Annotated in this window: 12 protein-coding genes (2 of these 12 only partly in view); 6 read left to right on the top strand and 6 right to left on the bottom strand. The window is 64.2% G+C overall.

The genetic code is table 11. From position 1 onward, the window contains the following. The 5 genes from O4220_RS22360 to O4220_RS22380 all read left to right on the top strand — a co-directional run. Nucleotides 1-407 carry the end of an AurF N-oxygenase family protein gene (locus O4220_RS22360; RefSeq protein WP_269607727.1) on the top strand. Its footprint begins 547 nt before the window's first position, so only the last 407 of its 954 coding nucleotides appear in the window; the start codon falls outside the window, past its left edge; the stop codon is at nt 405-407. Between the two features lie 119 nt (nt 408-526). Further along, the gene (locus O4220_RS22365) at nt 527-1,495 is read left to right on the top strand and encodes a daunorubicin/doxorubicin resistance ABC transporter ATP-binding protein DrrA (protein ID WP_057475681.1); all 969 of its coding nucleotides are present in this window, start codon (nt 527-529) and stop codon (nt 1,493-1,495) included. After that, nucleotides 1,495-2,352, top strand: coding sequence for an ABC transporter permease (locus O4220_RS22370; RefSeq protein ID WP_269607683.1), 858 nt, complete (start codon nt 1,495-1,497; stop codon nt 2,350-2,352). Before O4220_RS22365 ends, O4220_RS22370 begins: the two co-directional genes overlap by 1 nt. Before the next feature lie 10 nt (nt 2,353-2,362). Continuing rightward, entirely contained in the window at nt 2,363-3,217 is an 855-nt protein-coding gene (locus O4220_RS22375) for an ABC transporter permease (RefSeq protein WP_269607684.1), read from the top strand. 182 nt (nt 3,218-3,399) lie between these two features. After that, nucleotides 3,400-4,311 carry an esterase/lipase family protein gene (locus tag O4220_RS22380; RefSeq protein WP_269607686.1) on the top strand — a complete coding sequence of 304 codons (912 nt, stop codon included), beginning with the start codon at nt 3,400-3,402 and terminating at the stop codon, nt 4,309-4,311. A gap of 100 nt (nt 4,312-4,411) precedes the next feature. Here O4220_RS22380 and O4220_RS22385 read toward each other — a convergent pair whose 3' ends face one another. From O4220_RS22385 to O4220_RS22405, 5 genes are all read right to left on the bottom strand, one after another. Continuing rightward, entirely contained in the window at nt 4,412-10,849 is a 6,438-nt protein-coding gene (locus tag O4220_RS22385) for a non-ribosomal peptide synthetase (RefSeq protein WP_269607687.1), read from the bottom strand. A gap of 119 nt (nt 10,850-10,968) precedes the next feature. Beyond that, nucleotides 10,969-32,763, bottom strand: a complete 21,795-nt coding sequence (locus O4220_RS22390; RefSeq protein ID WP_269607688.1) for a non-ribosomal peptide synthase/polyketide synthase — start codon at nt 32,761-32,763, stop codon at nt 10,969-10,971. Between the two features lie 53 nt (nt 32,764-32,816). After that, entirely contained in the window at nt 32,817-53,684 is a 20,868-nt protein-coding gene (locus O4220_RS22395) for a non-ribosomal peptide synthase/polyketide synthase (protein WP_269607689.1), read from the bottom strand. Between the two features lie 283 nt (nt 53,685-53,967). Next, nucleotides 53,968-54,393: a PPOX class F420-dependent oxidoreductase gene (locus O4220_RS22400; RefSeq protein WP_269607690.1), complete on the bottom strand. Its 426-nt coding sequence runs from the start codon at nt 54,391-54,393 to the stop codon at nt 53,968-53,970. Between the two features lie 86 nt (nt 54,394-54,479). Continuing rightward, on the bottom strand, nt 54,480-55,937 hold the full coding sequence (locus O4220_RS22405) for an amidohydrolase (protein WP_269607691.1): 1,458 nt from the start codon (nt 55,935-55,937) through the stop codon (nt 54,480-54,482). 73 nt (nt 55,938-56,010) lie between these two features. Between O4220_RS22405 and O4220_RS22410 the strand changes: the two genes are divergently transcribed. Next, entirely contained in the window at nt 56,011-56,445 is a 435-nt protein-coding gene (locus O4220_RS22410; RefSeq protein ID WP_269607692.1) for an acyl-CoA thioesterase, read from the top strand. Here O4220_RS22410 and O4220_RS22415 read toward each other — a convergent pair. Next, nucleotides 56,421-57,671 carry the 3' portion of an acetoacetate--CoA ligase gene (locus tag O4220_RS22415; RefSeq protein ID WP_269607693.1) on the bottom strand. 696 nt of this gene lie beyond the right edge of the window, so only the last 1,251 of its 1,947 coding nucleotides appear in the window; its start codon lies off the right edge, out of view — the gene reads right to left on this strand; its stop codon occupies nt 56,421-56,423. The two genes, O4220_RS22410 and O4220_RS22415, sit on opposite strands and share 25 nt — an antisense overlap.

Genomic DNA, 57,671 nt, shown 5'->3' on the forward strand with positions numbered 1-57,671 from the left:
TCATGACGGTCGCGGAGATCTCCATCACGTCCTACCTCGACCTGATCGAGGACGACGACGTCATCCAGCCCATCAATCGGGCGACTGTCAAGCTGCACAACAGAGACGAGTACTGCCACGCGTCGATCGCCGACGACATGGCTGCGATCGTCTTCGACCGGCTCGGGCCCAACGACCGACAGAAGTTCCTCGACGGTCTCGTCGACGGCATGGACGCGTTCTCGAGCAGCGATTTCTCCACCTGGAGACGCATCCTCGAACTCGAGGGCGTGCGCGGTGCCGAACAGATGCTCGCCGACGTCGAGCTGGACAAGAGTCGCCGTGCACTGGTCCAGGACTACAGCGGACTGCGATCCCTGTGCCGGAAACTCGACGTCGAGGACAGTGTCGATATCGACTGGGGGTGACTGCCGAGCTCACCCGGCCTTGACCCGCAGGTAACATTTCCGGGGAATTCCGGTATCAATCAGTGGCCCTCGACCTTTGGGTCCGGTCCCACCATCCACCCCGACAGCTCGGAGATTCGATGTCGTCAGCTCAACACGCAGCCGTACACGTGGAGGACGTACACAAGTCCTTCGGCGATGTGCATGCGCTGCGCGGCATCAGCTTCTCCGCAGAGCGCGGAACCGTCCTGGGCATTCTCGGCCCCAACGGTGCCGGCAAGACCACAACGGTGAAAGTTCTCTCCACGCTGATCGCACCCGATACCGGCCGAGCCTTCGTCGCCGGCCACGACGTAGTGGCCGACGCCCCTGCGGTACGACGCTCGATCATGATGACCGGTCAGTATGCGGCACTCGACGACACCCTGTCGGGCCGCGAGAACATCGAGCTGTTCGGCCGTCTGATGGGTCTGGACAAGAAGGCCGCCAAGGCGCGCGCCAAGGCTCTGCTCGACGAGTTCGACCTCTCGGATACCGGCAAGCGGCCCGTCCGTGGGTATTCCGGCGGCATGCGTCGCCGGATCGACATCGCGTGCGGATTGGTCGTACGGCCGGAGGTCGTGTTCCTGGACGAACCGACGACCGGACTCGACCCGCGCAGCCGGCAGGGCGTGTGGTCTCTGGTCGAGGCGCTCAAGGCACAGGGCATCACCGTGCTGTTGACAACGCAGTATCTCGAAGAAGCGGACGTCCTCAGCGACAACATCATCGTCATCGACAGGGGCACCGTCATCGCAGAGGGCACATCCGATCAACTCAAGGCCATGACCGGTGGCAGCTACTGTGAAGTGGTCCCGCTCGATCCCGGTCAGCTCCGAGCCGCCGCGCGCGCACTGGGCGACATGGTCCCTGCGGCCGTACACGCCGAGATCACCGCTACATCCGACCGCATCTCGGTGCCGGCACCCGACGGCGCAGCCACGCTGTCGGAGATCCTCCGCCGAGTCGACGCCGAGGGAATCGTATTGGCCGACATCGCCCTGCGGCGGCCTTCTCTGGACGACGTGTTCCTCACCCTCACCGGGCACTCGCAAGCGAGCTCGAGCTGATGACGGCCACGACGCGGGGCGTAGCCAAGACACACGCAAGGTTTGTCGAGCGGACCGGTGCCGGCTCCACCACGCAGCAACCGAAGCGGAGATCCCGGACGCGACCGTCCGGCTTCGTCCAGTGGCAGGCGCTGACCGGCCGCGCTCTGTGGACGATGCTCACCAAGGGTGAATTACTGGTCGCCGTCATCGCGCCACTGATCTTCACTGTCGGCTTCTACCTACCGCTCAAGTTCGTGATGGGCCTCCAAGGCATCGATTATGCCCAGTTCTTGATGCCGATCATTGTCCTGCAGGCAATGGCGTTCACCGCCATTTCCGCCGCTCAAAGGGCCTCGACGGAGGCAATGAGTGGACTCAATTCTCGCCTGAAAACGATGCCGGTCGTACGCGGTGTCCCACTGGTGGCACGAATTTCCAGTGGTGTGGTCCGGTCACTGGTGTCGTTGGTATCGGCCCTCGGATTCGGTTACGTCATCGGCTTTCGCTTCACTGCAGGATTCGCTCAGGCCCTGTTGTTCTGTGCGTTCGCAATGCTGGTCAGCACTTCGTTGTCCATCGGCGCCGATGCGATCGGAACGCTGTCGAAGAGCCCCGAAGCGACCAGCCAGGTGCTGACCCTTCCCCAGCTCATTCTCGGTATGGCCTCGTGCGGGTTCGTCCCGGAAAGCGGTTTTCCGGAACTCATCCGCCCCTTTGTTCGCAATCAACCGATTTCTCAGTTCTCCTTTGCAATGCGGGATATGGCCGAGGGTGGCGTCAGCTTTCAGGTGTTGTGGCCGTCACTCGCGTGGGTCGCCGGCCTGATCCTGTTCTTCGTCCCGCTCGCCATCTGGGCGAGCTCGAGACCAGAATGACGAGTCCGAGATGACGATGGCAGAAGCGTCCGTGAACACCGTGCGCGTATCCACCCTGACCTTTCCCGAACCCAACATGGCCCTGCGAGAAGGCTCGCTCCGTGCACTGGGGACCCACAGTCTGATCCAAGCCAAGCGACTTCTGATGCGATGGATGCGCGATCCATCGACGATGATTCAGGCACTGCTGTACCCCGCGTTGATGCTGGTCATGTTCCGTGTCGTGTTGGGGAACTCGATTTCGGCGGCCACCGGTTCGCCGGCGATCTACGGCCAGGTGCCGATGATCGCTCTCGTCGGGGCCATGTTCGGGTCCATCGTGAGCGCTGTCGGCCTCAAGGCCGAGCGGAAGTCGGGGCTGCTGTCGCGGTTCTGGACAACGCCCACTCACCGGGCGGCCGGCCTGCTGGGCAGAATGATCGCCGAAGCAGTTCGGGTGCTCGTGACCACCATTGTCATCATCCTTGCCGGTGTGGCCATGGGGTTCAGATTCACGCAGGGACTGCAGGTCGGCATCTTGTTGCTTCTGATTCCGGTCGTTTTCGGTATCGGGTTCGCTGTGATGGTGACGTTCCTCGCGACCGTCGCCGGTGATGCACCCCTGGTCGAACTCGTGTCCATATTCTGCACGTTGTTGATGTTCTTCAACGCCGGGTTCGTCCCGGTGCTCGCGTATCCGCCGTGGCTCCAACCCGTCGTCGCTGCGCAACCTATGTCGGTCGCGGTCGGTGCAATGCGGAACCTGGCTATGGGCGGACCGGTCATGACGCCCGTCCTTCAGACCCTCGCCTGGTCGCTCGGGATGGTGGTCGTATTTCTTGTTCCGGCGATCCGCGGTTTCCGGCGAGCGTCGAGCCACGGCTGAGTCAGGTAACAGCGAGATGACATAGTCGTGGTGATTTCCACCACAGCAATGCGTCATCGTTTGTGTTTTGCCTGCACACTCGACCGAGTCGGGACAGGTGTTCACCTGCCGGTGTTACCGTTCGGTGACACGGCAACCGACCGCAGATATCTCATACCGCAAGACGACCGAAAAACGAGGCCATGGCAAAACTTCCCCGTACATCGCGAATAATCTTCGCCTTGTCCTCGGCAGCAGCTCTGTGTTTCGCCGGTACTGCGACCGCGTCCGCAGCACCGATCGTCGGGCCGACGCTCGAGGGTGCCAACGATTTCGGGTGTGTTCCGAGCCCCGAACATCCCCGCCCGGTGGTTCTGCTGCACGGCACCAAGATGGACTCCACGGCGTGGCAGGTTCTGGCACCTCAGTTGGTGGACGAGGGCTACTGCGTCTTCGCACCCAATTACGGCGCAGTTCCGTTGCTGTTGGAACCGGGCAATGTCATCTGGGGATCAGGCGACATTGCGACATCCTCACGGGAAGTGGCAGCCTTCGTCGATCGTGTACTCGCAGAGACAGGTTCGACCCAGGTCGACATGGTCGGCCACTCTCAGGGCGGGCTCGTTGCGCGGCAGTACATGAAGTTCGATGGCGGAACGGATCCGGCCGATCCCGCACTGAACAAAGTCCACTCCCTCGTGACGCTCGGCGCAACCAACCATGGAACGACGTTCGGCGGTCTGCAGCAACTCAGCGAGCTGCTGACCTCACTCGGGTTGCCCGGTGACGCGATCACACCTCTCACCTGGAACATGGCCGGTGCTCAGCAGCTGGTGGGGTCCTCCACCCTCGCCAAGCTGAATGCCGATGGTGACGTGCAGCCGGGCGTCGACTACACGGTGATCGCTACCCGTGACGACACGATTTCGACTCCGCCGGATGGGACCTTCCTCAAGTCCGGAGACGGAACGAACGTTCACAACGTGTGGGTACAGGACGTGTGCCCGAGTGCGACCACGACCCACATCGGGTTGATTGCCGATCCCGCACCGCTGTACATAGTCAAATCTGCGCTCGATCCGGCCTACGCGGCCGGCAACACCCCGCCCTGCTGAGGCCCCGCGACGTCGTAGACGCCCATCGGCTGTCCACGACGCAGGACGAGTGCATCGGAGAAGAACCGGGAGACTCGACACCGTCGAGCCTCCCGGTCTCTCATCCCAGTCTCGCAAGCTCCTCCCGAGCCCAGGTCTTCGCAACCGCAACGAACCCGTCGACCAACGCAGCAGCACTGGCTGCGTCGAAATAGTCGACGGCATAGATCACTCCCCCGGAGATACCCTTCGGCACACCGTTCTCGTCGTACGAATCCCGAATCGAAAATTCCAACTCGTGCCGGGCATACTCGTTGCCGACCGGTATCTGGACGATTGTCGGGATCGATTCGTCCACGTCACGTTGTTCGGTCGCGGTGACCTCGAGCGCACGTTGCAGAATCAGAATCACCTGATACAGGGGTCGGAAATCGTCCCCGACCAAACCGAGTGCGCGTTCGATCTCCGCAACACCGATCGACGAATGATCGAACGCGGACAGCAGTTCCTCGCGTACCCGCGCAATCAATGCGTCCGGTTCCTCGTCCGAATGCACATCGACGCGGATCGCTATGTCATCGGCGAAGTTCCCGACTATCGGCTCCAGATCCGGCGTGGAACGGTTCGCCACCGCCGTGGCAATGACCACATCATCCTGGCCGGACACGCGACCGATGAACAACGAGAGCGCCGCGTGCAACACCATGTACAGGCTGGCACCCGTCCGCTCGGACAGCGCTACCAATCCTGCATGGGACTCTGCATCGATCACCACCGGAGACATCGACCCGCGGGTGGACGGCACGGCGGGTGGCGTCACCGACGACGGCAGCTCGTATCGGTCGGGAATTCCATCCAGCTTGTCCAGCCAATACGAGATCTGGCGGTGCATCTCGCTGCTGGAATCGTCCGCGTCGCCCATGAGTTTCCGGTCCCACAGCACATAATCGGCGTACTGAATCACCTCCGGCTCCCACTCCGGTGCGGTGCCGGTCGAGCGCGCGACATACGCCTCCACCAGATGTCTGGACATGATTCCCAGACTGTAACCGTCGGCCGACATGTGCTGAACGACGATTGCGATCACGACGTCCGACGGTGTGGTCTGGAAGACCCTTACTCGCAGCGGAACTTCGTGCCGGATGTCGAACGATCCCCACATGAACTCGTCGAGAGCCGAATCGAGCCGCTCGGTCGAGACCTGAACGACCTCGATCGGCTCCAGCCCGCTGTCGATCGACAGGATCCGCTGATGAGGGCCTCGGTCGGAGTCCGGGTACACGGTCCGCAACGACTCATGTCGCGATACGAGGTCTCGGACAGCGGCACGAAGCGCGGCCACGTCGAACGGACCATGTACCGACAGCGCAAAGGGCATGTTCCACAACGCATCCTGCGAAAGCTGGTTCGCCTCCCAGATCCGTTCTTGCGAACGGGCGAGCGGCAGGTGCTCCGGCCGGGGGGTTGCAACGGGCCCGACCGGGCGTTCATTGCGGTCGAGGCGTCGAACCGCCCCGGCCAGCGATTCCACGGTCGATGTCTCGAAGACCGTCCGCACGGACACCCGGAGGCCCAGTTCGGCCCCGAGCCGAGACACCAATTGCGTTGCGATCAAAGAGTTTCCGCCCAGACCGAAGAAGTCGTCGTCCAGACCGACCCGGTCGACGCCCAAAACCTGACCGAACACCGCGGCAATCGTCACCTCCAAGTCGTCGGTCGGTGCTCGATACTCGGTGGTCTCGAACACCGGCGCAGGCAGCATTCGCCTGTCGAGTTTTCCGGCCGGGTTGAGAGGCAGGCTGTCGAGCACCACGAGGGCCGTAGGGACCATGTAGCCGGGCAGTGCGCCGGACAGTGTTCGAGTCACCTCACCGACATCGACGGTCGCTCCGACGCTCGGCACGAGGTAACCGACGAGTATGTCGCCCGCCGGACCGTGGGCCACCACTACGACTGCACTCGATACGCCGGGGTGAGTCGACATCGCAGATTCGATGTCACCCAGTTCGATTCGTTGACCACGGAACTTCACCTGAAAGTCGGTACGACCGATGTACTCGAGTGTGCCCGCGCCTTTCACCCCGTCGGCCACGCTCCATCGAACGAGGTCACCCGTCCGGTACATACGCTCACCGTTCGACGCGAACGCGTGTGCCACGAAACGTTCCGACGTCAGATCGGCCCGGGAAACATATCCGCGGGCGAGTTGCGTTCCAGCCAAATACAATTCGCCTGCCACACCCGCCGGAACCGGACGCAGACGTGAGTCGAGAACCAGAATCTCACTGTTGGTCTGCGGCACTCCGATGGGAACGCTCGAATCCTCCTCGGTGTCGTGCTCGGTCACGTCGGCGAAGGTGATGCTGACCGCAGCCTCCGTCGGGCCGTACAAGTTGTGGACCCGAGCCGCGGACTTGGTGCGAAACACCTCGATCGCCCGTGCCGGTAGCGCCTCGCCGATGACGAAGATCTCGCGAAGCGTGTCCAGCAGTCCGGCCGTGACCGATTCGCCGAAGACCGACAGCATCGAGGGAACGAAGTCCGTCAGAGTGGCACCCGTTTCTGCGATCAGGTTCGCCAGTTCTGCAGGCTCGCGCTGCGCACCGGGAGCGGTGAGAACCAGGGTCGCGCCCACCCGGAGTGGAAGAAAGAAGCCCCAGAGCGAGACGTCGAAGGTAGTTGCCGTCTTCTGGAGGTACACGTCTTCGGAGGCAATGGAGTACTGCTGCTGCATCCACGCCATCTCGTTGACGATGGCTCGATGACTGACGGCAACGCCCTTCGGCCGTCCGGTCGAACCGGACGTGAAGATCACGTATGCCGTGTTGTCACCGCGAACGACGCGCCGTACGCCACCGCCTCCGGTACTCGGTCCCGCAGCTGCCAACTCGTCGATCAGGAGTGCAGGCGTGCCGTCGGGGGCCGAGAAGCCGTCCGTCCGGGTCGTGAGCACGCACAGGGGCTGCGCGGTCTCCACGATGTAGCCGGTGCGCTCGGCAGGTTGCTCCGGGTCGATCGGGACGTAGGCCGCGCCGGCGCGGAGCACGGCATACATGCCGACCACCAGCTCGATCGAGCGACGCATTGCCAAGGCAACGGTGCTCTCGGGGCCTGCACCGAGAGCGACCAACCCCCGTGCCACGCTCTCCACCCGACTGTTCAGTTCGCGATACGTCAGAGTCGTGTCGCCGAGGACGAGGGCGGTTGCGTCCGGTGTCGACTCCACGTGGTTGTCGAAACCGTCGAGCAACAACTCGTCCGCCGGGCCGAGCTCCGCGGTCGGACCGCGCCAGTCTTCGAGCAACGCGGCGCGTTCGGCAGCGCTCACGATCTCGATGTCCCCCACCCGAACACCGTCGTCGGCGACGACGGCATCGACCACGGACAGGAATCGCTGCGCAAAGGACTGGACCGTCGACTCGTCGAAAAGATCTGTCGCGTAAATAATCTCGCCATGGAGGCCCGCGGATCCGCCGGTCGACGACTGCATCTCGCCCAGAGTGAACTGAAGATCGAACTTCGCCGACACCGGTGCAGAGCCGAACTCGTCCACTGTGAGGCCGGGCAGCTGCAGTGACGTCCTGGCGAAGTTCTGGAAGAACAGTGCCACCTGCACCAGCGGATGCCGGCCCTGCGACCTCGGCGGATCCAGAGCCTCGACCAAGCGCTCGAACGGCACATCGGCGTGGTCGAATGCGCTCAGATCGCTACCGACCAGCCGACCGAGTAGACCACCGAACGACTCGTTCCTGTCGATTTCGGCCCGCAGAACCACCGTGTTGACGAACATCCCGATGACGTCGTCGAGAACTTCCTCTCCGCGCCCGGCGACGGGAGCACCGATTGCAATGTCGTCCTCGGCTGTCAGTCTCGCGAGGGCGACCGACAGAGCCGCGTGGACGACCATGAAGACAGTCGCCCCGTTGGCCTGCGCCAGCCGCACGATGCCCGCGTGCTGGGTTGCATTCAGAGCGAACGAGACGAGCGCTCCCCTACTCGACCACACCGACGGTCGCGGCCGATCGGTCGGTAGCGGAATCTGGTCGGGTATCTCTGCCAATCGTTCCCGCCAGAATGCGATCTGGGCAGACTGGAGGGAACGCGGATCATCGGCACTTCCCAGCAACTCTCGTTGCCACAGCGCGTAATCGGCGTACTGGACTGCCAGTGGTGCCCACGAGGGAGCCGTTCCAGCAACCCGAGCTGCGTAGGCCGTCATGACATCTCGCGCGAGTGGCGCCATGGAAGAACCGTCCGCAGCGATATGGTGCGCAACCAGAACGAGGACATGGGTGCCGTCGTCTGTCACGGTGAAGAGTCCGACGCGGAACGGAATCTCCTGTGTCACATCGAAGCCGGCGGACAGGAAGTTCAGCACCGATCGCTCCGTCTCCGATGCGGATGCCGTCGATCGAAAGAGCGACCGATCGTGTTCCCCGACGGGCCGAATGACCTGGTGCCCCACACCATCGAGCTCGGGATAGACGGTTCGAAGAACCTCGTGTCGAGAGATCACATCGAGCACAGCTGCGCTCAGCGCAGGCTCGTCCAGTTCCCCACTGATCCGCAGTACTACGGGAACGTTGTTCGCCGCCGAGTCCGGATCGAACCGGTTGAGGAACCACATTCGCTGCTGCGCCATCGACAGGGGAATCGAATTCGGCCGTTCCCTGGGTCCGAGCGTCGGCCCGGTGAGGACTCGGCCGGCCGAATCGGCGCTCTTCGCCAGCGCAACCACAGTCGGCGACTCGAACACCATCCGGGCCGGAAGGCGTTTGCCCAGTGCAGAACCCAGTCGGGCGACGACCTGCGTCGCCACGAGCGAGTTGCCTCCATTCTCGAAGAAATTGTCGTCGAGGCCCACCCTGTCCGATCCGAGCAGTTCGGCGAAGATCTCGGCGACCAGATGTTCGGTGTCCGTGATCGGTGCACGGTACTCGACGACCTCGAACACCGGCTCCGGCAATGCATCTCGATCCAGTTTTCCGATCGGCGTCAACGGAATCGAGTCGAGTTCGGTCACCACAGCCGGAATCATGTGTGCCGGTAGCTTCACCGCCACCGCGTCGAGTACGGCACCGATATTCAGATCGGTACCGGGCGTCGCTTTGACGTACGCCGCCAGAACCATCGTGCCTGCCGCATTCGCTCGGCTCACCGTCACCGCGAAATCTATGCCGCCGACGGATTCGAGTGCAGCGTCGATCTCACCGAGTTCGACGCGGAAGCCACGGATCTGGACCTGAAAGTCGTTGCGTCCGATGTATTCCAGGGTGCGGCCGGAGGCACCTTCTCGCCAACGCACCGTGTCGCCGGTGCGGTAGAGCCTGGCATCGTTTGCTTCGCCGGCCGTAGCGTATGGATTGGCGACGAACCGCGCGGCCGTCAATCCGAACCGGCGGTGGTAGCCGCGGGCCACTCCCGGCCCGGTCAGATACAACTCACCCGCTACACCCGACGGGACCTGCCGGAGTCGATCGTCGAGTACGTAGTAGGTCATGCCCTGAGTCGACGAGCCGAGAACGACGGGCTCGCCTGCAATCAGAGGCTGGGACATGTTGCTGGCTATGGTGGTCTCGGTGGGGCCGTATACATTGTGCAACTGTCGGCTCGGTGCCCACTTCGACACCAACTCGCCGGAGACCGCTTCACCTCCGACGCCGAGTACTCGCAGGTCCGGTACGTCCTCGGGGTCGAGAGACGTCAACGCTGCCGGGGTGATGAATGCGTGCGATACGTGGCCGTCACGCACGACGTCGGCGAGGTCGGAGCCGCCGTACACTCCGGGAGCGACGATCACCATCGTCGATCCCGCGCCGACGGCCATGAGTAGCTCCAGCACCGACGCATCGAAGCTCGGTGACGCGAAATGCAAAGTCCTCGAACGACTGTCGAGTTCGTAGTACTCGACCAGCGTTGCGGTCAGTGGTGCCAGACCCGCCTGCGACACCGCGACGCCCTTCGGTACACCTGTCGATCCCGACGTGTAGATCACGTACGCGAGATTCGACGGCACGATCGCGCCTGTCCGGTCGGCTGCGACGATCGGGTCGCCGGACTCCTCCCCCAGGGCCGCGATGGTGTCGGGCGCGTCGAGCACGATCCAGCGCACCGAACCGGGGAGTCGGCTCTCGAATTCGCCGACGGTGATACCCATCTGCACACCGGAGTCCGACACCATGTGCTCGACGCGAGCTGCGGGGTAGTTCGGATCGATCGGTACGAACGCGGCCCCGGTTTTCGCCACCGCCCACACCGTCAGCAACGACTCGATCGATCGGGTCACCGCCAGGGCAACGAACTTCTCCGGTCCCACGTCACGGGCGATGAGCACGCGGGCCAGCTTCGAGGAAGCGGCGTCGAGTTGGCTGTACGTCATCGAACGATCGCGGTCGACCACCGCAATCCCCTGCGGGTTCTTCTCGACCGCCGCTGCCAGCAGATTCGGCAACATGGGAGTTCGCGTCGGACGTGTACGGGTGGGTCGAGCCCGCTTCGGCCTACCCCCCGCTCGACCGGTCGTCTCGGACGAGTTACCGGTCGATCCATCCTCGCTCATCGAAGAGAGCTCCTCCCATTGGTGATCACCACGCCCCCGTGGACAAGTCGACGTCGTACGGATTCATCGTCAGCGGAGCAGTGCGTGTTGCGTTCCGAACAGCCTATCGGTCCGCTCGGTCAGCCGATTGCAGGTAGCCGGTGTATCGGTACGCCGACGGACAGGTGGTCCGGGGCAGAGTCACCCAGCGCGACGACGACCGACTCCAGGTCCGTCAGATCATCCTGATCTCGCCCCTCCACGGCCGATATCTCCGCCCCGGTCAGGAAGGCGTGGGTGACCCATTCGGACACCACGACCTCGGCCGCGTCGGCTGCAGACGCTGCCTGATCCAGGACCAGCACAGCCCCGGCCGACGCCGCAACCACACCGGCGAGAACGGCGGTCTCCGTACCGAATACGGACGGAACACCCAGACGCGAGTCGTAACCGACGGCAAGACCGGTCACCGCGCCGTCCGCAAGCGCGGCCAGCGTGCCATGGTCCACCACCCGACCGTCGTCCGCCACGACGAGCGCAGGACTCTCGGGTGCCAGGACTGCCGTCCGGTCGCTGTAGGTCACCGGTCGTGAAGACCGAGCACCTACCGACCGAACGGTCTCCTCGAGCTGCAGTCCGACGACGGTCAGTGCCTCGGCCCACGGGGCGGCATCGACCGAATCGACGACGGCGATCGCCGCCCCGGTCCGAGCCACGGACTCGGCACTGTCCGCGAGGGTGAGGGCACCCCCGGATTTCGCCACGGCCCATCTGGCGACGATCGAGTCGACGGCATCCGACAGTGACACCGCAACCACCACTCCGGGCTCGACACCACGCGAGATCAGTTCTCGCGCAAGGCGTGAGGATCGTTCGTCGAGTTCGCGGTAGGTGGTCTCCACTCCGCCCAGCGACAACGCAGGCGCGTCCGGGTCCGTCTCGACCGACTCCGAGAACAACTGTGGCAGCGTCAGGTCCTTTCGGGCCGTCACCGGTGTCGATGCGTCAGCCGTGCGGCCTGCGAGAGCCGCCCGTTCGACCTCGTCGAGATCGTCGATGTCCCCTACGGGCACCGCAGGATCACGAGCGACGGCTGTTCCGATCCGGACGAAGCGATCGGCCAGTGACGCCACCGTCGCCTCGTCGAAGATATCGGCGGCGTAGACCCATTCGACGACCAGGTCACCGATTCCGTCCGAACCGTCACCAGGTCGGGTCTGCACGGTCACCTGCAGGTCGAACTTCGCCGTGGGCTCGAATCCCGCGACCGGTTCGACCACGAGGTTCGGTAGCTCGAACCGCGCATCACCGAGCGGTTCGACGGACAGAACCGTCTGGAACAGCGGCGTGTATCCGGCCGCTCTGTCCGGGGCTACGGCGTCGACCACTCGCTCGAACGGGACATCCGAGTTCTCGAAGGCCCGTAGATCGTTCGCGCGCAACCGTGCGACCAACTCCGAGAACGACGCCGATGGGTCGACGATCGTCCGCAGGGCCAACGTGTTGACGAACATGCCGACCAGCTCGTCGAGTTGCTCTTCACCGCGGCCTGCGATCGGTGTACCGATCGCGAAATCGCGTGCGCCCGACATTCGGGACAGCAGTACCCCGAGCACCGCATGTAGGACCATGAACAGTGTCGCGTTGCTCTCCCGCGCGAGCGCGACGAGCGCCGAGTGAGTGCTCTCGGCCAGTGTCGTCGAGACACTCCTGCCCCGCATCGTCATGGTCGGGGTCCGCATCCGGTCCCATGGCAGGTCGATAACGGGAGTGATACCGGACAGTTCGGCCTTCCAGAACGCCAACTGCGTGCTCACGATCGACGTCGGGTCGCTCTCCGAACCCAGAACCTGACGCTGCCATACCGCAAAATCGGCGTACTGCACGGACAATGGCGGCCGCTCGTCGCCGACGGACGCGTGCCGTGCCACGTACGCGGTCATGACGTCCGTCGCCAACGGCCGCATGGATGCACCGTCACCGGCGATGTGGTGCACCACGATGACGAGCACGTACCGATTCTCACCGAGCCTCAACAACGCGCCACGGACAGGCGGTGCCGTGGTGACGTCGAAACCGTCGTACACGAGTGTGCGGATGCGCGACGCCATGTCGGACTCACTCGTCACGTCGATCGGTTCGACGTTCAGTGCAGCGAAGTCCGAACCGAGGATGTCCTGGTACGGCGTTCCGTCCTCGCCCTCGGGATACCGAGTGCGAAGCGGCTCGTGACGCGCGATGGCCCGCTCGACCGCGTACTGCAGGGCCGCAATGTCGAGATCGCCGTCGAGCCGTAGCGCAAGAGGGATGTTGTACGCGCCGGACTCGGGGTCCAACCGGTTGATCACCCACATGCGTTGCTGGGCGAGCGACAACGGAAGCGGCTGGCCTCTGTCCACCGGTACGAGTGACGGACTCGAGGCCGAGTCCATCATGGATTCGATACGGGCAGAGAGGGATTCGACCGATGGTGCCTCGAACAGATCCCGAACGCCGACCCGCTTGCCCAGCGCCGAGCTGATCCTGGCGACGAGACGCGTTGCCACGAGCGAGTTTCCGCCGAGGGCGAAGAAGTCGTCGTCCAGACCGATCCGTTCGACACCGAGAACGTCCGCAAAGACATCGGACACCACTTCCTCGACCGGATTGCTCGGGGCTCGGAAGGGCCGCACCTCGATCTCGGGATCGGGAAGCGCTCTGCGGTCGAGCTTTCCGTTCGAGGTCAACGGAAGTGCCTCGAGCACCACGATCGCGTCGGGCACCATGTAACTTGTCAGGAACCGGCCGACGGACGACAGCATTTCCGCCGAATCGACGACGCGTCCCTGCTGCGGAACGACATAGGCAATCAGTCGTTCACCGAGCACGTCACTGTGGCGGACTTCGGCGACGACCTCGGCGATACCGTCGTCGCGGAACAACGCTGCTTCGACCTCTCCCAATTCGATCCTGAAGCCTCGCAGTTGTACCTGTGAGTCCTGTCGGCCCGCGTACTCGAGCGAACCTGACTCGTTCCACGCGGCGATGTCACCCGACCGGTACATACGACTACCGTCGGTGGCGTTGGGGTTCGCCACGAATCGGGTGGCGGTCAACCCCGGTCGACCGAGATACCCACGCGAGAGCTGTTCTCCCGCAACGTAGATCTCACCGGGAAGCCCCACCGGAGTGGGGCGGAGGCGCGTGTCGAGCGCAAAGACCGACAGCCCGGGCAGACCTCGACCGATGACGCTGGCGGCACCGTCGACCGCAGTCGACCGGTTCAGCAGTTGGAACGTCACATGCACTGTGGTCTCGGTGATTCCGTACATGTTGACCAGGCGGGGCGAGTCGTCGGCGTGCCGTTCGTACCAGCGCGTCAACTGCGCCGGGTTCAGCGCTTCACCGCCGAAGACCACATACCGCAGACTCGAGACGACCTGCTCGGACGCGGCGTCCGCAGAGATCAACTGGTAGAAAGCCGATGGTGTCTGACTCAGGACGGTGACACGCTCACGTTGGAGAAGTTCCACGAACGAGTCGGGACTGCGAGAGGTGAAGTAGTCGACGACGACCAACTTGCCACCACTGAGGAGCGGGCCCCACAGTTCCCACACCGAGAAGTCGAAGGCATAGGAGTGGAACATGGTCCATACATCCGTCGAATCGACGTCGAACTCGGTGGCTGCGTTCGCCATCAGCGTCGAGACATTACGATGAGTCACCGCAACGCCTTTCGGCCGCCCGGTGGATCCGGAGGTGTAGATCACGTACGCGATGTCGGCTGAGGAGAGGTGGCCCCTTCGCTCGTGATCGCGCAGCGGGGACGAGTCGTACTCCGCCGGATCGAGTCCATCGATCAGCACGACGTCGGACCGGCTCGACGCATTGTCCTCACCGGTCACGGCATCGACGTTCTCGGCATCGGAGACGATCATCGCGGGCCGGGCGTCACCCAGAATGTAGGCATTGCGTTCGGTGGGATTCGATACGTCGAGGGGCAGATACGCGGCACCCGACTTGAGGACCGCCAGGATCGCCACGACCATGTCGAGGGACCGTGGCAGCGCAACCGCCACCAGAACTTCCGGCCCGGCCCCACCTTCCAGGAGCCGCCGCGCCACCCGGTTCGCGCGCGCATCGAGCTCGGCGTAGGTGAGGGCATCCGACTCGAAGCTCACGGCAACGGCAGACGCGGTTCTACCCACCTGCGCCTCGAACGCATCGACCAGCGTGCCCTCGTCGACCCGAACACCGTCGGTGTTCCACTCCGTCAGCAGGCGTTGCTGTTCGGCCTCGTCCGTGATGGAGACATCGAGCACCGATGCGGTCGAGTCGGTCACGAACGACGCCAGAATGCGTTCCAGCCGCTCGAGTACAATGCCGATGAACGCAGGCTCGAACAGATCGCGGAAGTACTTGGCGGTCAGTGAGATTCGGTCCGTTGCCTCGACCAGAAGTGTCAGCGGGTAATGGGTGTTGTCATCCGATCGCACCCCGTCGACTCGAAGCCCGTCGATGGACTTCGCCTGTTCGGCAAGTCCGGCCTCGTCCACCGGATAGGACTCGAACACCGTCAGGGTGTCGAACAGAGTATTCAGCCCTGCTGTGCGCTGAATATCCACCAGACCGATGTGGTGGTGCTCGAGCAAGGCCGCCTGTTCACCCTGGATCCGCACGAGGAACGTCTCGACGGTGTCGGAGGGATCGATGCGTACCCGAACAGGAATGGTGTTGATGAACAGTCCGATCATGGACTCGACGCCGGCGAGCCCCGCAGGTCGACCCGACACGGTCGCACCGAACAGAACGTCGTCGCTGCCGGTCATCCGTGAAAGCAACAGACCGTAGGCCGCCTGTACGAGCGTGTTGACGGTGACACCGAGTCGACTGCCGAGCTCGACCAGTGCGGCTGTCGTCTCGACATCGAGATGCGCACGGGCCTCGGCCGAACGTGACGATATTTCCCGGCCGTGGTGCTGCGGAGCGATCAGCGTCGGCTCCTCGACCCCGTCGAGCGCGTCGGCCCAGGCCTGGTGCGAGATGGACTCGTCCTGCTGGTCCAGCCATGCGAGGAACGATCGGTACGGACGCACCCTCGGCATCGACGCGGTATCACTACGCACGGCGTAGAGGTAGAGCAACTCCTTCATCATCAGTGGCAGAGACCAGCCGTCGAGCAGCACGTGATGATTGGTCATCGCCAGCGTGTACGACGTCGGTGTGAGACGGATCAACAGGAACCGCAACAGTGGTGCGACGGCCACATCGAAGTGCCGTCGCTGATCCTCTGCGAGCGCATCGGCAACCACAGCGTCGCGTTCGGCCCCGTCGAGGTGGGTGACATCGAGTGTCGCCCAGGGCAATTCGACCTGTCGATGAACGATCTGCACCGACTCGCCGTCCGCCGTCGTCGCAAACGACGTCCGAAAATTATCATGCCGGTCCAGCAGTGCCCGCGCAGCGCTGTGCAAACGCTCACCGTCCACGTCACCGCCGAGTTCCAGCACCACCTGCATGGTGTAGACGTCGATGGACGCGTCGGCGAACAGCGCATGGAACAGCAGACCCTGCTGCAGCGGCGAGAGGGACCAGACGTCGGTCACCGTCGGGTAGCGCCGCTCGAAACCCTCGATGTCGGACTGCGTCACGGACACCAATGGAAGGTCCGACGGGGTGAGGCCACCCGCCGCCGGGGTCGCGGCATGGGCAGCGAGCGAATTCAGAGCCTGCGCCCACAGCTGCGCCAGGCGCTCGACGGTCGTACTTTCGACCGCACCGCGGGGGAAGGCGAACGATGCACTGAGTTCGGCACCGTTCTCGGTATCGAGCACGATTGCATTGATATCGATCGTCTTGTTCGCCGCCATGTCGGCATCACCGCGCGCAGAGAGTTCGCCGCTGTCTGCGGTGGGTAGCCAGCCCAGTGATTTCACGTCCTCGGAGACCTCGCCGGTGCCGACCCTACCGAGATAGTTGAAGCTGATCTGCCCGGTTCCCAACTCCGCCAGTTCGACGGCGGTGTCCGCGTTGAGGTATCGCAGCATTCCCCACCCCATACCGCGGTCCGGCACCGAGAGCATCTGCTCCTTGACGGCCTTGACCGCAGCGCCGATCGCCGGTCCGCCGGCCAGAGCGTCGGCCACATCGATTCCGGTCAGGTCGAGTCGAGTCGGGAACAGACTGGTGAACCACCCGACCGTGCGTCCGAGGTCGGCACCGGGAACCACCGCTTCCTCGCGGCCGTGCCCTTCCAACTGAACCAACGTCATCGGTGCGACAAGACCCTGCTCCGCGCGCAACGCCGACACTGCGAGCGCCAGTGCGGCAAGCAGACCGTCGGCGACGCCACCGCGATAGATCTCCGGGACCGTGGTGAGCAGCGTTCGCGTCACCTCGGCCGTGAGCCCTGCATCGACGCGTTCGATCGTGTCGACCACGTCGATCGCAGGATCGAACGGACGATCACCCAGCAGCGGATCGGGAGTCTCCGCCACCTGGCGCCAACGCGGGAGCTCGGTCAGGCGCGCCTCGGTGACCGACTCGTCCCGCAGTGCATGCGTCCAGCGCCGCATCGACGTACCCACCGCGGGCAGCACAGGGGTTGCACCGCTGGATATCTGAGCCCACGCGGAGACGAGATCGGGTACCAGAATGCGCCACGAGACCCCGTCCGCGACGAGGTGGTGCGCAACGATCGACAAAGTTCCGGGTACACCGTCCCGGCGGTCGATCCAGACGAATGCAAGCATGCGCCCGGCATCTGGATCGAGAGAATCGACCGCCGTCTCGAATGTTTGTGCTGCGGTGTCGGTTTCACCAGCGAAGATCAGTCCGTCGACCTCGACGGTTCCGGGATCGGATACGTCGAGACCCCAGCCCCGATCGTCACGGACCAGCGTGGACCGCAGGATGTCGTGGTGATCGATCACTGCGCCGAGCGTCGCATCGATGCCCGCACGATCGATCCCGACGGGCAGTTCGAGGGTCACGGCCTGATGGAAACGGGACCACCCGCCGCCCCGCTGCGTCAGTGCTTCACCGAACGGTGGCAACGGCATCCAGCCGACTCCCCCGCCGTCCAGCTCCTCGAGCACCAGTGCGTCGGCACCCTCGCCGATCGTCACCGCAACCTCGGCGAGACCGGCCACGGTCTTGCGCTCGAAGACATCGCGGGGTCCGAACAGGATCCCGCGAGCTTTCGCGCGAGAGACGAGCTGGATCGAGACGATGCTGTCGCCACCGAGCGCGAAGAAAGAATCGTCGACGCCCACGGAATCGAGGCCGAGCACGTCGGCGAACACCTCGGCGATGAGGCGTTCGGTATCGCTGCTGGCAGTGCGGAACTCAGCAGAGCTACCGAACTGTGGATCCGGTAACGCTCGACGATCGAGCTTGCCGTTCGGCCCCAGCGGTAGCCCGTCGAGCACGATGAGATCTGCCGGAACCATGTACTCGGGAACCGCCGCGGCGACGGTTGCCGTGACAGCGCTCGCGTCGATGGTCGCTCCCGTAGCGGGAACCACGTAGCCGACGAGGATCTCGCCCGCGGACGGAGTCTGCCGAACGAGAACCACCGCCTGCCCGACGGCACTGTCCGAGGTCAGGGCTGCTTCGATCTCACCGAGCTCGATCCGCAATCCGCGCAGTTTGACCTGGAAGTCGGTGCGGCCGAGGTAGTCGAGTTCGCCGTTCGCGTTCCATCGAACCAGGTCACCGGTGCGGTACATCCGAGACCCGTTGCCACCGTAAGGGTTTGCAACGAACCGGTCGGCCGAGAGGTCCGGCCGACCCAGATATCCCCTGGCCAGCTGAACACCGGCCAGGTACAGCTCTCCCGGCACCCCGACGGGCACCGGTCGTAGCCGGGCGTCCAGTACCGTCACCCGGGTGTTCCAGACCGGAGCGCCGATGGGTACCGAATTGATGTCTGCCGCGGTGACCTCGTGATACGTGACGTCGACGGCGGCCTCCGTCGGACCGTAGAGGTTGTGCAACGACACTACCGGCAGCGTGCTGCGGAGCGAGGACGCAACCGACGCGGGTAGCGCCTCACCGGAGGCGAACAGCATTCGAAGCGAGGTGCACTCCGATACCCCATCGGCACCCGCGAAAACGGCCAGTAACGACGGCACGAAGTGCGCGACCGTCACTCCTCGACGCCGGATGACGTCGACGAGGTACGAGGGATCACGATGCCCGTCCGGCTTTGCGATGGCCAGCTCGGCCCCGATCTGCAACGGCCAGAACAACTCCCAGACAGAGACGTCGAACGTCACGGGAGTCTTCTGCAGCACCACGTCGGTGTCGCCCAGCAGATACTCCGACTGCATCCACACCAGTCGGTTGACAATTGCCTCGTGACTGACCGCTACACCCTTCGGCCTGCCGGTGGAACCGGAGGTGAAGATGACGTAGGCGGTATCGGACGGACGAAGTGCTGCAGTTCGCTCATCGTCGGTGACCGGTCCCGCCCCGAAATCGGCGATGTCCACCGTGTCGATGGAGATATGCGGAACGGACGCGTCGAGGGACTCGCTTCCGGTGGTCAACACCGCGACCGGAGCCGCGATGGCGAGTATGTAGCCGATCCGATCGGCCGGCTGATCCGGATCGATCGGGACGTACGCGCCGCCCGCGGTGATCACGGCGTAGATACCGACGAGCATATCGACGGAACGTCGCATCGCGACCGCCACCACTGTCTCCGGTCCGACGCCCTCGGCGATGAGCAGACGTGCCAGCGAGTTCACGCGGCGAGAGAAGTCCCCGTAGGTCACACTCTCGTCGGCGAAGCTCAGCGCCGTGCGATCCGGTACCGACGCCGCGCGCGCCTCGAACAGGGAGACCAGCGTCGACGCCGAGTCGACCTCGTGATCGGTAGCGTTCCACTCCTCGAGCACGCGTGTTCGTTCGCCCGTGTCGAGGATGTCCACGTCGCCGACGACCCGATGTGGATCACCGGTCAACGCATCGAGCACTCGAACGAATCTGCGGGCCAGACCGGCCATCGTCGACTCGTCGAACAAGTCTGTGGCGTAGTCGAACTGGACGTCGATACCGTCGGGCTTACCGGCGTCGTCGAACTGCTCCCACAGCGTGACCTGCAGATCGAACTTCGCCGTCGTGACACCGAGTTCGATGCCTTCGACGGTCAGTCCGGGCATCGTCAACGCCTGCTGCTCGAGGTTCTGGAACGTCAGCATGACCTGGAAGATGGGATGCCGTGACTGCGAACGTTCCGGTGCGAGCACGTCCACCAGTCGCTCGAACGGCACATCGGCGTTTCCGAACGCACCGAGGTCGGCCTCTCGCACGAGCGCGAGCTGCTCGCGCAGCGTCGTCCCGGCGTTCACAGATGTCCGCAGAGCGAGCGTGTTCACGAACATGCCGATCAGGTCGTCGAGGTTCGAGTCTCCTCGGCCGGCTACCGGAGTTCCGATCGTCACGTCGTCAACGCCTGCCATCGACGACAGCAGTATCGCCAGCGCGGTGTGCGTCACCATGAACACCGTCGCGTTGTTCTCCCGCGCAACCCGGCCGACGTCCGCATGAAGCGTGCTCGACAACGAGAAGTTGTACGCCCCACCGCGGTACGACGCGACCGCCGGACGCGGCCGATCGGTGGCGAGGTCGAGATGAGCGGGCGCTCCGGCGAGCACGGACTGCCAGTACGTCACTTGCTGCGCAAGCACCGATTCCGGATCGTGCTCGGTGCCGAGAACCTCACGCTGCCACAGCGTGTAGTCGGCGTACTGCACCGGCAACGGGGACCATTGCGGACTCTCGCCTGCTGTCCGGGCGGCGTAGGCGACCATGATGTCGCGGGTCAGCGGGCCCATGGAGAACCCGTCCGCAGCGATGTGATGGGCGACGAACGCAAGGACGTGTTCCGTCGTGGACACCTCGAGTATCCGAATGCGTACCGGGACCGCCCTCGTCACGTCGAAACCTTCGGACATGATGCCGCGCAGCGTATCCGAGACCTCGGACGCATCGACCTGCACGATCTCCGCTGCGATCCCGGAATCGGCGGGGCCGAGCACGAGCTGCCGTCCGTTGCCGTCCGACTCCGGATACACGGTGCGCAGAATCTCGTGCCGCGTCACCACGTCGGTCACTGCCGTCGCCAATGCGTCGACGTCGAGGGTTCCGGTCAGACGGATGGCGGCCGGGATGTTGTTCGCTGCCGACGCCGGGTCGAATTGACTGAGGAACCACATCCGCTGCTGCGCCATCGACAGAGGCAGCGACTCGGGGCGGCTACGCGGGGTCAGCGCGCGGCGCGCACCCGTTCCGACCTTCGACTCGACAGCTCGCGCCAACCCGAAGACCGTCGAGGACTCGAATATCGCCCGGACCGGAACCTGCGTATCGAGAGCCGCTCCGATCCGAGACACGACCTGGGTTGCGATCAAGGAATTACCGCCGAGCGCGAAGAAATCGTCATCCAAGCCGACACGGTCGATACCGAGCACGTCGGCGAACACGCCGGCGACCGCCTCCTCGACACTGTTGGTCGGCGCCCGGAACTCGGTTACCTCGAACTGAACCTGTGGCAACGCTTTTCGATCGAGCTTGCCATTGGCATTGAGCGGAAGTGCATCGAGTATCACGAAGGCCGACGGCACCATGTACGACGGGAGTCGGGTCGACAGTGCGTCTCGAAGCCCGTCGGCGTCGACGACGTCCGCCCCCGACGGAACTATGTAGGCCACCAGCCGATCTCCGAGCCGATCGTCCTTCGTTGCTACCACAGCGACGTCGCGAACCTCGTCGAGAGATGCCAGTGCCGTATCGATGTCACCGAGCTCGATGCGGAAACCGCGAATCTTCACTTGGAAGTCGGTGCGTCCGACATAGTCGAGTTCACCGTTCGGTGCCCACCTCACGAGGTCGCCGGTGCGGTACATCCGACCACCGACCACCGAGTGGGGGTTCGCGACGAACCGCTCGGCGGTCAGGTCCGTTCGGCCGAAGTAGCCCTCGGCGAGCTGAACGCCCGCGAGGTAGAGCTCGCCGGCGACTCCGGGCGGCACCGGTGCCAGTCGGGCGTCGAGAACATAGACCTGGGTGTTCCACTCGGGTGACCCGATCGACACCGAACCGACACTGGTTCCGGCGACCTCGTGGGACGTGACGGATACGGCTGCCTCGGTCGGACCGTACAGATTGTCCAGCCGCGCAACAGAACTGCGTCGTGCACGTTCCGCGGTGGCCACCGGAAGAGCCTCACCGATGGCGAGGATGCGTCGCAGACTCGGCGGCAACTCGCCTGCGGACGCGACGATCAGCGAGTCGAGCATGGACGGCACCGTGTGCAACGTCGTCACAGACTCGGTGCGCATCAGATCGACGAGGTAATCGGCGTCTCGGTGCCTGTCGGCCTCCGCGATGGCAATGGATCCACCGGAGATCGGTGCCACCCAGAACTCCCACACCGACAGATCGAAGGTCGCTGCGGTCTTGAGCAGCACCACGTCTTCGGAACCGATGCCGTAATGCTCACGCTGCCAGAGCATTTGATTGACGATTGCGCCGTGAGAGACGGCAACACCCTTGGGCTCACCGGTCGATCCCGACGTGAAGATCACGTACGCCGTATTGGCTGCGCGCAGCGGTGCGATGCGCTCGGCATTCGTCACCGGTGCGGCCGACACCTCAGTCGGAAGATCGCCGTCGACCAGGATGATCGGCACGTCGCCCGACGCCTCGAACGCGTCTCGGTGTGCACTCAGAATCACTAGCGGCGCAGCGGCCTCGAGGATGTGGTGCACGCGGTCCGAGGGTCGACTCGGGTCGATCGGTACATAGACACCACCGGCCTTGCTCACCGCATACATCGCGACGAGCAGCTCGACGGAGCGGGTCAGGGCCAGGGCCACAGGAACCTGCGGACCGACGCCCGCATCGATCAGGACGCGAGCCAGTCGGTTCACCCTCCCGTCGAACTCGCTGTAGGACAACGACTCTCCGGCCCAAGTGAGCACCACGGAGTCCGGGTGAGCCGCAACCTGGGCGTCGAACAACGAGACCAACGTCTGTTCGGTGTCGACGTCATGATCGGTGGCGTTCCACGTCCGCAGAATCTTCGTCCGCTCGGATTCGTCCAGCAGGTCCAGATCGCCGACCACGACACCGGACTCGGTCGCCACCGCGTCGAGTACCGAGACGAACCGTCGGACGAACTGCTCGATCGTCGATCGGTCGAAAAGATCGGTGGCGAAGCTGAATTCCGCATCGAGCACACCGGGCGTGCCATCCGCTTCGTACTTGTCCGACACCGACAACTGCAGATCGGTCTTCGCCAACGTGGATTCGGTCTCGACGGCACTGACCGTCAGACCGGGCAACTCGAAGGTGGAGTCTGCGAGGTTCTGGAAGGACAGCCCTACCTGGAACAGCGGGTTGCGTGCCGTCGAACGAACCGGGTTGAGCACCTCGACCAACCGCTCGAACGGGATGTCCGCATGTGCGAACGCAGCGAGGTCACGTTCACGCGACTGAGTCACCATTGCGTCGAATGTCATCGCCGGGTCGACTGTCGAGCGGAACACCAACGTGTTGACGAACATGCCGATCATCGGATCGAGCGCGCTCTCTCCACGACCCGCGATCGGAGATCCGATCGCGATGTCGTCCGTTCCTGCCATCCGGGACAGGAACACCGCAAAGGCAGAATGGACGACCATGAACAGCGTCGCGTTGTGTGACCGAGCGATATCGGCGAGCGCTCGATGGACCTCGGCGGAGACGGTGAAGCGCACGGCCTCACCGCGGAAACTCTGACTTGCCGGTCGCGGTCGGTCGGTAGGAAGTACCAGCTGATCCGGTAGGTCGGCCAGCGAACGCTTCCAGAACTCCACCTGTTGCGCTGCAACAGAACTGGGGTCCGAGTCCGAGCCCAGAACGGTCCGTTGCCACAGCGAGTAATCGACGTACTGGACCGGCAACGGTGCCCAGTCCGGCATCGATCCGGCAGCTCGCGCCGAGTAGGCGGTCATCACATCGACGGCCAACGGCCCCATGGAGGCTCCGTCGGAAGACACGTGATGGACGACGAAGGCCAGCACGTGTTCGGTCTCGCGAACCTGGAACAGTCGAGCGTCGACAGGCACGTCGGCAGTGACGTCGAACCCGCGGAGGAACAGCTCACCCACGGCGTCGACGATGTCCGCTTCGTCGACGGTTCTCGGATTCAGATCGAGACCGACATCCGACGGCGTCAGTACCTGCTGGTAGGGGCCCTGCGGCGAGTTCGGATAGCGAGTACGCAACGATTCGTGGCGAGCGAGTACGTCGAACACCGCTGCCTGCAAGGCAGACACGTCGAGCGTGCCGGACAGTCGCACCGCGAACGGGATGTTGTCCACCGCAGACGAGGTGTCGAACTGGTTGAGGAACCAGTACCGCTGCTGCGCGAGCGAGAGCGGCGGACGCTCGGGGCGAGATCCCGCCACCAGCGCGGCCCGACTGCCCGACCCCGCCACCGATTCCAGATGGACTGCCAGCGCGGCCACCGTCGAGTACTCGAACAGAACACGTACGGGGACCACCGTGTCGAGTGCGACTCCGAGCCGAGATACGACCTGGGTGGCGACGAGCGAATTTCCGCCGAGTGAGAAGAAGTCGTCGTCGAGTCCGGCACGATCGATGTTCAACACGTCCGCGAACACGCCTGCCACGATCTCTTCCACCGCAGTGGTCGGGGTTCGGAACTCACGAGCCTCGAACACCGGTTCCGGGAGTGCAGCGCGGTCGAGCTTGCCGACCGGGGTCAACGGCACCGCGTCGAGAACGATGATCGATGATGGAATCATGTACGCAGGCAACGACTTACCGAGGAACGACGTCAGCTCGTCGACGTCGACGGCAGCGCCGTGCGTCGGCAACACGTACGAGACCAACGTGGTGACACCCGACGGCAGCTCGTGACCGAGGGTCACTGCGAACTCGACGCCCGGGTCCGCAGTCAGAGCCGAGTCGATCTCACCGAGTTCGATTCGGAAGCCGCGGACCTTGACCTGGAAATCGGATCGGCCGACGAACTGCAACTGCAGATCATCCGTCCATCGGACCACGTCACCGGTGCGGTACATCCGACTGCCGTCGGTGCTGTACGGATTGGCCACGAACCGCTCGGCAGTCAGCGCCGGACGACCCAGATAGCCGCGGGCGAGTGCGCCTCCGGCGAGATAGAGCTCTCCCGCGACGCCCGTCGGAACCGGGTTGAGACGACTGTCGAGGATGAGCTCCGACATACCGTGGATCGCCCGACCGATCGTGACCGGCTCACCTGGAGTGAGCTCGGCGAAGCTGGAGATGATCGTCGTCTCCGTCGGCCCGTAACCGTTGAAGTATCGACGCCCGGGTGCCCATCGCGCGAGCAGATCTGGGGTGGTGACGTCACCGCCGACGGACACCACTTTCAACGAGTCGATACTGGTGGGATCCATCGTTCCGAGTACGGCCGGGGTGATGATCGTGTGGCTGACTCGTTCGGACTTCAGCAGTTCCGACAGTTCGGTGCCGCCGAGAACGTCTGCGGGGACGATCACCAAGGTTGCACCGACCGAGAACGCGGCCATCCATTCCAGCACCGACGGGTCGAAGTTCGGCGAGCAGATGTGCAGGAATTTCGAGGTCGACGACAGGTGATACAGATCGGTCGCCGCGTCCAGCACACCGCCGAGTCCGGCGTGGGTCACCACGACGCCCTTGGGCTTGCCGGTCGATCCGGATGTGTAGATCAGGTAGGCAGGATTCTGGAACGTCGACGGCCGCAACCGATCTGCGTCTACCACCGGATTCGTCGACCGAGTGCGAACATCGGCCACCACTGCATCGTCGTCGATACTCAGCCACTCGAGTTCGTCGGCTGCACCCGACACCGCGGACAGGTGGGCTCGCACGGTCAACCCGAGCACCGCGCGTGAATCCGAGACCATGTGCCCGATGCGGTCCTGCGGGTACGTCGGATCGATCGGCATGTGCGCCGCACCCGATTTCGCGACCGCCCAGACCGCGAGCACCATCTCGTAGGAACGCTGGAAACCAAGGGCCACAACCGCTTCCGGTCCAGCACCTCGCTCGATCAATACCCGTGCAAGCTGCGAGGACGTGGCGTCGAGTTCGGCATAGGACACCGATCGACCCCGGTACCTGATAGCGATCGCCTCAGGATCGAGCGCGGCACCTGCCGCGAAGATCTCGGCCATGGTGCCGCCCGCGAGCACGTCGTCACCATGTACATGAGTCAGACGGTCGTACTCGTCGTCGTAGAGGATCGGAAGATCTCCGACGGGGGACGAAGGGGCAGCCACTACCGCAGCCAGCAACCACCCGAACCGACGCGCAAAGGTGGACACGGTCTTCTCGTCGAAAAGATCACGCGCGTAGAGGAAGCTGGCGGACAGTCCGGCACCGTCGGCCTTCTCGTGCAGGGTCAGCGACAGATCGAACTTGGCAGTATCGACGTCGAAGTCGAGCCCCGACACGGTCAAGCCCGGCAAGGTGAACTCGCTCGGTGGAAGATTCTCCAAGGCGATCGCCACCTGGAACAGCGGATGACGTGCCGTCGAACGCTCCGGATCGAGTAGATCCACCAGCCGCTCGAACGGAATGTCCGAATGCCCGAAGGCGGCGAGGTCGACATCGCGAACATGACTCAACAGCTCGTCGAACCCTTGACCCGAATCGATCGTCGTCCGCAACACGAGGGTATTGACGAACATGCCGATCACGTCGTCCAATGCGGCGTCGCCGCGGCCGGCGACCGCCGTACCGATGGCTATGTCCTCCGACGTCGACATGCGTGCGAGGAACACCGCAAGAGCAGTGTGCAGCACCATGAACAGCGTCGAGTTGCTCGCGCGCGCGAGGTCACGCAGGCCGCTGTGCACATCGGCATCGATCTCGAACGAGAATCGGCCGCCCGCGTAGGACTGAACGGCAGGGCGGGCGCGATCCATCGGCAACGACAGCTCGGCGGGAAGGTCGGCCAACGTCTCGCGCCAGTACGACGCCTGCGCCGAGATCGGACTCTCGGGGTCGTCCTCCTCGCCCAGTGCCGACCGTTGCCACAGCGCAAAATCGATGTACTGCACATCGAGCGCGGTCCACGACGGATGCTCCCCCGCAGCGCGCGCGACGTAGGCCGTCATCACATCACGCGTCAACGGGCCCATCGACCAGCCGTCCGCACTGATGTGATGGACGACGAAGACCAACACGTACTCACCGTCGGACACGTGGAACAGCCGCGCGCGCAACGGTACTGCGGCGGTCACGTCGAACCCGGCGGAGGCGAACTCCACGACATCGGCCAGCACCCGGTCCGGCGACGACACGGCAGGCTCGAGATCCGGGACCACCGATTCTGTGGGCCGAACGACCTGATGACCGATTCCGTCGCTGCTCGGGTACACGGTCCGCAACGATTCGTGGCGCTCGAGAACATCCGAGACAGCCGCAGTCAGCGCTCCGATATCGAGCGCTCCGGACAGCCTGATCGCCACCGGAATATTGTTCACTGCCGATTCCGGCTCGAATCGATTGAGGAACCACATACGTTGCTGCGCAAGCGACAACGGAACGAGCTCCGGTCGCTCCTGTGGCACCAGAGGGTGCGAGATGCCGCTGCCGACGTGGCTGTCCACCCGCGCGGCCATTGCGGCCACCGAACTCGCCTCGAACAGTGTCCGAACCGCAACGGTGGTACCGAGTTCCGAACTCAGTCTCGACACCACCTGCGTCGCAACGAGGGAGTTGCCGCCGAGGGAGAAGAAATCGTCATCGACGCCCACCCGATCGATTCCGAGTACATCGCCGAACACCCTCGCGACGATCTCCTCGACCGGAGTGGACGGTGCGCGAAATGCCCGCGTGACGAACGTCGGTTCCGGCAACGCTCGCCGGTCCAATTTTCCGTTCTGTGTCAGTGGCAATTCCGCCAAGACGACGATGACGTCGGGAACCATGTAATCGGTCAGGAATCGCCCGACGAACGAAGACAATTGCTCGGGGTCGACATCGACGCCGCTGAAGGGAACAACGTAACCGATCAGTCGATCACCGAATCGATCGTCGTTGCGTACCTGGACCACCGCGCGCGATACCGCGTCGTGTCGCTCCAGAGCGGCCTCGACTTCGCCGAGTTCGATGCGAAATCCTCGCAGCTGCACTTGACTGTCGCTACGTCCGACGTACTCGAGATTCCCAGACGCAGTGAGTCGAGCGAGATCACCCGTTCGGTATATCCGCTTGCCTGCAGCACCGTATGGGTGTGCAACGAACCGCACCGCGCTCAGATCCGGTCGTTCGAGATACCCGAGCGCCAGCTGTTCTCCGGAGACATACATTTCACCGACGACTCCCGCCGGGACCGGACGTAGTCGCGAATCCAGCACGAACACGCCCAAACCTGGAATCGCATCGCCGACCCGGCTCGCAGTCGCCTCGCGTGCCGATTCGGCGTCGAGTCGGAGGAAAGACACGTGCACCGTGGTCTCGGTGATGCCGTACATGTTCACCAGTGTCGGAGCGTCCGAATGACGTTCGTACCACCGGCCGAGCTGTGCCAGGTCGAGGGCCTCCCCTCCAAAAATTACGTACCTCAAGTACTTTTCGTGAGCCAAGCCGGCTGTGCGGCCCTCCGCATCGATCAATTGATAGAAGGCCGATGGAGTTTGGTTCAGCACCGTGACGCGCTCACGAACCAGCAGTTCGAGCATCGCTTCGGGTGAACGCGACGTGAAGTAGTCGACGACGATCACGCGGCCACCCGACAACAGCGGTGCCCATAGTTCCCACACCGAGAAATCGAATGCGAAAGAGTGGAACATCGTCCAGACATCGGAACTGTCGAAACCGAAGAGTTCCTGTGTGTTGTCGAGCAGTTGCTCGACGTTTCGATGCGACACCCGCACGCCCTTCGGCGTACCGGTCGACCCGGAAGTGTAGATGACGTAGGCCGTGTTGTCGGCGTGCAGCGTGGCCAACCGCTCGTCGTCGGTGATCGGAGACGAGTCACGCTCACTGTGTGCAGAATCGTCGATCAGTACGACAGATGGCGACGACAGGTCGAAACCATCTCGAATCTCCGAGTTCGTCAGCAATACAGCAGGTTTCGCGTCCGACATGATGAACTCGAGCCGCTCGGCCGGGTACGACGTATCTATCGGGAGGTAACCCGCACCGGAGCTCAGAACCGCCAACAACGCCACGACCAATTCGGCAGACCTCGGTAGCGCCACCGCTACGAGGGATTCCGGTCCAGCACCGGCGGCGACGAGTTCACGGGCCAATGCATTTGCGCGAGAAGAAAGCTCCAGGTACGACAACGAACTATCACCGAAGGTCACGGCTACAGCGTTCGGGGCAGACCGTACCTGAGCTTCGAAGCGCCCACCGATGCTGGACGCAGGAACCGTAGATCCGGCCGGTCGAGTGCGGTCGAGGGCCCACGACCGCTCCTGGACGCCCAGAATCTCGATATTGCCCAGTGCCGTCGATGGCGCGTGTGTGATTGCAGCGAGCACCCGCAGGAACCGCTGCCCGAACAGCGCCATCGTCGACTCGTCGAACAGGTCGGCAGCGTAGGTCAGCGCCACCGTCAATCCGGACGGCCCCTCGGTCTTCGCAGCCGAATTCCACAGCGTCACCTGAAGATCGAACTTCGCAAGGTCGGCTTCGTAGTCGAGGGCCGCAACACGCAACCCAGGAATCTCCACGGACGACTGCTCGAGGTTCTGGAACGTCAACATCACCTGGAACAGCGGATGCCGCGACTGCGATCGGGCCGGCGACAACACGTCGACCAGTCTCTCGAACGGCACGTCGGCGTGCGCGAATGCCGCGAGGTCGACCTCGCGTACCTCGCGCAGGAAATCCTCGAACGACTGCCGCGGGTCGAACGGGGTACGCAACACCAACGTGTTCACGAACATGCCGATGACGTCGTCCAGCACGGCGTCGCCGCGTCCGGCTACCGGGGTACCGATTGTGATGTCTTCTGCTGCAGACAATTTGGCCAACAGCACAGACAGCGCGGCGTGGACCACCATGAACGTCGTTGCATTGTGCGCCTGCGCCACGGCGTCGAGCGCCGCGGCGAGATCGGCATCGATCTCGAATCTGTACGTACCGCCGCGGGTACTCGACACCGCAGGCCGCGGGCGGTCGGTGGGTAGGGCGAGCTGATCGGGAGCGTCACCCAACTGTGTGCGCCAGTAACTCTCCTGCGCCGAGATCACCGAGTCCGGATCGTCCTCGCTACCGAGAACCGCGCGCTGCCAGAGAGTGAAGTCCGCGTACTGCACCTCGAGTGGAGCCCACGCCGGAGCCTCGCCCGCGGTGCGCGCGAGATAGGCCGCCACCACGTCGCGGGTCAAGGGGCCCATCGAGAACCCATCGGCGGCAATGTGGTGGACGACGAAGGCCAGCACGTGCTCGGTGGCCGAGAGCTCCAAAAGCAGTGCACGCACGGGCAGTCGCGCCGACAGCTCGAACGGCCGGAGCGCAAACTCGAGCAACGTTGCAGGCACGTCCGCAGCGGACACCGCAGCCGTCTCCAGTTCCATTGTCTCGACGCCGGATTCGAGAACCTGCTGATAGCCGACACCCTCGTGATCGGGGTATACGGTCCGCAAGGATTCGTGTCTGTCCAGAAGGTCCGACACAGCCGCACGCAGTGCCGTCGTGTCGAGCTCACCCGAGAGGGTGATGGCAACCGGGATATTGTTGACAGCCGAATCGGGCTCGAAGCGGTTGAGGAACCACATGCGCTGCTGCGCGAGGGACAACGGAATTCGCTCGGGTCGCGGCTGCGCAACCAACGGAGCGCGTACCCCGGCACCGTCGGCCGCATCCACCAGAATCGCAAGCTCCGCCACGGTAGGCGCGTCGAAGAACGAGCGCACGTCCACGGTCACACCGCGCTCGGCGTTGACGCGAGCAATGACCCGGGTCGCGTTGAGCGAATTTCCGCCGAGCGTGAAGAAGTCGTCGTCTACGCCGATCCGATCCATTCCGAGAACTGTTCCGAAGATTGCGGCAAGGGCGATCTCGGTCTCGGTTTCCGGGGCCCGGTACTCGCGTACGAGAGATGAGAAATCGGGTGCGGGCAGAGCCCGTCGATCCAACTTGCCGCTGGAGTTCAGCGGGAATTCGTCGAGGACGACGAACAGGGACGGCACCATGTAATCCGGCATCCGGCGACGCACTGCATCGGCGAGTTCGGCGTGATCGATGCCGGCGTTCGTACCGACTACGTAGCCGACGAGATGCTCACCGAGCTGTGGCTGCGCCTCGTCCGAGTGCACCACCACCGCAGCTTGAGTCACCTCCGGCTCGGCCAGCAGAGCGGATTCGATCTCGCCGAGCTCGATGCGCAGGCCGCGCAGCTTGACCTGGAAGTCGGTTCGGCCGATGTATTCGATCAGTCCATCTGCTCGCCGGCGTACCAGGTCACCCGTGCGATACATGCGATCGCCCGGTTGCCCGTACGGGTCGGCAACGAAGCGGTCCGACGTGAGATCCGTTCGACCGAGATATCCGCGGGCCAACTGAACGCCCGCCAGATACAGTTCACCCTCGATACCGCGGGGCGATCGCCGCAGCGCCTCGTCGAGCACGTACAACTCGGTGTCGTCGACGGCTGCTCCGATGGGTACGGACGTCTCCTCGACACTGCCGGTCTCGTAATAGGTGACGTCGACGGCAGCCTCGGTCGGTCCGTACAGGTTGTGCAGTGCTGCGCCCGAGATGCGGTGAAACGCATTGACTGTGCGCGCAGGCAGTGCCTCGCCGGAGGCAAACACCATCCGAAGTGAATTCTGTTGTGCGGCAGCCGGCTCGGCAACGTACACGGACAGCATGGACGGCACGAAATGCGCTACCGTCACCGCGCGCTCGGTGATGATCCGGGACAAATAGGCCGGATCCCGGTGACCTTCCGGTTCCGCGATCACCAGAGTCGCGCCGATCTGCAACGGCCAGAAGAATTCCCACACCGACACGTCGAACGTGAAGGGCGTCTTCTGCAGCACCACGTCCTCGCCGGTCATCGAATAGGCACGCTGTCGCCAGGAGATGTTGGCGACGATCGCGCGATGAGACACCGCGACGCCCTTCGGTCGACCGGTGGAGCCCGAGGTGAAGATGACGTAGGCCAGGTCGTCCTGCGCCAGAACGCCGATGCGATCGGCGTCGGTAAGTCGTCCGTCAGCCCGTGCCGACACGTCCAGATCGTCGATCAGCACCGTCGATGTTCCATCAGGCAACTCGGGACGGTCCGCGGTGGTCGTCAGCACGAGGACGGGTCGCGCGATGTCCAGAACGTAACCGAGGCGGTCCACTGGATGATCGGGGTCGAGCGGCACGTATGCGCCTCCGGCCGCAGAAATGGCGTACATGCCGAGCAGTAGCTCGAACGAACGACGCACCGACAGTCCGACACGCGCGTCCGGGCCGACGCCGTTCGCCACCAGATGGCGCGCAAGCTGACCGACCTTCGAGGCGAACTGCGCATAGGTGAGGGCGTCGTCACCGAACATCAGAGCTACGGCGTCAGGCGTGCGTTCGGCTTGATCGGCAAAAAGCGAATACAGCGTGTCCGCGTCGGGCCGAGCCACATCGGACGCCGAATCGGTCTCCCCGAGAACCGACACGGCGTCCGAGACGAGCAGCGACACAACCGCATCGAGTCCGCCGTCGCTGGATTCGATAAGGCCGGGGACGGTGTTGGACAGCACCACCGGAATCAGGGCATCGGGTCCGAGAACGCCCCCCATCGCGGCATCGAGGGTGGTGATCTCGGCGTCGAGACGTGAATACGTCAGCTCGGTCGTGAGGTGCGTCAGAGCCACCCTGTCGGGATCCACCGCAGCCACGCTCCGAACCAACCGCGGCAGGTCCTCGATCGTCAGAGACTCATCGCCGCGACGTCCTACCGACATCTATCCATTCCTCCTGATCGATCTACGTGCACAACCGGCGTGGTCGGTTCTCGTCACGATGACGCGATCACCGACTCCGCTCTCTCGATCAACGATGCCAGAGCGGCAGCAAGACCATCCGCACCGAGGGTGGGCAACACTCCGGGAACCAATCCCGACAGCGTCACCGTGACGAGCGCCTGCGGCTTCATCGCAGCACCCATCGTTGCCGCCATCTGCGTCAACTTCTCGCTCATCGCGCCGAAGCCGACCTGTGTGTCCTCGTGCTCGAACGCAACTGCATCCGGTGCTATCGCCGCGGCCTTCGCGAGCAATTCAGGAAGGTCGTCGACGGTCTTCGGCCTGGCTTTCGGCTCGAGCTCTGCCTTCTCCTCGTCGGAGAGAATGTCGATCGATCGAAGCACCACCCGCGGATCGGACGCGACGGCCTCGAGAATCTTCACGAAACGACCGGCGAACGCAGCGATGGTCGACTCGGTGAATATCGAGGTGGCATAGGTGAAGGTGGTCTCGATCTCGGTGAGAGAGCCGGAATCGTCGAACGCCTCCACCGCGGTCAGCTGAAGATCGAACTTCGCCTGGTCCTCACCTGCCGGTAGTGCTTCCACCTGCAGACCTGGTAGTTCGAAGACTCCGGTCGTGTGATTCTGGAACGTCAGCATCGCCTGGAACAGCGGCGTGTACGCACTCGATCGTGCGCGCCCGAGCGCGTCCACCAGTCGCTCGAACGGAACGTCGGCATGTGCGAACGCGGCGAGATCCTTCTCCTTCGCTTGGTCGAGCAGGTCGACGAACGTGCTGTTCGGGTCGACCCGAGTGCGCAACACCAGAGTGTTGACGAACATGCCGACCAGATCGTCCAGCTTCTCCTCACCTCGCCCAGCGCTCGGTGTACCGATACTGATGTCGGACGAATTGCTCAGCCGCGCGAGCAGAACAGCGAACGCTGTGTGTACCACCATGAAGGTCGTCGCTGCATGTTCACGGGCTATGCGTTCTATTGCCTGCGCTGTCTCGCCACCTATCGCGAACCGATACGACGCACCCTGCATCGTCGGCCGAGCCGGACGCGGCCTGTCGAGTGGGAGAGCCAGCAACTCCGGCGCGCCGGCCAGTTCGTCCGTCCAGTAGGAGAGCTGTCGAGACAGCACGCTCTGCGGGTCGTCCTCGCTTCCGAGAACCTCACGCTGCCACAGCGCGAAGTCCGCGTACTGGACCTCGAGCGGAGCCCAGGCAGGCAACTCCCCCGCAGTCCGCGCGGTGTACGCCACCATCACGTCTCGGATCAGCGGTCCCATCGAGAATCCGTCAGCCGAGATGTGGTGCGCCACCACGGCCAGAATGTGCTGACCGTCGCCGACGTCGAGCAGCGCAGCACGTACTGGTACCTGTGCCGTCACGTCGAAACCGGTCCCCAGAACCTCGGTCAACCGTGAGACGACCTTGTCCGGTGCCACCGCCTCCGGTGTCAGATCCACCGCCACGTCGGGCACTTCGCCGACCAGCTGCACGGGTCCGTCGGTACCGTCCGGGTACCGAGTCCGCAGAATCTCGTGTCGTCCCACCACATCGTCGAATGCTGCCCGTAGAGAATCGACGTCGAGTTCGCCCGTCAAACGAACTGCGACGGGAATGTTGTATGCCGACGATGCCGGATCCAGCCGGTTGATGGTCCACATACGTTCCTGCGCAACGGACAGTGGGAGTACCTCCGGCCGTTCGAGCGCAGTCAACTCACGGCGAGCGCCGCCGCCGACGAGCGGTGCGATGTGTCCGGCAAGGCCTTCGACCGTCGAAGCAGTGAACACTGCACGTACCGGAATCCGAGCATCGAGCGCCTGTCCGAGTCGCGATACCAGCTGCGTCGCGACAAGCGAATTACCGCCGAGCGCGAAGAAGTCGTCATCGAGGCCGACCCGTTCGAGACCGAGAAGAGTCTCCACCGTGCGAGCCACGATCTCTTCGACAGGAGTGACCGGAGCACGGAACTCGGCGGCCTCGAACTGCGGTTTCGGCAGTGCTCGTCGGTCGAGCTTGCCGTTGGAGTTCAGGGGCAGACTATCGAGCACGATGAACGTCGCCGGAACCATGTACGACGGAACAGACTGTGTCAGAGCCTCTTCCACAGTCCGTACGTCGACGGTGGCGTCGCCCTGTCCGACCACGTATGCAACGAGCTGGTCACCGAGGTGGGCATCGCCGTGCACGATCACCGCGGTGTCGGCGATCGCCGACTGGTTTCTCAGTGCCGATTCGATCTCACCGAGTTCGATTCGGAATCCGCGGATTTTCACCTGGAAGTCGGCACGTTCGACGTACTCGATTCGTGCTGCCCCGGTGCCGCTGTCGGCAACGCGCCATCGCACCAGGTCCCCGGTTCGGTACAACCGAGCTCCGGCTGCGCCGAACGGGTTGGCGACGAACCGTTCGGCGGTCAGATCGGCGCGACCGAAATACCCTCGGGCCAGTTGCTCGCCGGCCAGATAGAGCTCACCCGTTATCCCCGCGGGCACCGGATGGAGCCGGGAGTCCAACACGAACACCTGGGTGTTGGCCTCCGGAACACCGATCGGGACCACGACCGTATCGGCATCGGTGACAGCGTGCGCTGTCACGGACACGGCAGCTTCGGTCGGTCCGTAGAGGTTGTGCAGCTCTACGTCGCCGTTGGCGCGACGGAAATCCTGCGCTACCGCTGCGGGCAGCGCTTCGCCGATCGCCAGTACCCGACGCAGCGTCGGTGCCAACGGCCCTGCGCTGACCGTCGTCAGCATGGACAGCATCGACGGCACGAGATGCAGCGTGGTCACGGCCCTGTCGCGGACCAACGCGAGCAGGTATTCGGGATCGCGATGTCCGTCGGCCGCCGCTATCACAATGCGTCCACCGGAGGTGAGCTGCGACCAGAACTCCCAGACCGAGAGGTCGAACGACGCGGCGGTTTTGAGCAGTGACGAATCGGATTCGTTCAGCTGGTACTCGTCTCGCAGCCAGTTCAGCTGATTGACGATTGCGGCGTGCGGTACCGCGACACCCTTGGGTCGTCCGGTGGAACCAGACGTGAAGATGATGTACGCGATGTTGTCTCCGGACAACGGCGCGATGCGTTCCTCGGACTGCAACGGCTCCGCCGAATATCCCGACAGATCTACCTCGGAAATATCGAGAACAGTTACCGCAGCAGCAATCTCGTTCTCCTCGTCGCCTCGACCCGACACCAGGACACACAGAGGTGCTGCAGTGGCCAGTACGAATGCGTTTCGGTCGGCAGGCTGGTCCGGATCTATCGGCACGTATGCGCCACCGGCCATCGAGATCGCGTACATCCCGACGAGCAGGTCGACGGACCTACGTATCGCCAGTCCGACGCGTACTTCCGGGCCGACTCCCACCGATACGAGGTGGCGGGCCAGACGCGAGACCCGATCCGAGAATTCGGCATAGGTCACCGTGCCGTTGTCGTGCTCGAGCGCCACCGCGTGCGGATCGGCCGTAGCCGACTCGATGAAGAGATCTATGAGCGTCGCGTTGCCCTCGACCTCACGAGAGGTGTCGTTCCAGCCCTCGACGATGGTCGTGCGCTCGCCCTCGAGCAACAACTCGAGGTCACCGATCGGTGTGGTCGGGGATGCGATGAGTGACGCCGTCAGGTTCTGGAAGCGATCCACGATGGAGCGCGCAGTCCGATCGTCGAACAAGTCCGTGGCGTACGTCAGCATGGCACCGAAGCCGCCGCCGGCTTCGCTTTCGTCCGCTTCGCCGTCGGACACGATGAGGTGAAGATCGAACTGTGAATTCCCGGATTCGGTATCGAGTGCCGAGATCTCCAGCCCGTCGAGCTCGAACTCGCGCCGGGCGAAGTTCTGGAACGAGAATCCCACTTGGAACAGCGGATGCCGAGCCGTCGACCGGGTCGGGTTGACCACCTCGACCAGCCGCTCGAACGGGATGTCCGAGTGTGCGAATGCCTGCAGATCTGCTTCTCGAGCCGCGTCGAGAACATCCTCGAACGTCGAGTCCGCCGAGACGTCGAGCCGAAGGACGAGAGTGTTGACGAACATACCGATCACGTTCTCGATCTCGGCTTCACCCCGTCCGGCGATCGGAGTTCCGACGGTGATGTCCGAAGACCCGGAAATCCGCGCCAACAGCACGGCGAACGCCGCATGTACTGCCATGAAGACAGTGGCGTTGTGCGCACGTGCCACGGCCTGCAGTCGGTCTCGAGTCGCACTGTCGATCTCGAAATCGATTCGAGAACCACGGAACGTCTGATGCGCCGGGCGTGGTCGATCGAGCGGCAGGTCGATCTGCTCGGGCAGATCGGTCAACGCCTCGGACCAGTACTGAATCTGCTGCGCAGCAACCGATTCGGCGTCGTCCTCGGACCCGAGGATCTGGCGCTGCCACAGTGCGTAGTCGGCGTACTGCACCGGCAGTGGTGCCCACTCCGGATCGCCGCCTCTGGTACGCGCGGCATACGCGGTCATCACATCGGTCGACAGCGGCATCATCGACAGACCGTCCGCGCTGATGTGATGAACGACAATGCCGAGTACGAACTCGCGGTCGGAGACCCGGAACAGTGTGGTCTTCAACGGAATACGAGCGGTGACATCGAAAGTTGTCGCCAGCAGTTCCAGCACCCGCGCGGTCACTGACTCGGCGTCGGTGTCGACGACACCGAGCGTGGTGGATATCTCGGACATCGGAACGACGACCTGGTGCGGGCCCTCCGGCGAATCCGGATAGACGGACCGCAGCGATTCGTGGCGCTCGATGACGTCGGAGATCGCCTGCGCGAGTGCCTCCACATCCAGTTCACCGCTCATCCGCAACGCGAACGGAATGTTGTACGCGGTAGAGGAAGGATCGAAGCGGTTGAGGAACCACATGCGCTGCTGGGCGAGCGACAGCGGGACACGATCGGGTCGCGGCTGCGCGACGAGCGGAGCCCTGCTGCCGGAGCCCGAACTCTGCTCGACGCGTACCGCCAGAGCTGCCACCGACGAGGCCTCGAACAAGGCGCGAACCGGCACCGTCGTCTCCAACGCGGTTCCCAGCCTGGACACGACCTGTGTCGCTACCAGAGAGTTTCCGCCGAGCTCGAAGAAGTCGTCGTCGAGACCGACTCGGTCCACTCCGAGAACCTCCGCGAACACACGAGCGACGATCTCCTCGATCGGCGTCGTCGGCGAGCGGAACTCGCGGATCTGCGCTGCGGGTTGCGGCAGTGCGCGTCGGTCCAACTTTCCGTTCACTGTCAACGGAATTGCGTCGAGAACGACGAATGCCGAGGGCACCATGTAGTCGGGCAGGTTCGCGGCGACCGTGCGACGCACGGTGTCCAGATCGACGGCCGAAGCGGCCCCCGGAACGATGTACGCCACCAGCCGCAACGCGCCGGGAACGTCCTCGCGAACGATCACTGCCGCCTGGCCGACCGTAGGCGCGGCAGCAACGGTGGATTCGACTTCACCGAGCTCGATACGGAATCCGCGAATCTTCACCTGATCGTCGGCGCGACCGACGAACTCGAGTTCCCCGGCCGTGGACCAACGCGCCACGTCACCCGTCCGGTACAACACAGAGCCGTCGCGTGCGAACGGATCGGCAACGAAGCGCGTGGCACTGAGCCCGGCTCGACCGAGGTAGCCGCGTGCGACCTGACCGCCCGAGACGTACATTTCCCCCGGCACGCCGGCTGGTACCAGATTGAGTCGACCGTCCAGAACGTAGACCGACAGGCCCGAGATCGCCCGGCCCACCAGTGAACCCGTCGCCTCCGCAGCCGACGTGGCGTCCACCACTCGATGCGAGACGTGCACGGTCGTCTCGGTGATGCCGTACATGTTGACCAGGACGGGAGCTGTGTCACCGTGTCGAGCGAACCACCCGGCCAGACGTCGAAGCTCCAATGCCTCGCCGCCGAAGACGATGTAGCGCAACGCATAATCCGCAGCACCACCGGTGCGGTCGACCTCGTCGAACTGATAGAACGCGGACGGCGTCTGGTTGAACACCGTCACTCGTTCACGGACGAGCAGTTCACGCAGTGCTTCCGGCGATCGAGACGTGAAGTAGTCCACCACGACGACGCTGCCGCCGGTGGTCAGCGGTCCCCACAGTTCCCAGACCGAGAAGTCGAAGGCGAACGAGTGGAACAGAGTCCACACGTCGTCGGGACCGAACTGGAAACTGCGCTGGGTGTTGGCCAACAGACGCACGACGTTGCGGTGTGGAATCACCACGCCCTTGGGCTTTCCCGTGGAGCCCGATGTGTAGATCACGTACGCCACGTTTGCCGCAGTCGCCTGCACGCCGAGCTCGGCCGATGCCAGCGGCCGACCGTCCGCTTCGACGGTCGAATCGATCTCGATCCGCGGCAGACCCGTCGGCAGCTCCACCTCGACGCCGGACCACGTCAGTACGGCGGCCGGTTGCGCGTCGGTCAGCACGAATTCGATTCGCTCGGCTGGGTACGACGGATCGATCGGCACGTAGCCGCCACCCGCCTTCAGCACGGCGAGAAGTCCGATCACGAGTTCCGATGTTCGCGGAAGCACAACTGCAACGAGCGATTCCGGTCCGACACCGACGGCAAGCAACCGCCGCGCCAGTGCATTCGATGCCTCGTCGACCTGTCGGTAGGTCAGGACAGAACCGTCGTGCACCACCGCGGTGTCGTCGGGTGCCGCTGCCGCCCTCTCGGCGAACAGATCCACCAGGGTCGAGGGGACATCGTCGACCGGCTCCGAGCTCGCCGCAAATTCCAGCAACTGCGCCCGCTCGGACGTGTCGACCAACTCGATGTCGCCGATGGTCTGCGCTGGATCGTGCGCGACCGACTCGAGCACCTGCACCAGTCGATCACCGAATCCTGCGACCGTCTCGCGATCGAAAAGCTCTGTCGCGTAAGCGATTTCAACCCAGATTCCCTGGGAATCCGGAGACTCGACGAAGGTGAACTGCAGATCGAACTTCGCCGTGGCAACCGGCAGATCGACCGGGCTCACGTTGAGACCCGCCAGTTCGATCTCGGTCTGCTGCATGTTCTGGAACGACAGTACGACCTGAGCGAGCGGATGACGCGCCGCCGAACGACCGGGATCGAGTGCCTCGACCAGACGCTCGAACGGAATGTCCGCGTTCGCGAAAGCCGAGAGGTCGACCTCCCTGGTGTGCGCGAGAAGGTCGTCGAAACCGATGTCCCCCCGTACCGAAGTCCGCAGTACCAGCGTGTTGACGAACATTCCGATGACGGCGTCCAGCGCCTCGTCGCCGCGACCGGCGACGGGTGTGCCGATCACGATGTCGTCGGTTCCGGACATCCTGGCGAGCAGCACGGACAGAGCCGAATGAACCACCATGAACAGCGACGAACTGTGGGTGCGGGCCAATTCGTCCAACCGCGCGTGCAGCGGCGCGCCGATGGAGAACGACACACTCGCGCCTCTGTTGGACGCGACGTCCGGGCGCGGCCGATCGGTGGGGAAAGTCAGCTCCTCGGGTGAATCATCGAGCGCTGCAATCCAGTGGTCGGCTTGTTGCGCGAGCAGAGACCGCGGATCTTCGGGAGAACCCAGCACCTCTCGCTGCCACAACGTGTAGTCGACGTACTGCACGGAAAGCGGATCCCAACCGGGTTCGGCATCGGCGGACCGCGCCAGGTAGGCGGTCATCACATCTCGGGCCAGTGGACCCATCGAGAACCCGTCGGCCGAGATGTGGTGGACCACGACGGTGAGCACATGCTGCGTCGGTGTGACTCGGAAGAGCCTGGCGCGCAACGGAACTTCGGACGACACGTCGAAGCCCTCCATCACCACGTCTTCGATGACCGAGTGGATCTCGGCGGCCTCGATCGATAGCGGCTCGAGAGTGATGGCCACGTCCGTGCTCGACAGAACCACCTGGCTGGGAACGCCGTCGTTCGCCGGGTACACGGTGCGCAGGGACTCGTGGCGCTCGATCAGGTCGGCAATCGCACGTGTCAGCGCAGTCGTGTCGAGAGTGCCGTTCAACGTCAACGCGACCGGCAGGTTGTTCGCAGCAGACGAGGTGTCGAACTGGTTGAGGAACCACATCCGGCGTTGCGCCAAGGACAACGGCACGACCGCCGGACGCACCTGACGGGTCAGTGCCTGCCGCGCTCCAGCACCGACCTTCGATTCGATGCGCGCGGCGAGTGCGGACACGGTCGGTGCCTCGAACAGTGCCCGAATGGGCACGGCCGTGTCGAGTGCAGCGCCGAGACGAGCCGCGACCTGAGTGGCGATCAGCGAATTTCCACCGAGTAGGAAGAACCCGTCGTCTGCACCGACCCGGTCGACACCGAGCACGTCTGCGAACACCGAGGCGACGATCTCCTCGACCGGCGTCGACGGCATTCTGAATGCCTTGGCCTCGAACACCGGTTCCGGCAGTGCCTTACGGTCCAGCTTGCCGGACGAATTGAGGGGGAATTGAGACAGAATCACAATTGCCGCGGGCACCATGTAGCTCGGCAGCGCAGCCGAGACGTGCGCCGTGAGTGTCGCCGGCTCTGCCGCGGCACCCGGCACCGGCACCACGTATCCGACGAGTTGCTCGCCGGTCGTGGTTGCGGCCACGACCGCGCTCGCCTGGCTGACGTCGGGATGCGACAGCAGCGCCGTTTCGATCTCACCGAGTTCGATTCGCTGACCTCGGAACTTGACCTGGAAGTCGGTACGGCCGATGTATTCGACGACGTTCGTTCCGTCGCTTCGCCACCGAACCAGGTCTCCGGTTCGGTACATCCGTTGTCCGGCCGGACCGAACGGGTCTGCGACGAAGCGATCCGATGTCAGATCGACTCGGCCCAGGTAACCGTTGGCGAGTTGTACGCCCGCCAGGTAGAGCTCACCTGCAACGCCAGGGGCGACGGGATGCAGTCGGCCGTCCAGTATGTGCAGGCGAACGTTCCACTCGGGACGGCCGATCGGTACGACCGCGGTGTCACTGTCTCCGGTGTGCCAATAGGTGACCGACACAGCGGCTTCGGTCGGACCGTACAGGTTGTGCAGTTCGGCTCCGGTGGAGGCACGGAACTCGGCGGCACTCTCCGGTGGCAGCGCCTCGCCGATCGCGAACACGTCCCGAAGTGTTCGGCATCTGTCGGGACTCGTGTTGGCTGCGAACACCGTCAGCATGGACGGTACGAAGTCGGTCAGGGTGACCGACTGGGCCGCGATCGTGTCGGAGACGTAGCCGGCATCTCGGTGGCCGTCCGGCGTGGCAACCACCAACCGCGCACCCGCCAACAGTGGGATGAAGAAACCCCAGAGCGAGACGTCGAACGTGGTGGCCGTCTTCTGCAGGTAGACGTCGTTCTCGGTCACGTCGTACTCGTGCAGCATCCAGAGCATCTGGTTCGCCACGGCGCGGTGACTGACCGACACGCCCTTGGGCTTTCCTGTCGAACCCGAGGTGAAGATGACGTAGGCGGTGTTCGACGGCGTCAGAGATCCACGCCGCTCGGCGTCGACGATCCGCGCGTTCGACACCGAAGTCAGATCGAGATCGGTGACATCGACCAGGCGGTGTCCGGACGGGAGGTTTGCGGAGTCGGCGACCGACGTCAGGACCATGGTGGGCCTGGCTATGTCGAGAATGTGCTCGATGCGGCCGGTGGGGTATTCCGGGTCGATCGGCACGAACGCGCCTCCCGCCTCCAACACTGCGTACATGCTCACGACCAGGTCGACCGAACGTCGCAGCGACAATGCCACGAGCGATTCGGGTCCGACGCCTGCATCGATCAGATATCTCGCCAAGCGCAGCACCCTGCTGTCGAACTCGCGATAGGTGAGGGACTCACCTTCGAAGACGAGTGCGACACGATCGGCGGAACGCTGCACCGAATCGTCGAACAGCGCAACAAGAGTCGAGCGGTCGTCGGAAATCGGGTGTTCGGTCGTCCAACGACGATCCGTCAGCGCCCTCTTCTCTCCGCCCGTGAGCAGATCGATGTCCCCTACGACAACACCTGCGTCGTCGACTACAGCACCGAGCAGTGTGACGAAGCGTTGCCCCAGCAACTCGACCGTCGACTCGTCGAAGAGATCGGTCGCATAAGTGACTTCCACCGACATTCCGTCAGCGGAACCATCCGATGTGAATGCCTCGACGAAGGTGAACTGCAGATCGAACAGCGACACCACGGCATCGAACTCGACGCCCGACACGGACAACCCTGGAAGCTGCAGATCATTCTGGCGAAGGTTCTGGAAGGCCACCACGACCTGAACCAGAGGGTGACGCCCCGCGGAACGAGTCGGGTTGAGAATCTCGACCAGCCGCTCGAACGGGATATCGACGTGCGCGAACGCCGACAGGTCCACCTCACGAACAGAACGAACTACGTCGTCGAACGACGCGGAGCTGTCGATCTCGGACCGAAGCACCAGCGTATTGACGAACATGCCGACCAGGTCGTCGAGGGCGGCCTCGCCGCGACCGGCCACCGGGGTTCCGATGACGATGTCCGATTCGTTCGACAAGCGGGACAACAACACGGCCAGTGCACTGTGCACGACCATGAACAGCGACGCGTTGTCGCGACGCGCCACGGTCGACAGGCCCTGATGAAGTTCTCTGGAAATGGAGAACACCACGCGTGCACCGGAATTCGACGCCACCAGCGGCCGGACCCGGTCGGTCGGCAGGTTCGACTGATCCGGCAGACCTGCCAGCGCGGTCGACCAGTAGGCGATCTGCTCGGCTGCAACGGATTCCGGATCGGTTTCGGAACCGAGGACCTCACGCTGCCACAGGCTGTAGTCGGCGTACGAGACTTCGAGACGGTTCCAGTTCGGCACCGAGTTCATCGACCGAGCGGCATACGCGGTCATCACATCGCGCGTCAGCGGGCCCATCGAGAATCCATCGGCCGCAATGTGGTGAACGACGAAGACGAGCAGGTGCTCGGTGGGGCTGATCTCGAAAAGACGAGTGCGGAAGGGCAATTCGGTCGACAGGTCGAAACCGGCCGAGGCCAACTCGTGCAAGGTGTCGGCCACCTCGCCTGCCCCGATCTCGATCGGCAGCAGTGCCGGGCTCGCCTCGTCGACCGAGAGAACCACCTGATGTGCGGTCCCATCGGTTTCCGGATACACCGTGCGCAGCGACTCGTGGCGCGCGACCACATCCGCAACCGCAACCTGCATCGCTCGTCGATCCAGCAATCCGGACAGTCGAACGGCTACCGGAATGTTGCTCGCACCCGATTCGGTGTCGAACTTGTTCAGGAACCACATGCGCTGCTGAGCAGGCGACAACGGAATGTGCTCCGGGCGTTCCCGAACACCGAGCGCCGGCCTGCTTCCGGTGGCCACGAGGGTGCCGAGTCGGACTGCAAGAGCACCGACGGTCGAGGCGTCGAACAGTTCCCGCACCGCGATGCGGGTATCCAGGGCGACGCCCAGCCTGGACACCAATTGCGTTGCAATCAGTGAGTTTCCACCGAGCTCGAAGAAGTCGTCGTCCAGACCGACACGTTCGACGCCGAGCACCTGAGCGAAAACCTCGGCCACGGTACGTTCGATGTCGTTCGTCGGTTCCCGGTACTCGGTGACCGCGATCTCCGGATCGGGCAGAACCTTGCGATCGAGCTTTCCGGTCGCGCCGAGCGGAAATTCTTCGAGCACGATGAGAGTCGACGGCACCATGTATTCCGCCAGTCGTGACCGAACTGCGGCCAATACGGCTCCGGTGTCCACGGAGGCACCGGACGGTACGACGTACCCGACGAGCTGCTCGCGGCGCACGACGACGACCGCCTGGGAGATCGAACGCTGCGCCAACAGTGCCGATTCGATCTCGCCGAGTTCGATGCGCAGGCCGCGAAGCTTGACCTGAAAGTCGGAACGTCCGACGTATTCCAGTTCGCCGTGCCGGTTCCACCGCACGACGTCGCCGGTGCGGTAGAGACGAGCTCCGCCCGTCGCGAACGGATGCGCCACGAATCGATCCGCGGTCAGATCAGGGCGACCGACGTAGCCACGAGCCAACTGTGTACCCGCCAGATAGAGCTCACCAGCGACTCCGACGGGAGCGGGATTCAGTCGCGAATCCAGCACGTAGACGGCGGTGTTCCACACCGGAGCACCGATCGGCATGACATCCGAGTCTTCGTCCGTCACAGCGTGATACGTGACATCGACCGCAGCCTCTGTCGGACCGTACAGGTTGTGCAACTCCACTCCCGCGATTGCCCGCCGCAGCGAGCGGGCAGTGGTGGGAGCCAGCGCCTCACCGGATGCGAACACCAACCGCAGCGAGGCACCCGAAGCTCGGCGTCGCTCCACCTCGGGTACGAACACAGACATCATCGACGGCACGAAGTGCACCACCGAAACGTGCTCACGAGCGATGACATCGAGCAGATACAGCGCATCCCGATGCCCATCCGGCACCGCGATGGCCACCGACGCCCCGTTCTGCAGGGCCCAGAAGAACTCCCACACCGATACGTCGAAGGTCGACGGAGTCTTCTGCAGCACCACGTCATCGGCACTCAACCGGTACTCGTGCTGCATCCACAACAGTCGGTTGACTATCGCTTCGTGCGACACCCCAACGCCTTTGGGTCTGCCTGTCGATCCGGACGTGAAGATCACATAGGCAATGTTCGAGGGCCGTAGCGGGGCGATTCGATCGGCATCGGTCAGCGGAGCCGACGACAGCGACGACACGTCGAGTGTGTCGATGTCGATCGTTTCGACTCCGGCGAAGTCCACATGATCGCGCGTGATGGACAGCACCCGAACCGGTGCCGCCGTGGCCACGATGTACTCGTTTCGGTCGGCCGGCTGCTTCGGGTCGATCGGAACGTAACCCGCCCCCGCCTTGACGATCGCATACATGCCGACGAACAGGTCGAGGCTTCGACCGACAGCGAGTCCGACGAGGGAGTCGGGCTCGACTCCGATCGATATCAGATGGCGCGCAAGGCGATTGGCTCTTGCCGCGAACTCCGCATACGTCAGCCGCTCGCCCTCGAACACCAGCGCCGGTGCATCGGGAGTCTCGGCGACCTGACGGTCGAACAGGTCGACGAGCGTCATCTGCTTCGGCACGTCGTGTTCGGTGTGGTTCCACGCCGTCACCACTCGCGCGCGCTCACCGTCGTCGAGAAGATCGATGTCACCCACCGACACCGACGGATCGGCCACCACCGCGGTGAGCATCCGCACGAAACGATCGGAGAATCCGCGCACCGTCTCCGCATCGAACAGGTCGGTCGCGTACGTCAACTCGGCGGCCATGCCCTGTCCGCGCCCGTCCACTCCGATCGACTCGGTGACGGTCAACTGCAGATCGAACTTTGCCACCTCCGCGTCGAGCGCGACGCTGTCCACCGACAGACCTGGCAGGTCCACGTGCGTACGGGTGAGGTTCTCGAACGAGAGCATCACCTGGAAGAGCGGATGCCGCGCCTGCGAACGCGACGGATTCAGCACCTCGACCAAGCGCTCGAACGGAAGATCGGCATGCCCGAACGCACCGAGCGCCACTTCTCTCGCACGCCCGATCTGCTCCGAGAACGTGCGACCCGCTTCGATATCGGTACGCAGTACGAGCGTGTTGACGAACATGCCGACCACGTCGTCGAGGGCTGCGTCGCCGCGACCGGCGACCGGGGTGCCGATCGCAATGTCCTCGGTGCCCGAGAGGCGCGCGAGCAACACTGCAAGTGCCGCATGGACGACCATGAACAGTGAAGCGTTGTGTGTGTGGGCCAGCGCAGAGAGGCCGCGATGGACCTCGGCCGGCACCTCGAAGCGTATCGACGAACCCTGGTAGGACTGGCGATTCGGGCGAGGCCGGTCGGTCGGCAGATCGAGCTGATCCGGCAACCCGGCCAGCATCTGAGCCCAGTAGTCGACCTGGCCGGAGATCAGCGATTGCGGATCGTCCTCCGATCCGAGGACCGAGCGCTGCCACAGGCTGTAGTCGGCGTACTGGACCTCCAACGGCATCCATGCCGGGTTCTCCCAGGCAGTTCGCGAGGCGTACGCGATCATGATGTCGCGCGCCAGCGGTCCCATGGACCAGCCGTCGGCCGAAATGTGGTGCACCACCATGGCGATGACGTGTTCGCGAGGGCCGATCTCGAACAGTCGGGCCTGAATCGGAACATTGACGGTCACGTCGAACGTCGTCGAGGCCAACGTGAAGACCTGCCGCTGGATGTCGGCCGCAGACGTCGGAATGGGCATCAGGTTCGGCACCGTCTGAGCGGCGTCGAGAATGGACTGCTGTGGGCCGTGGACGGTATCGGGATACACCGTGCGCAGCGACTCGTGCCGGTCGATCACGTCCATGATCGCAACCTGCAGTGCCGCGACATCGAGCTCGCCGGTCAACTTCAATGCGAACGGAATGTTGTACGCGGTGGAATCGGCGTCGAACCGGTTGAGGAACCACATTCGCTGCTGAGCCAGCGACAGCGGAATCCGCTCCGGCCGCACCGCCGCGACCAGCGCGACGCGTCCGCCCTCCCCCGCGGCCTGCTCGACCCGCACCGCAAGCAGGGCGACGGTCGATGCCTCGAACAACATGCGCACCGGCACGGTGGCATCGAGCGCCACTCCCAACCGTGAGACCACCTGTGTGGCGATCAACGAGTTACCGCCGAGCTCGAAGAAGTCGTCGTCCAGACCCACGCGCTCCACCCCGAGGACGTCCGCGAAGACGTCGGCAACGATCTCCTCGATCGGGGTCGTCGGAGCGCGGAACTCGCGCACCTCGAACACCGGTGCCGGCAGTGCCCGGCGATCGAGCTTGCCGTTGACCGTCAGTGGAATGGCGTCGAGCACGACGAACGCCGACGGCACCATGTACTCCGGAAGTACCTCGGCGATACCGGTTCTGATGTCTTCGATGTCGACGATCGGCCGACCCTCGACCGCAGCGGACACCACGTAGGCGACCAGTCGAGCTGCACCGGGCGAGTCCTCGCGAACGACGACGGCGGCCTGGGTGACGGTCGGCTGCGCAGTCACCGCCGCCTCCACCTCGCCCAGCTCGATGCGGAATCCACGAACCTTGACCTGATCGTCGGAGCGACCGAGGTATTCGAGTTCGCCTGCGGCGTTCCACTGTGCGAGGTCACCGGTTCGGTACAACAGCGATCCGTCGTCGGCTCCCGACGAGAAGGGGTTCGCCACGAAGCGAACCGACGTCAGTTCCCGGCGACCGAGGTAACCACGGGCCAGTTGTCCACCGGCAACGTACATTTCGCCGGGCACCCCGACCGGAACCGGATGCAGGCGGCTGTCCAGCACGAACACCCGCAGTCCGGCGATGGGCTTGCCGACCACCGACGCACTGGTCTCGACGGACGCGGCATCGAGCGCACGATAGGACACGTGCACCGTCGTCTCGGTGATGCCGTACATGTTGACCAGCTGGGGCGAACGGTGCCCGTGCCGCTCGAACCACCCGGTCAGCCGCCGTTGTTCGAGGGCTTCACCGCCGAAGATCACGTAGCGCAGTGCCAATTCGCCATGATCGGCTGCCGTGGTGCGATCGGCCTCGGAAAGCTGATAGAACGCCGACGGCGTCTGGTTGAGCACCGTGACCTGCTCGTCGACGAGCAAGCGGTGGAACGCCTCCGGCGACCGCGAGGTGAAGTAGTCGACGACGACCAACGTGCCGCCGTACAGCAACGGGCCCCACAGCTCCCACACCGAGAAGTCGAAGGCGTAGGAGTGGAACATCGTCCACACGTCGTCGGTGCCGAAGCCGTAGACGGAATCGGTGTTGTCGAGCAGCCGAACGACGTTGCGATGCGGAATCATCACGCCCTTGGGACGGCCCGTCGAGCCCGAGGTGTAGATGACGTACGCGACGTTGCCCGGTCGCAGCGGAGTCGTTCGGTCCTCGTCGGTGACGGGATCGCCGGACACCGACGACAGATCGAGAGTGTCGATATCGAGCAATGCTGCGCCGGTACGAGATTCGACGTCGGACGGCAGTTCCACTCGGTCCGAGCCTGACAAAAGAACGGTTGTGGGCCGAGCGTCGTCGAGCATGTACTCGACTCGGTCGAGTGGGTAGCTCGGGTCGACGGGTAGGTATCCACCGCCGGCCTTGATCACCGCGACGAGCGCGACGACGAGTTCCGCAGACCTCGGAAGGGCGACGGCGACCAGGCTTTCGGGGCCGACGCCGTGGGAGATGAGAACGCGGGCAAGGCGGTTGGCGTGCGCGTCGAACTCGGCGTAGGTCATCGACGAATCACCGAAGCGCACCGCGACGCCGTCCGGGTGACGTGCGGCAGCAGCGTCGAGCAGATCCACCAGGGTCAGCTCCCGAGAGACGTCGTCTCCCGAGGCGTTCCACTGCGATACCACGGACCGGCGCTCCGCGGCGTCGACGATCGCGACGTCGCCGACCGGCACTGTCGCGTCGGTGGTGACCGCGTCCAGAATCGCCAGGAAGCGACGAGCGAAACTCTCGACGAGATCTGCGTCGAACAGATCTGTCGCGTACTCGAACACCGCGTCGATACCCGCGGGTGCTCCGTCGTCGAGATGCTCGGTGAGCCACAGCTGTACGTCGAATTTGGCGATGGGGACGTCGAATTCGGCGGCTTTCGCGCGCAGACCACCGACGGTGAGTTCACGAGACATTGCCGATTCCAGCGAGATCGCGACCTGGAACAGCGGGTGCCGTGACGTCGAACGCACCGGGTTCAGCACCTCGACGAGGCGCTCGAACGGCACGTCTGCATGTGCGAACGCGGACAGGTCCGTGTCACGAACGCGCGAGAGGAGCTCCTCGAACGTCAACGCCGGATCGACCTCGGTGCGCAGTACGAGCGTGTTGACGAACATGCCGACCAGGTCGTCGAGTGCGGGTTCTCCGCGACCGGCCACGGGGGCACCGATGGCGATGTCGGTGGTGCCGCTGAGCCGGGCGAGCAGGAGCGCGTACGCGGACTGCATGACCATGAACAGCGAGGCGTTGTTCGCCCGGGCCAGGCTCGCCAGTGAGGCGTGCAGATGCGCCGGAACGTCGACCCGAAGCTTGCTGCCCGCGTTCGAGGACGCCGCGGGGCGTGGCCTACTCGACGGCAGCGCCAACTGATCGGGCAGATCCTCGAGAGTCGCGCTCCAGTAAGCGATTTCGCGCGATGCCAAGGACAGCGGATCGGTCTCGGGACCGAGCACCGCTCGTTGCCAGAGCGCGTAGTCGGCGTACTGGACCTCGAGAGGCGTCCACTCGGGTGCGCGCCCCTTGACCCGGCTCGAGTACGCCACCAGCACATCTCGCGCCAGCGGACCGAACGACGCTCCGTCTGCGGCGATGTGGTGCAGCACCATCGCGAGTTCGTACTCGGTCGGTGAGATCTCGAAGAGTGCGATGCGGAACGGTGTGTCGACCGTGACGTCGAATCCCTTGGCGACCAGTTCGTGCAGGCGACCGCCGAGTTCGTCGCGTTCGATGCGGACCGGCACAATCGTCGCCGGGGTCCGCGCCGCCGTGAGCACAACCTGTTCCGGTGAGCCGTCCACCTCGGGGTAGACGGTGCGCAGGGTCTCGTGTCGGTCGACGACGTCGGCGAATGCGGCCGACAGGGCGGCCACGTCGAGCGGCCCGGTCAGACGGACGGAGAACGGCAGGTTGTACACCGCGGTGGTGGGGTCGAAGCGGTTGAGGAACCACATACGCTGTTGCGCAGGGGAGAGTGGAATACGTTCGGGCCGTTCCCGCGACTCCAGTACCGGGGTGTCCGCCCCGAGCCGAGCCGCCGATTCGGCCCTGGCCGCCAGTGCGCCGACCGTGGGAGCTTCGAACAGCTCACGGACGCCGAGGCGAACTCCGAGAGCGCTGCCCACTCGCGTCACCAATTGCGTGGCGATCAGAGAGTTGCCACCGAGCTCGAAGAAGTCCTCGTCCAGACCGACCTTGGAGGCACCGAGCAGATCCTCGTAGATTCCGGCGACGACGTACTCCGCCCGGCTCTGCGGAGCCCGGTACTTCTTCGCGCTGCTGAACACCGGTTCCGGCAACGCTTTTCGGTCGAGCTTGCCACTGGTGTTCAGTGGCAGGGCGTCGAGGACGACGACCGCTGCCGGCACCATGTACGACGGTAGGGCGTGACCGGCGAACTCGATCGCCGCGGCGGATTCGATGGAGCGTCCCGGAGCCGCGACGACGTACGCCACCAACTGATCACCGGTGACCGTCTGCGCCACCAGGGTCACTGCCTGCGAGATCGATTCGTTGGCGAGCAGAACCGTTTCGATCTCGCCGAGCTCGATGCGTTGTCCGCGGAACTTGACCTGGAAGTCCGTCCGGCCGATGTAGTCCAACACTCCGTCGCTACGCCAGCGCACGAGGTCACCGGTGCGGTACATCCGCTCGCCGCCGGTGCCGAACGGGTTGGCCACGAAGCGATCCGAACTCAGATCCGGCCGGCCCACGTACCCACGCGCGAGCTGCACTCCGGCGAGGTAGAGCTCACCCGACTCGCCGATCGGTGTGGGGCGCAGGCGACTGTCGAGAACGAACGCCTTCGTGTTCCATTCAGGCACACCGATCGGAACCGTACGAGTGTCCTGTGGGCCGCTGGGGTAATACGTCACCGAGACGGCAGCCTCGGTGGGGCCGTAGAGGTTGTGCAGTCCCGCAGCGCATACCGCTCGGAAGGACGCAGCGGTCTCGACCGGCAGCGCCTCACCGATCACGAACACGTGCCGCAGCGAACTGCACGTGTGCACCGGCGCATTGGCGACGAACACCGTCAACATGGACGGCACGAAATCGGTGACGGTGACCCGGTGTTCGGCAATCTTGTTGGCCACGTACACCGAATCACGATGGCCGTCGGGCGTCGCGAGCACCATCGTCGCGCCGACCCGCAGCGGAAGGAAGAACCCCCAGAGCGAGACGTCGAAGGTGGTGGCCGTCTTCTGCAGATAGACGTCGGAGGCGTCCATCGGGTACTCCGCGAGCATCCACTCCATCTGGTTGTGGATCGCCCGATGCTCGACCGCGACACCCTTCGGTCTTCCGGTCGAGCCGGACGTGTAGATCACGTAGGCGGTGTTCGACAGTCGCAGTGGCGCAGTGCGTTCGGTGTCGCGGATCGGCGCGGAAGACCGCGAGGTGTAGTCGAGGAGATCGACTGCAACCGTCTCGGTTCCCTCGGGCAGGGAAACCTCGTCGAGCGAGGAGATCAGCACACAGCGCGGCTGCGCCGAGTCCAGGATGTACGCCGTGCGCTCGGCGGGGTGGTCGGGATCGATCGGCACCCATGCACCACCGGCCGCCACAACGGCGTACATGCCGACGACGAGGTCGAACGAACGACGGATCGAGAGTCCGACGAGCGTCTCGGGGCCGACGCCCATGTCGATCAGGTGTCGAGCGAGCACGTTCACTCGAGCCGCGAGATCGCCGTAGGTGAGTGCCTCGCCCTCGTACACCAGAGCCGTCGCGCCGGGGTTCGCTGCAGCTGCTTCCTCGAATGCCGACAGCAGCGTGAGTGGGTCGGTTTCGTGCTCGGTGGCGTTCCATTCAGCCACGACCAGATCACGCTCGTCACCGTCGGTCAGCGCAAGATCCCACACCCGATCATTCGGTGCCGACGCCACGAATCGGCCGATGAAATCGACGAACCGTTCGTGGTTTCGCCCGGACTGCTCCGACCCGTACAAGTTGGGGTTGGACTCGAAGTCGATGTGAGTCGAGGAACCGGCGACGCTCGTGTACAGGTTCAGGCCGAAATCCTCGATGAGGCCGGTCGAGAGGATGTTGATGCCGCCGACCATCGATCCGAGGCGTACCTCGCCGAAGAACAGCATGATGTTGACCCACGGGCCGAAGAACGATGCCTGACCGCTGGCACCGCCCGCGTCACGGCGAATGTCCTCGTGCCGGTATCGCTGGTGGCGCAGGGCCCCGGAGACTTCGGCGTTGACGCGTGCAAGAAGGGTTTCGACGGTGGTGTCGCCTGCAACGTCGAGCCGCAGAGGCACGACGTTGGAGACCATGCCGCCCGAGCGGCGGAGTACCGCGGTGGTACGCGCGGTCACCGGGAGCGAGAGCACGACGTCCTCGCGGCCGGTCATCTGGGCGAGGTAGGCGGCGAAAGCGCCGATGACGATGGTTGCCATCGTCGTGTCGGTCCGGGCGCGCAGGTCCTCGAGCTGTTCCATGGTCTCGGCGGACAGAGCTGTGCTGTCTATCTGGCTCTTCGCTGCGGGCGGGGCCGTATGACCGGCCAGGGTGGTGACTCCGTCGATGCCGTCGATACGCGACGCCCAGTACTCGCGGTCGGCCTCGAAGCGGGTCGAGCCGCGGTAGGCCACGTCGATGTCGTAGACCTTGGTCAGATCCGACGCCAGATTCTTGGTCGGCTCGACGCCGTCCACTTCTGCCGTGTAGAGCTCCGCCGCGCGGTTCATCAAGGTGACGGCACCGAAACCGTCGAGCACCACGTGGTGGACACGCTCGTACCAGAACCACACATCGTCGTCCAGGCGCAGAACGGTGGCGGCGATCAACCGGTCCCGGAGGATGTCGATCGGCGCGCTGTAGTCGTCGTGCATCCACGTCAGAGCGGCGGCGCGCGGGTCGGCTTCACCGCGCAAGTCCACGTAGTTCAGGGAGTCGTCGAGAGTGGGGTCGACGATCTGCCGAGGCTCGGCATCGATCTCGAGCAGGCGCACGAATCCGGACTGCAGCTCGAGCGCAGCCTGGGAAGAGGCCCGACGAAGAAGCTCCACATCGAGATCACCGTGTAGTTCGATGTACTGGGCGATGTTCGCGGGGACCGCCGGGTCCACGTGCTGCGCGAACCACATTCCCAATTGGGCCGGTGACAGGGGGAACGACGAATGCTCAGGACTGCCGACTCCGTCGCCGTGTCCAGCACCTTCCACACCTAGCGGGTCCAATCGATGCCTCTCTTTCCCACAATCACACGCGCCCCCACCGGCTGCTGAACCAGCAGCGATCGGTGGGCACCGAACACGTCGAGCAAGTTGCTTACTTCGTTCTCTATTTTCTCACCGGCGACAACTCGAAGTTACCTTTCAGTACATATCCGTACGTATGTACCGGACCGTTACAAGTCGGTACCCGTTTCGGGCTCACCCGACACACTCCGACTCGATTCGGCACCCGGTCAATCTACAGTGCCGACCGCGGAGAGATCGTCGGTCGTCACGCCGTCATGTCGAAAGCGGCGATCACCTTGTTCGGCGTCACCCGAACGATCAATTCGCCCGGAACACCGTTCCTGGTGCCGAACTCCTCGGCGCGCTCGCGGCCCATGTACCGTGCCGCGATCTCGGTTGCGGTGCGAACCAGCTCCGCCGGATCCTCGTCGACCGATGCGACGCCCTGCACCTGAACGAAACCGTACGGTGGCTGCTCGAGATCGACGGTCAGGACCACGCGGGGGTCTCGGCGAATCGACTTGCCCTTGGCCGTGTCTGCACCAGTGTTGAACACGATCTGATCGCCCTCGACGAGGAACCAGATGGGTGCCACCAGGGGCCTACCGTCGGAGGCGAGGTACCCGAGCTTCCCGGTGCGGGTCCCCGCGGAGAGAAACTCACGTACGCGCGGATCGGTGATCGACGTCATCGCAGTTACGCTACGCGGCCACACCGACAACATCGATCACCTCGTGCGCGTTTTGCGTCCCTCCGGGTGAGCACGACCGGATGCGGCTACCCCGCCGCTGCGTGGGTGAGGGCACCTGCACAGATCGTCGCCCTGATCTCGGTTTCTGCGAGATCGTGCACCGTCCGATGCTCGGGATGCTCGACGAGCACGACGATGTCCGCCGCGTCCCCGACTCCGAGGGCCCGGCGACCGCCACACGCCGCCTGCAGTGCGGCGTCGAGGGGCATTGCTTCATCGAGGTGCCATGGCGGTCGCTCGTCGTCGGTTCGGAACACCGCAGCGGCGACTCCGGCCAACGGTTCGGGTGGACTGACCGGGGCATCGGAGCCGAAGAGCAGTCTCGCCCCGCTTCGATGGAGTGTTCCGTAGCCGTAGGCCACCGAGCGCCGTCCGGACCACAGGTGCTCGGCTATGTCGCGATCGGACATCGCGTGCTGCGGCTGCACCGATGCTGCGACACCCAGTGCGGCAAAACGTTCGATGTCTTCCGGCAGTATCTGCTGCGCATGTTCGATTCGACCACCGCAGCCGGCCCGCTCGAACGCATCGAGTGCGATGCTGTTGGCGCGGTCGCCGATCGCATGGATCGCCGGCACGATGCCGCTGCGCGACGCCCGTGAGACGAGCTCGAACAGACTCTCCCGGGTCTCGAGCAACAGACCGTAGGCGTCGTCCCCGTCGATGCCCGGGTAGCGGTCGTGGCAGCACGCCGTTCTGGTGTTGAGCGAACCGTCGAGCATCACCTTGAGCGGTCCGCGCCTGATCAGTTCCGAGAGCGCCGAGACGTCGCCGGTCCGCTCGCCGCGTTCGATCGCTTCGTCGAGCCACTGCGGCCATACCGTCGTATCGACGCGTACCGCGGGAGATCCGGCCGACAGGCGTCGATCCCAGACCGTCCTGTTGTCCGCGAACTCGAAATCGACGACGCCGGTGACTCCGCGGACCGCCAGTGCAGCGGTGGCGTCGAGTACGGCCCGATCGAGCTCCGCCGGGTCTTCCTGTTCCTCGAGTGCCATGACCGCTTCGAGGCCGTCGACATCGCGGAGCACCCCGGTGGGGTGATCGATTCCCAGATCTGCGAGCAACGCCGGGCTCAGCCACAGCGTGTGCAGGTCCATGCTCGTCATGGCCACGCGGGCACCTGGCAGTGCGCTCTCGAGCAGATCCTTGTGCGGCTCCTCGGGCCACTGCGCGTCCCGGAAGCCGTTGGCGCGCACCACCGAATCGCCTGCTGTCCGCGCGTAGGGATATACCAGCGCGACGGCATCGGCCGCCGACATCGCCGGCCCGACATCGATACGCCGACGCGCCGCCGCCCATTGAGTCAGGTGCACGTGAGAGTCGACGAACCCGGGCAGGGCAACCCCACCTCCACCGTCGAGCACTTCGACGCCGGTTCTGCGTGGACTGCCGGCGGGGGCGATCGACGAGACGACCGAGCCGACGACTTCGATGTCGAAGAGCACGCCGGAACCATCCAGTGCGACGTTGGCGATAATCACTCCTGGGACTCTAGAGCGTCGCCATGGTAGGCGCGCATGCCATCCTCTAGCGATGAAAACAGAGCCTGGTGCGATGCAGACAGAGCCGACCGGTCCCGTCGGATATCACGCGACCGTCACGGTGCGCTGGTCGGACATGGATGCATTTGCGCACATCAATCACGCCCGGATGGTCACCTTGCTCGAAGAGGCGCGTATCGAGTGGCTGCTCAGTGAGGGCGAGGCGAACGAGAGCTTGATCAAGAGTGCGTTGATCGCGAATGTGACCGTCGCGTACAAGAAACCGCTCCGGCACTCGGACGGTCCGCTCGATGTCACACTCTGGTTCGAGAAGGTGCGAGCCGTCGACTTCACCATCGGGTACGAGGTGCGGGCAGCAGGCGCGGCTCCGGATTCGCCGCCGGCGGTGGTGGCGACCACCCGGATGGCGATGGTCGACGTCGGTGCCGAGACCTTGCGCCGCATCGCGCCGGAAGAGAAGGCCTATCTCGCCCGCTGGACTCGCTGATACTCGGCCGCCCGGTCGACGAACCACGCCAACGCAGCCGGATCGTCGACGGCGCCGGCCTCGAGAGTGCTTGTCGCCGCGGCACCTTGGAAGAGTCGCTTGAGCGGCACCTCGAGCTTCTTCCCGGTTCGCGTGTGCGGAATCGACGGCACCGCGATGACGTCGTCGGGAACGTGTCGCGGCGACGCCTGCGTTCTGATGACCGTCTCGATGCGTGCGCGCAGTTCGTCGGTGAGACCGTCCGGGGCCACCACGAACAAGGGCATCCAGTAACCACCGTCCGACAGCTCGATACCGAGAACGAGCGCCTCGGTGATCTGCTCCAGTGACTCCACGGCCTGGTAGATGTCGGCGCTCCCCATTCGAATACCGTTGCGGTTCAGCGTCGAATCGGATCGACCGTGCACGAGAACGCTCCCGTGATCGCTGATGGTGATCCAATCGCCGTGACGCCAGATTCCCGGGTATATGTCGAAATAGGCGTCGCGGTAGCGAGTTCCGTCGGCGTCGTTCCAGAAGTACAGCGGCATCGACGGCATGGGCTCGGTGACGACCAGTTCACCGACCGTCCCCCGCACCGAGTTGCCGGCTTCGTCGAAGGCATCGAGCGCAACGCCGAGGAACGGCACCGACAGCTCTCCGGCCCAGACCGGCGCTGTCCGCACTCCCCCGGCGAATGCCGAGACGACGTCGGTACCACCCGAGATGGAGAAGACCGGTATGTGCGCACCGATGCTCTCCGACAACCAGATCGAGGAGGATGCCGGCATCGCGGAGCCGGTGATCCCGACTGCTCGCAGAGCCGACAGGTCGTGGTCGGTGCCGGGATGCGTGTCGGCCTTGATGCACGAGAGCACGTAGCCGGGACTCGTACCCAGGTAGGTCACTCCCAGCCTGGCTGCGATGTCCCACAGCGCATCCGGCGTGGGGAACGACGGATTTCCGTCGGCACACACGATCGTGGCACCGGTCAGCAGGCCGGCGATCTGGAAGTTCCACATCATCCAGCTCGGGCTGGTGTACCAGAAGAAGACATCCTCGGGTCCCAGATCGGAATGCAGAGCAACAGATTTGAGGTGCTCGAGCACCACACCACCGTGACCGTGCACGATTCCCTTGGGTAGACCTGTGGTGCCGGACGAGAACACGACCCACAGTGGGTGATCGAACGGGACGGCCACCGGTACCAGTTTCCGGCTCTCGGCGGTGGCGTCGGACCAACTCTG

Origin of the sequence: Rhodococcus ruber (genome assembly GCF_027270735.1) — a bacterium.
GTDB lineage: Bacteria > Actinomycetota > Actinomycetes > Mycobacteriales > Mycobacteriaceae > Rhodococcoides > Rhodococcoides rubrum_A.

Excerpts from the sequence above, each read along its gene's own strand:
- O4220_RS22380 (WP_269607686.1), top strand. The coding sequence starts at position 3,400 with ATGGCAAAACTTCCCCGTACATCGCGAATAATCTTCGCCTTGTCCTCG.
- O4220_RS22385 (WP_269607687.1), bottom strand. The coding sequence starts at position 10,849 with ATGAGCGAGGATGGATCGACCGGTAACTCGTCCGAGACGACCGGTCGA.
- O4220_RS22370 (WP_269607683.1), top strand. The coding sequence starts at position 1,495 with ATGACGGCCACGACGCGGGGCGTAGCCAAGACACACGCAAGGTTTGTC.
- O4220_RS22400 (WP_269607690.1), bottom strand. The coding sequence starts at position 54,393 with ATGACGTCGATCACCGATCCGCGCGTACGTGAGTTTCTCTCCGCGGGG.
- O4220_RS22390 (WP_269607688.1), bottom strand. The coding sequence starts at position 32,763 with ATGTCGGTAGGACGTCGCGGCGATGAGTCTCTGACGATCGAGGACCTG.
- O4220_RS22410 (WP_269607692.1), top strand. The coding sequence starts at position 56,011 with ATGCAGACAGAGCCGACCGGTCCCGTCGGATATCACGCGACCGTCACG.
- O4220_RS22365 (WP_057475681.1), top strand. The coding sequence starts at position 527 with ATGTCGTCAGCTCAACACGCAGCCGTACACGTGGAGGACGTACACAAG.
- O4220_RS22375 (WP_269607684.1), top strand. The coding sequence starts at position 2,363 with ATGACGATGGCAGAAGCGTCCGTGAACACCGTGCGCGTATCCACCCTG.